46 protein-coding genes, 1 tRNA gene and 1 pseudogene (2 of these 48 running past the window's edge) are annotated in these 57,671 nt (G+C 60.1%); 23 read left to right on the forward strand and 25 right to left on the reverse strand.

Translation table 11 applies throughout. The features are described 5' to 3' along the window. The 9 genes and pseudogenes from AAE029_RS13370 to fdnG form a co-directional block, all read right to left on the reverse strand. A protein-coding gene (locus AAE029_RS13370; RefSeq protein ID WP_371073340.1) for an ArsR/SmtB family transcription factor crosses the window boundary here: on the reverse strand, positions 1 to 880 show its 5' portion. Its footprint begins 50 nt before the window's first position; the window shows 880 of its 930 coding nt (coding positions 1-880); it begins with the start codon at positions 878 to 880; the stop codon falls past the left edge of the window. Positions 881 to 1,126: 246 nt separating this feature from the next. Next, positions 1,127 to 1,222 (reverse strand) — tRNA-Sec (locus AAE029_RS13375). Positions 1,223 to 1,351: 129 nt separating this feature from the next. After that, positions 1,352 to 3,181, reverse strand: a pseudogene (selB, locus tag AAE029_RS13380) (selenocysteine-specific translation elongation factor); the annotation flags it as partial. After that, positions 3,178 to 3,942, reverse strand: coding sequence for a tetratricopeptide repeat protein (locus AAE029_RS13385; RefSeq protein ID WP_371073516.1), 765 nt, complete (start codon positions 3,940 to 3,942; stop codon positions 3,178 to 3,180). The pseudogene selB and the gene AAE029_RS13385, both read right to left, overlap by 4 nt. Before the next feature lie 49 nt (positions 3,943 to 3,991). Then, entirely contained in the window at positions 3,992 to 5,413 is a 1,422-nt protein-coding gene (gene selA / locus AAE029_RS13390; protein ID WP_371073341.1) for an L-seryl-tRNA(Sec) selenium transferase, read from the reverse strand. Between the two features lie 12 nt (positions 5,414 to 5,425). Next, positions 5,426 to 6,343 (reverse strand): formate dehydrogenase accessory protein FdhE, encoded by a 918-nt coding sequence (gene fdhE, locus AAE029_RS13395; RefSeq protein WP_371073342.1) that lies wholly within the window; start codon positions 6,341 to 6,343, stop codon positions 5,426 to 5,428. Positions 6,344 to 6,392: 49 nt separating this feature from the next. Then, on the reverse strand, positions 6,393 to 7,100 hold the full coding sequence (locus tag AAE029_RS13400; RefSeq protein ID WP_371073343.1) for a formate dehydrogenase subunit gamma: 708 nt from the start codon (positions 7,098 to 7,100) through the stop codon (positions 6,393 to 6,395). Continuing rightward, on the reverse strand, positions 7,097 to 8,038 hold the full coding sequence (gene fdxH / locus AAE029_RS13405; RefSeq protein WP_371073344.1) for a formate dehydrogenase subunit beta: 942 nt from the start codon (positions 8,036 to 8,038) through the stop codon (positions 7,097 to 7,099). The genes AAE029_RS13400 and fdxH overlap by 4 nt, the downstream gene beginning before the upstream one ends. A gap of 12 nt (positions 8,039 to 8,050) precedes the next feature. Further along, complete coding sequence (gene fdnG / locus AAE029_RS13410; protein ID WP_371073345.1) at positions 8,051 to 11,137, reverse strand: formate dehydrogenase-N subunit alpha; 3,087 nt, start codon at positions 11,135 to 11,137, stop codon at positions 8,051 to 8,053. A gap of 524 nt (positions 11,138 to 11,661) precedes the next feature. Here fdnG and AAE029_RS13415 point away from each other — a divergent pair. Both AAE029_RS13415 and selD read left to right on the forward strand, forming a co-directional pair. Next, positions 11,662 to 12,762, forward strand: a complete 1,101-nt coding sequence (locus tag AAE029_RS13415; RefSeq protein ID WP_371073346.1) for a transglutaminase-like domain-containing protein — start codon at positions 11,662 to 11,664, stop codon at positions 12,760 to 12,762. 49 nt (positions 12,763 to 12,811) lie between these two features. After that, positions 12,812 to 13,873, forward strand: a complete 1,062-nt coding sequence (selD, locus tag AAE029_RS13420) for a selenide, water dikinase SelD (protein WP_371073347.1) — start codon at positions 12,812 to 12,814, stop codon at positions 13,871 to 13,873. A gap of 76 nt (positions 13,874 to 13,949) precedes the next feature. Here selD and acnA read toward each other — a convergent pair whose 3' ends face one another. Further along, positions 13,950 to 16,559 carry an aconitate hydratase AcnA gene (acnA, locus tag AAE029_RS13425; protein ID WP_371073348.1) on the reverse strand — a complete coding sequence of 870 codons (2,610 nt, stop codon included), beginning with the start codon at positions 16,557 to 16,559 and terminating at the stop codon, positions 13,950 to 13,952. Positions 16,560 to 16,757: 198 nt separating this feature from the next. On the opposite strand from acnA, the gene AAE029_RS13430 reads away from it, so the two are divergent. The 10 genes from AAE029_RS13430 to AAE029_RS13475 all read left to right on the forward strand — a co-directional run bounded on the left by AAE029_RS13430 (position 16,758) and on the right by AAE029_RS13475 (position 27,517). Beyond that, on the forward strand, positions 16,758 to 17,678 hold the full coding sequence (locus tag AAE029_RS13430) for a GntR family transcriptional regulator (RefSeq protein ID WP_371073349.1): 921 nt from the start codon (positions 16,758 to 16,760) through the stop codon (positions 17,676 to 17,678). Positions 17,679 to 17,770: 92 nt separating this feature from the next. Beyond that, a complete protein-coding gene (locus tag AAE029_RS13435; RefSeq protein WP_371073350.1) occupies positions 17,771 to 18,865 on the forward strand; it encodes an isocitrate/isopropylmalate dehydrogenase family protein in 1,095 nt (364 codons plus the stop codon). Between the two features lie 120 nt (positions 18,866 to 18,985). Then, positions 18,986 to 20,092, forward strand: a complete 1,107-nt coding sequence (locus AAE029_RS13440; RefSeq protein WP_371073351.1) for an ABC transporter substrate-binding protein — start codon at positions 18,986 to 18,988, stop codon at positions 20,090 to 20,092. A 62-nt stretch (positions 20,093 to 20,154) separates the two neighbouring features. After that, a complete protein-coding gene (locus tag AAE029_RS13445; RefSeq protein WP_371073352.1) occupies positions 20,155 to 21,915 on the forward strand; it encodes an ABC transporter permease in 1,761 nt (586 codons plus the stop codon). Next, positions 21,908 to 22,984: an ABC transporter ATP-binding protein gene (locus AAE029_RS13450; RefSeq protein ID WP_371073353.1), complete on the forward strand. Its 1,077-nt coding sequence runs from the start codon at positions 21,908 to 21,910 to the stop codon at positions 22,982 to 22,984. Before AAE029_RS13445 ends, AAE029_RS13450 begins: the two co-directional genes overlap by 8 nt. Before the next feature lie 50 nt (positions 22,985 to 23,034). Then, positions 23,035 to 23,727, forward strand: coding sequence for an aspartate/glutamate racemase family protein (locus AAE029_RS13455; protein ID WP_371073354.1), 693 nt, complete (start codon positions 23,035 to 23,037; stop codon positions 23,725 to 23,727). 1 nt (position 23,728) lies between these two features. Beyond that, positions 23,729 to 25,000 (forward strand): 3-oxo-tetronate kinase, encoded by a 1,272-nt coding sequence (gene otnK, locus AAE029_RS13460; RefSeq protein WP_371073355.1) that lies wholly within the window; start codon positions 23,729 to 23,731, stop codon positions 24,998 to 25,000. Then, positions 24,997 to 25,635 (forward strand): 3-oxo-tetronate 4-phosphate decarboxylase, encoded by a 639-nt coding sequence (gene otnC / locus AAE029_RS13465; protein WP_371073356.1) that lies wholly within the window; start codon positions 24,997 to 24,999, stop codon positions 25,633 to 25,635. The genes otnK and otnC overlap by 4 nt, the downstream gene beginning before the upstream one ends. Positions 25,636 to 25,700: 65 nt before the next feature. Then, positions 25,701 to 27,080 (forward strand): NAD-dependent succinate-semialdehyde dehydrogenase, encoded by a 1,380-nt coding sequence (locus AAE029_RS13470; protein WP_371073357.1) that lies wholly within the window; start codon positions 25,701 to 25,703, stop codon positions 27,078 to 27,080. Between the two features lie 11 nt (positions 27,081 to 27,091). Further along, a complete protein-coding gene (locus AAE029_RS13475) occupies positions 27,092 to 27,517 on the forward strand; it encodes a cupin domain-containing protein (protein ID WP_371073358.1) in 426 nt (141 codons plus the stop codon). 223 nt (positions 27,518 to 27,740) lie between these two features. Here the strand turns inward: AAE029_RS13475 and AAE029_RS13480 are convergent, their stop codons facing one another. The 3 genes from AAE029_RS13480 to AAE029_RS13490 are packed head-to-tail and all read right to left on the reverse strand — an operon-like array spanning position 27,741 to position 30,177. Further along, complete coding sequence (locus AAE029_RS13480) at positions 27,741 to 28,664, reverse strand: DMT family transporter (RefSeq protein ID WP_371073359.1); 924 nt, start codon at positions 28,662 to 28,664, stop codon at positions 27,741 to 27,743. Next, positions 28,661 to 29,563, reverse strand: coding sequence for a DMT family transporter (locus AAE029_RS13485; RefSeq protein WP_371073360.1), 903 nt, complete (start codon positions 29,561 to 29,563; stop codon positions 28,661 to 28,663). The genes AAE029_RS13480 and AAE029_RS13485 overlap by 4 nt, the downstream gene beginning before the upstream one ends. Positions 29,564 to 29,601: 38 nt before the next feature. Next, the gene (locus AAE029_RS13490; RefSeq protein ID WP_371073361.1) at positions 29,602 to 30,177 is read right to left on the reverse strand and encodes a TetR/AcrR family transcriptional regulator; all 576 of its coding nucleotides are present in this window, start codon (positions 30,175 to 30,177) and stop codon (positions 29,602 to 29,604) included. Positions 30,178 to 30,320: 143 nt separating this feature from the next. Here AAE029_RS13490 and AAE029_RS13495 point away from each other — a divergent pair, with 143 nt between their 5' ends. Further along, positions 30,321 to 31,346: a hydroxyacid dehydrogenase gene (locus AAE029_RS13495; protein ID WP_371073362.1), complete on the forward strand. Its 1,026-nt coding sequence runs from the start codon at positions 30,321 to 30,323 to the stop codon at positions 31,344 to 31,346. 274 nt (positions 31,347 to 31,620) lie between these two features. On the opposite strand, the gene AAE029_RS13500 is transcribed toward AAE029_RS13495, so the two are convergent. The 7 genes from AAE029_RS13500 to AAE029_RS13530 all read right to left on the reverse strand — a co-directional run bounded on the left by AAE029_RS13500 (position 31,621) and on the right by AAE029_RS13530 (position 39,941). Next, positions 31,621 to 32,667 (reverse strand): glutamine synthetase beta-grasp domain-containing protein, encoded by a 1,047-nt coding sequence (locus tag AAE029_RS13500; protein ID WP_371073363.1) that lies wholly within the window; start codon positions 32,665 to 32,667, stop codon positions 31,621 to 31,623. A 540-nt stretch (positions 32,668 to 33,207) separates the two neighbouring features. Next, on the reverse strand, positions 33,208 to 34,104 hold the full coding sequence (locus AAE029_RS13505; RefSeq protein WP_371073364.1) for a sugar phosphate isomerase/epimerase family protein: 897 nt from the start codon (positions 34,102 to 34,104) through the stop codon (positions 33,208 to 33,210). A 72-nt stretch (positions 34,105 to 34,176) separates the two neighbouring features. Further along, positions 34,177 to 35,115: an ABC transporter substrate-binding protein gene (locus AAE029_RS13510; protein WP_371073365.1), complete on the reverse strand. Its 939-nt coding sequence runs from the start codon at positions 35,113 to 35,115 to the stop codon at positions 34,177 to 34,179. A gap of 69 nt (positions 35,116 to 35,184) precedes the next feature. Further along, positions 35,185 to 36,168: a ribose ABC transporter permease gene (locus AAE029_RS13515; RefSeq protein ID WP_371073366.1), complete on the reverse strand. Its 984-nt coding sequence runs from the start codon at positions 36,166 to 36,168 to the stop codon at positions 35,185 to 35,187. 28 nt (positions 36,169 to 36,196) lie between these two features. Further along, entirely contained in the window at positions 36,197 to 37,747 is a 1,551-nt protein-coding gene (locus tag AAE029_RS13520; RefSeq protein WP_371073367.1) for a sugar ABC transporter ATP-binding protein, read from the reverse strand. Continuing rightward, the gene (locus tag AAE029_RS13525) at positions 37,744 to 39,165 is read right to left on the reverse strand and encodes an FGGY-family carbohydrate kinase (RefSeq protein WP_371073368.1); all 1,422 of its coding nucleotides are present in this window, start codon (positions 39,163 to 39,165) and stop codon (positions 37,744 to 37,746) included. The genes AAE029_RS13520 and AAE029_RS13525 overlap by 4 nt, the downstream gene beginning before the upstream one ends. Then, positions 39,162 to 39,941 carry a DeoR/GlpR family DNA-binding transcription regulator gene (locus AAE029_RS13530; RefSeq protein ID WP_371073369.1) on the reverse strand — a complete coding sequence of 260 codons (780 nt, stop codon included), beginning with the start codon at positions 39,939 to 39,941 and terminating at the stop codon, positions 39,162 to 39,164. Before AAE029_RS13530 ends, AAE029_RS13525 begins: the two co-directional genes overlap by 4 nt. Before the next feature lie 200 nt (positions 39,942 to 40,141). Here AAE029_RS13530 and AAE029_RS13535 point away from each other — a divergent pair, with 200 nt between their 5' ends. Genes AAE029_RS13535 through AAE029_RS13545 form a run of 3 tightly spaced genes read left to right on the forward strand, consistent with a single transcriptional unit; the run spans position 40,142 to position 43,334 of the window. After that, positions 40,142 to 41,224 (forward strand): class II aldolase/adducin family protein, encoded by a 1,083-nt coding sequence (locus AAE029_RS13535; RefSeq protein ID WP_371073370.1) that lies wholly within the window; start codon positions 40,142 to 40,144, stop codon positions 41,222 to 41,224. After that, a complete protein-coding gene (locus tag AAE029_RS13540; protein WP_371073371.1) occupies positions 41,224 to 42,498 on the forward strand; it encodes an FGGY-family carbohydrate kinase in 1,275 nt (424 codons plus the stop codon). The genes AAE029_RS13535 and AAE029_RS13540 overlap by 1 nt, the downstream gene beginning before the upstream one ends. Continuing rightward, the gene (locus tag AAE029_RS13545; protein WP_371073372.1) at positions 42,495 to 43,334 is read left to right on the forward strand and encodes a TIGR01459 family HAD-type hydrolase; all 840 of its coding nucleotides are present in this window, start codon (positions 42,495 to 42,497) and stop codon (positions 43,332 to 43,334) included. The genes AAE029_RS13540 and AAE029_RS13545 overlap by 4 nt, the downstream gene beginning before the upstream one ends. Positions 43,335 to 43,502: 168 nt before the next feature. Here AAE029_RS13545 and AAE029_RS13550 read toward each other — a convergent pair whose 3' ends face one another. Further along, positions 43,503 to 44,414, reverse strand: coding sequence for an agmatinase (locus AAE029_RS13550; RefSeq protein WP_371073373.1), 912 nt, complete (start codon positions 44,412 to 44,414; stop codon positions 43,503 to 43,505). A gap of 423 nt (positions 44,415 to 44,837) precedes the next feature. On the opposite strand from AAE029_RS13550, the gene AAE029_RS13555 reads away from it, so the two are divergent. The 6 genes from AAE029_RS13555 (at position 44,838) to AAE029_RS13580 (ending at position 51,266) form a co-directional block, all read left to right on the forward strand. Further along, entirely contained in the window at positions 44,838 to 45,845 is a 1,008-nt protein-coding gene (locus AAE029_RS13555; RefSeq protein WP_371073374.1) for a substrate-binding domain-containing protein, read from the forward strand. Between the two features lie 28 nt (positions 45,846 to 45,873). Then, positions 45,874 to 47,145: an ABC transporter substrate-binding protein gene (locus AAE029_RS13560; RefSeq protein ID WP_371073375.1), complete on the forward strand. Its 1,272-nt coding sequence runs from the start codon at positions 45,874 to 45,876 to the stop codon at positions 47,143 to 47,145. Positions 47,146 to 47,212: 67 nt separating this feature from the next. Next, on the forward strand, positions 47,213 to 48,064 hold the full coding sequence (locus AAE029_RS13565) for a carbohydrate ABC transporter permease (protein ID WP_371073376.1): 852 nt from the start codon (positions 47,213 to 47,215) through the stop codon (positions 48,062 to 48,064). Beyond that, entirely contained in the window at positions 48,061 to 48,891 is an 831-nt protein-coding gene (locus tag AAE029_RS13570; protein ID WP_371073377.1) for a carbohydrate ABC transporter permease, read from the forward strand. The genes AAE029_RS13565 and AAE029_RS13570 overlap by 4 nt, the downstream gene beginning before the upstream one ends. 13 nt (positions 48,892 to 48,904) lie before the next feature. Further along, on the forward strand, positions 48,905 to 49,963 hold the full coding sequence (locus tag AAE029_RS13575; protein WP_371073378.1) for an ABC transporter ATP-binding protein: 1,059 nt from the start codon (positions 48,905 to 48,907) through the stop codon (positions 49,961 to 49,963). Positions 49,964 to 49,982: 19 nt separating this feature from the next. After that, positions 49,983 to 51,266, forward strand: a complete 1,284-nt coding sequence (locus AAE029_RS13580) for a neutral trehalase (RefSeq protein WP_371073379.1) — start codon at positions 49,983 to 49,985, stop codon at positions 51,264 to 51,266. A gap of 11 nt (positions 51,267 to 51,277) precedes the next feature. Here the strand turns inward: AAE029_RS13580 and AAE029_RS13585 are convergent, their stop codons facing one another. Next, positions 51,278 to 52,183 (reverse strand): DMT family transporter, encoded by a 906-nt coding sequence (locus tag AAE029_RS13585; RefSeq protein WP_371073380.1) that lies wholly within the window; start codon positions 52,181 to 52,183, stop codon positions 51,278 to 51,280. Between the two features lie 86 nt (positions 52,184 to 52,269). On the opposite strand from AAE029_RS13585, the gene AAE029_RS13590 reads away from it, so the two are divergent. Further along, positions 52,270 to 53,199 (forward strand): LysR family transcriptional regulator, encoded by a 930-nt coding sequence (locus AAE029_RS13590; protein ID WP_371073517.1) that lies wholly within the window; start codon positions 52,270 to 52,272, stop codon positions 53,197 to 53,199. A 506-nt stretch (positions 53,200 to 53,705) separates the two neighbouring features. Here the strand turns inward: AAE029_RS13590 and AAE029_RS13595 are convergent. The 3 genes in view from AAE029_RS13595 to AAE029_RS13605 are tightly spaced (at most 22 nt apart) and all read right to left on the reverse strand, a layout consistent with a single transcriptional unit that may run on beyond the window. Beyond that, positions 53,706 to 55,055 (reverse strand): alpha-glucosidase/alpha-galactosidase, encoded by a 1,350-nt coding sequence (locus AAE029_RS13595; protein ID WP_371073381.1) that lies wholly within the window; start codon positions 55,053 to 55,055, stop codon positions 53,706 to 53,708. A gap of 22 nt (positions 55,056 to 55,077) precedes the next feature. After that, entirely contained in the window at positions 55,078 to 56,745 is a 1,668-nt protein-coding gene (locus tag AAE029_RS13600; protein ID WP_371073382.1) for an ABC transporter ATP-binding protein, read from the reverse strand. 10 nt (positions 56,746 to 56,755) lie between these two features. Beyond that, a protein-coding gene (locus tag AAE029_RS13605) for an ABC transporter permease (RefSeq protein ID WP_371073383.1) crosses the window boundary here: on the reverse strand, positions 56,756 to 57,671 show its 3' portion. 218 nt of this gene lie beyond the right edge of the window; only the last 916 of its 1,134 coding nucleotides appear in the window; its start codon lies off the right edge, out of view; it ends in the stop codon at positions 56,756 to 56,758.

A 57,671-nucleotide genomic window follows, 5' to 3' on the forward strand; every position in this document is an offset into this window, starting at 1 on the left:
AACCGCGGCCAAAAATGTTGACTCCGCCCGGATGGCGTGCGTGCGGCTCGATGCCGATCTTCATGCGGATCGAGTGATGTTCGGACAAGCCTATATCGCTGACCGTCACGTCCGAAATATGGACTCCATCGATGTAGGATCCGGTCTTAGTGACGCGCCATGTCTTGAGTTTGCCGTATTGCGACCCTTCGAGCTTCCACCAGGCGGGGGTGAAAACGCCCCGCTTGTCGCCGTAGTCGCCCGGTGACGTCCAGGTGCCGATACGATGGTCGTTGAGCCAGAGGGTAATATCCGAGGGCCAGTTGAGATTCGTACCGGGAACTTCGGACGATAACTCCATCGAAAATTCCACCATTTCGACGCGGGAATTCAGGAGCTTTGCGTTGTTGGGAAACTTGTATTCGACGTGACCTCGGCCAAACCATAGAAGGCCGGCCTGCACCCTGCCCGGGTCCAGGAAGAAGTCAGGGACATCCAGCAATCCTATCACGCCTTCGGTCGAGCAAAGCCCGCAGGGTGCATTCACCTCGCAGCCCGTGAAAAGACCGAGCGGCATGGCGACTTCGACCTCGTTTTTTTTGCGCTTCTGCGACTCTGCCTGGAACCGGAAAATGATCTCCTCGTATTTCGCAGTGCAGATCTTCTGATGACCTTTCCGCCCTTTGATGGACTGGGTTTCTATCAGACCGGCCTGTTCCATGATCTGGATATTCGTTGCAATCGTCGACTGCGGCAAAGACAAAGCAAGACTGATTTCATTGACATTCAGCTTCCCTCTGTCATGCAGCAGTTGCAGGATGTCCAGGCGGACGGGTGAAGCCAGTCCCCTGATAACCTCAGGACCGGTCTCTGAAGTAACTGTGAGAAAATTAGGCTTCATTTCGTCGATTCGTATTGCCCCGAAAGCTCTTTGTATCAGGAAATCTGATATAATGAAGAGGTAAAGACGCTGGACATAATTGGCGACGCAGCCGCTTTTCCCGATCGCCGGCATTTCTCACTACGCGAGTTGATGATCGAGCGGCTCAAAGCAATCTGTCAACGCGATGAATGTCGCCTACGGGCAATGACTATCCCAGCAGGTGACCGTACAGCGTTAGCTTTTGAAATCGGTCGAAACGGGCGATGGCGGAAGAGAGTGGGGGTCGAACCCACCAAAGGCCGTCTCTCGGCCCCTCCCGGATTTGAAGTCCGGACGCCCCACCGGGGACGCATCTCCTCCAGAAACAACATCTTCACCGGAAATACTATTCGTTATATTGCCAAAGAGGTCCAGACGGCTGCGATCGACGCGGCGCAAATCGCCGCGACGCGACGTGACGCGATGGCGATCGAAAAAATCGAGGATCTGGATCGCCACCTTGCGGCCGTTTTCGACGCGATCGCGAAACTGCATGGCCGTGAACCACCCTTTATCGTCCGCTGCGCTGATCTCGGCGATAATTGCGACCATCTCCCCGACTGTCTCGCGCAAAAAGAAATGATCGTGCGCAACCTCGTGCACTTTCCCCATGCGGCTGCCGAGCTTCAGCAGCCGGCGCACCTGCTGCTCCGGAACTGCCAGCAATGTGGCAATATCGCGGACGCGCGGCGGGCGAAACCGCTCGCCGCCGCCGAGCAGCCGCGCAATGTCGTTCCAGAGCCGCTCGTCGGCCACGGTCATCGTCACCTGATGACCGGCGAGCCTGACCCAGGCTCCGTCCAGAACAACGCCTCCTTCGCGCGCAAGATCCTTCAGAGCTGCGAGAAACGCCGGTACCGGCAGACGCAGATCGAGCTGCGTCCGGAGCAATTCGATGCCCATCCCCGGCAGATCCGGGTTGTCCGCATGGAAGCTCTGGAGGCGCTTCAGAAGGCTGCCGCAGAATGTCTTCCATCGTTCCGACAACATCGCCAGCACGGTGCCATCCACAGACAATTGCTTCACATCGAGCGTTTCAACCAAGGCGCTGGCGTACGCTATCGAGAGTGCCCGGTCGCGGGCGAAGGCGGCAATGTCGATATAGAACGGGTGCACCGCAAGGAGCGCCTCGAATACGCGGTCCGGATCAACCAAAGAATATGCATCGAGCTGCGCCATCCGCTCCGGCGTGCGCCGCTTGCGGGCCGGAGCACGCAAATCCAGAAACCGGCCGCCGCCGATCGTACGCCGAGCCGAGGTATCGCGAACAACGTAACGATCGCCGACAGCCGCTGCGATCGGCCGGTCGAGGACAAGCTGCACCAGGCCGCCTGCGCCAGGGGCTAAGGGCTGCTCGGCCAACAGGACGATACGGGCACCGACCTCCGCCGATGCGTGGTGAAGCCGCACGGGGAACCAATGGCCGATCGGCTTCGGCTCGGAACCGAGTACACGCAACGTCGCGTCTATCCGGCCTGTCGGAGCATGCAGGCTCTGGTCGCACACGACATCGCCGCGATTGAGCACCGCTTTCGTTATGCCCTGGCCGACGAGGTTGAGAGCGCAGCGATCGCCCGCGCGCCCGTTTTCGCTCGGCCTGTTCTGCGCATGGATCGAGCGAATGCGCGCGGTAAGGCCAGAAGGACTGACGATCACATGATCCTCGACCGATACCGCGCCCGAAAGGACAGTTCCGGTGACGATCGTGCCCGCCCCTTGAATCGTGAAGGAACGATCAACAGTCAGACGAAAACGCCCTGTCGTCTGCCGCCGCGTAAATCGGCGGGCCGCTTCGACGATCTCGTTTCGCAACGCCGCGATACCCCGGCCTGAAACCGTCGAAACCGCTATCATGGGAGCAGTGCCAAGTGCGGAGCCGGCGACTTCCTTCCGGACTATGGCTTCAATCTCGGCAAAGCGATCTTTCTGCACGAGATCGGCTTTGGTCAGAGCGACAATGCCATGCTCGACACCGAGAAGATCCACGATGGCGAGATGTTCGCGTGTCTGCGGCATGACCCCGTCATCGGCCGCCACCACCAGCAGGACGAAATCGACGCCGCTGGCACCGGCAAGCATTGTATGGATGAATTTCTCGTGCCCGGGTACATCGACAAAGCCAACCGTCTCCGCCCCATCTACCGGCATATAGGCAAAGCCCAGATCGATCGAAATGCCGCGATCCTTTTCCTCCTTCAGCCGGTCCGTATCGACACCAGTCAGCGCCTGAACAAGGGAGGTCTTGCCATGATCGATATGGCCCGCGGTGCCGATGATCATGAGCTGGCCCCTTTACCGGCGTCATGGGCAGGAACCGCCATTTCCGACAACGGCATTTTCGCGCGGCGTTCGGCCAGCGCCAGTTCATCCGCATCGAGCGCCGCACGTACAGCGTCGAAGAAGGGTGCCGCAAGCGCACTGCCACCTTCACGCGCCCGGAGCAGCCAGGCGAAGGCCTCGACGGAGTCGCGAGCGATACCGCTTCCCAAATGACAGGCCGCTCCGAACATCGCCTGTCCGTCGGCATCGCCGGCCATTGCACCGCGCTGCCACCAGCAAACCGCCTCGACGGGATCGCGCGGCACGCCGATGGCATTGTGATAAAGCATCCCCAACCGCGTCATTGCGGCGGCAAAGCCATTTTTTGCAGCAGCAAGCGCCCATCGGTGAGCCTCTGCAAAATCGGGCTCGATGACGTCGCCCTCAAGCAGCATCCAGCTCAGCATATCCTGAGCTTCGCCATCGCCCTGTTCGGCCGCTGCCCGGTAGAGCGCTGCTGCCCGTTCGTAGTCCGGCTCCATACCCTCCCCCTTGAACAGGAGGGAGGCAAGGTTGCGTTGCCCGACCCGGTCGCCGGCCTCGGCTGACAATGTCAGCCAGCGACAGGCAAGCCTCGCATTCCGGGCAACACCCAGTCCGCCGGCAAAGCATGCGCCGATATTGTTTTGAGCCCGCGCATTCCCTGCCCGTGCGAGAGGCTCCCAGATGGCAAGCGCCGTCGCGTAGTCGCCCCGCTCCGCTGCGGCAAGCGCGGTCGTCATCCGCGCTTCGGAGCGAGAGAGATTGTCGGCTGGTTTTGGCAGGAAACGGCTAAGAAGATTCATCAGGACCTCCTGCCATCGCCATATCAAGGCTCATGAAGTTGACCACGAACCCTTCCTCATCTTCGAGACAGCGCAAATCCAGCACCAGAGAGCCGCGTTCGACACGACCAATAACTGGCATCGGGAGCCGCCTGAACGCCGCTGCCAGATCGCCAAGCAGTCGCCCGCCACCGTCAATTGGCGCCAGTGCGAGCCCGATGCTCGAAATCGTGGAGAGCGGCAGCGCGCCGGAGCCGATCTGGCTTTCGCATCCGATGACAGAAACATGGAAGACACCGTTCAATGCGCGCTCCACGACCGGTAACAACCGTCTCGCCTGCGCATCGACGTCAATCTGAGAACGGGTAAGCAGCCGCAGCGTCGGAAGGCGTTCGATCAGACGGTCCGGATCACGGTAAAGCTTCAGCGTCGCTTCAAGAGCAGCAAGCCTCATCTTATCGACTCTGAGGGCACGCTTCATTGGGTTCTTGTTGATCGTTTCGATGAAGGTACGGCGCCCGACGATGAAGCCTGCCTGTGGTCCGCCAAGCAGCTTGTCGCCGGAAAAGGTGACGATGTCGGCACCCTCATCAATCGCTTCGCGGACGGTCGGTTCGTGCGCGAGCCCGAAGCGGACAAGGTCGATCAGGGTCCCGGAACCGAGATCGTTCACGAGCGGCACACCCTTGTCGTGGGCGATCGCCGACAATTCGCGTGCCCCCACTTCCTTCGTAAAGCCCTCGATCCGGTAGTTGGATGTATGGACCTTCAGTATCACGCCCGTGTCTGGGCCAATGGCATCCCTGTAGTCCCTGGCGTGGGTTCGGTTCGTGGTGCCGACTTCGACGAGACGGACGCCGGAGCGTTGCATGATATCAGGCATGCGGAACGCACCGCCGATCTCGATCAGTTCGCCCCGCGAGACGATCGCCTCCCGGCCAGCCGCAAGGCTGTTCAACACCAGCAGGACGGACGCGGCATTATTATTGACGACGGTCGCATCCTCTGCCCCTGTCAATTCGCAAATAAGAGCGCGCAGATGATCGTCCCGTTCGCCACGTTTGCCGTTCTCGAGGTCGAACTCAAGCGCAACGGCCTCGCGCATCGCCGTTGTCGCGGCATCGATCGCCGCTTCCGCAAGCATGGCCCTGCCAAGGTTGGTGTGAAGCACCGTCCCGGTCAGGTTGAACACCGGGCGCAGCGTCGAGCGGTCGGCGGCATCCAGCCTCGAAAGCGCTGCCGTCGCGACCTCGTCGCGGGAGGGTATGTCTTGGCCTTGCCGCACTTTGTCCCGGGCTTCGGAAAGGATGGCGCGGATCGCGTTCGTGACCGCCGACCGGCCGAAACATTCGATCGCCCCAGCGGCGGCTGCGGTCTTCAGGACCTGGTCAACCGATGGGATATCCCGCAATCTGGCGCTGGCGTCCAACTTTTCTCCTCCTCAAAAGCCGGCCATGAGCGGAGCGAACCCGCCCCGGTGATACGGGCCTTCGCGCATCAGCAGATCGAGGCCCAGGCTTGCCACATCGTCGGCGACAGGATCGGTCTCCGGCGCCTTGTTCTGATAGAAGATCTTCGACCAGCCACCGCATTCGTCGCAGGTTTCGGCTTTGACGGTCCCACCCTGCCCTTCTATCTCCTGATAGGCTATCCCCTTGGTGGAGCCGCAAAGCACGCATTTGACCCGGACATAGTGCCAGAGCGTGCTGCAAAGCGAGCACGCGCAAAATCTTGCACCATGCGAGCCAGGCCATCCGACCACCATGGACGATACCGGTCTCGCGCCGCAGGCGGGACAGAGGCCGTCCGCCACCGGTGCCAGCATCTTCGGGTCGAGAACCGACGCGAGCCGGGCAAAATGCACCTGGAGCGCCGCCCACACAAACACATGTTCGGCGATCGCATCTGCCGGCAGGGCACTGGTGAAGATGGTTCCTCCCATGGCGATGCGTTTTGCGAAATCGGATTGCGCCACACGCGCGAGCGCCGCCGTTGCCGCGTCCGGCATTTCTATCGCGCCTGCGGCGGCAAAGAACCGATCGAATATGCCGGCGATCGTTTCATCCTGACCTAACCCATCTCGATCCAGGGGCGGCATTTCGAACTCTCGCGCACGCTTCATTGCGGCAGAATCGAAGGCTTTCGGATCCGGCAGATCCGCTTGGACGTCGTGCTGCACTTGAGAAAGCCCCGCGAGGAAATTCAGATAAGGCGCGAGATCGCTGACCCCGGCCAATTGGCGAAAACGGACCGATCTTGCGGAAAAAAGCGAAACCGGATCAGGAACACGCGCAAAGGGTGGCGAAGAAACATCTCCGATGGCGGTTGGATCCGGCGCGACCTCGCTCTTGCGTCCCATAACACTCCCTCACGAACCCGACGGGCCACGTGATGCAGATCCGAGCCCGTCACTCCGCGGGCGTCTCCTTAGACTTCTTCACCGACGATCTCGTGACCAGTTCGCGCAGCCATTTGCGATGATGCCGCCACGCCCAACCGCCCGTCACCGAGCCGCGTATCATAGCCCGTATCGTACCCCGTACCCAGATGGCTGAATAGACGTGAATGATCCAGACATTGATGATCACGACAGCCGCGATCGAATGCGTCAACACGGCCCACCGCTTCTGCTCGATCGTGGTATAGGCGAAGAAATACTGGTCCCAGATCACCAGCCCGCTCGCGATCAGCACGATGATGAGGATCGACATCGACCAGAATACGCATTTCTGTCCGGCATTGTATTTGCCGACCTCAGGCACCCGCTCCTCGTGACCGGCCAGGACATCGCGGCCGTGTGCGAGCCAGGAACTATCCTCCCTTTTCCAGAGATTGAGCTTCCAGAAGCGCAGGAACAGACCAAAGAAGCTGAAGAAGAGAACGACACCGATCCATGGATGAATGATGCGCGTCAAAGGGCCACCGCCAAAGAGGCCGCTCAGGAAGAAGAGGCGCGGATGGAACAGGGCCAAGCCGGAGAGCGCCAGAAGCACGAGGCTTATCGCCGTGATCCAGTGGTTGATCCTTGCTCCTCCGCTATAGCGATCGACGGTGACAGGCTTGCCTGGGTGGACATCATCACCCCTTGCTACATCATAATTTTCGTCCGAGCTCATGGGGAACGATCTCCCGTCAGTTTCTCCGCCGCCTCTTCGTCCTCCGCAGAAACCCGGTTGGGTCCGTTGACGAGATAGTGCAGGAGACCGGTTGCGGCCGCCACGCCCATGACGGCGAGGCCGGCATATTTCGTGACGCCCTTCCAGGCCTCGACAATCGGGCTGATCCTCGGATTATTGGGCAGGCCGGCATAGATCTCCGGCTTGTCGGCATGGTGCAGCACATACATCACATGCGTGCCGCCGACGCCCGGCGGATCATAAAGCCCCGCATTCTGAAAGCCCCGGGATTTCAGATCGGTGACCCTGCCTTCCGCATGCTGCTTCATCTCCTCCTTGGTGCCGAAGACGATTGCCTGCGTCGGACAGGCCTTGGCACAGGCGGGCCCCTGGCCGACAGCAATGCGGTCGGAACAGAGCGTGCATTTATAAGCCGTATGATCGACCTGGGAGATCCGCGGAATATTGAACGGGCATCCCTTGATGCAATAACCGCAGCCGATGCAGTTCTCGTGGACGAAATCCACGATACCGTTCGAATATTGCACAATCGCGCCGGGTGCCGGACAGGCTTTGAGACAGCCGGGATCCGCGCAATGCATGCAGCCGTCTTTGCGGATGAGCCACTCGAGATTGTTCGTCTCCGGGTTCTCCCATTCGGTAAAGCGCATCAGCGTGAACATGTCCGGTGTCAGGTCGTGTGGGTTATCGAGCACGCCCCTGTTGATTTCCATCTCCGGATGCGTGTCATTCCACTCGATGCAAGCGGACTGACAGGCTTTGCAGCCGATGCATTTGGAAACGTCGATCAGCTTCGCCACCTCAGTCTGCCGCTCAGCGGGAGGCGTCACGTTCGATGCCGATCGCCTTATCAGATCATGCTCACCGAACTTCGGACTTGCAGGAGCGGTCACTGGATTTGGAACAGGAGGAAACATGTCTGCCGTCTCCTATGCCACCGGCCCGGCGATGGGCTCTATGTTGACCAGAAACGCCTTGTATTCGGGCGTCTCTATGTTGGCGTCACCGACGAAGGGCGTGAGCGAATTCGGGCCGAAGCCCTTTCTGGCCGCTCCGGTAAAGCCCCAGTGCAGCGGTATGCCCACGACGTGAACGGGCTTGCCGTCGCACATCAGAGGTTTGATCCGCTTGGTGACAACCGCCTTTGCCTTGATCGACCCGCGCTTCGACCAGACGCGCACCCAGCCGCCTTTGGTGATCCCTTTCTCCGCCGCCAGCTCTTCGGAAATTTCCACGAAGAATTCCGGCTGCAGCACGGCATTCACCCAGACATGCTTCGTCCAGTAATGGAAATGCTCTGTGAGGCGATAGGATGTCGCCGCATAGGGGAATTCCGCCGAGGCAGGCTCGGCGAACTGCGCGAAGTCGTCCTTGAAGACGCGCGCCGCCGGATTGCCGCGCACCGCCGGGGCTATGAGATTGGCAAGCGGCGATTCGAACGGCTCGTAGTGGGCCGGGAACGGTCCATCACGCATCATTGCCCGGGTGAAAAGACGCGAGACGCCTTCGGCATTCATGATGAACGGCCCGACTTCACCGGGTTTGGCTGTCGGCGCGATATCAGGAACGTCGTAGCCGGACCACTTCGCACCGTCCCATTCGATCACCTTGCGACTCGGATCCCAGGGCTTGCCGTTCAGATCCGCCGAAGCCCTGTTATAGAGGATGCGGCGGTTGAGAGGCCAGGAGAACGTCCATTTGGGATAGACGCCGGTCTCGTCCGGATCCGACGTGTCGCGCCGGGCCATGTTGTTGCCGTCTTCGTTGAAGCAGCCGGAATAGATCCAGCACGCCGAAGAGGTCGAACCGTCGTCGCGCAGCGCTGAGAAATTCGGCACCAGCTTGCCGGCTTCGGTTACCACCTTCGTCGGATCTGCGGGATCATAGACCGTGGTGAGCGCCCGTCCGTTGATCTCCTTGGCAAGCTCTTCCGCCGTCGGTTCGCCGGGATCGGCATAGTTCCAATCCAGATTGACGATCGGATCCGGGAAGGCCCCGCCTTCCTTGCGATAGAGATCCCTCAAGCGAGTGAAGATCTGCGCCATGATCCAGTTGTCAGTCTTTGCCTCGCCCGGGGGTGTGCCGCCCGGCCAATGCCACTGCAGCCAGCGGCCGGAGTTCGTCAACGAGCCCTCGTCTTCAGCAAAGCATGTTGAGGGAAGTTGGATGACCTCCGTCTGGATCTGCGACGGATCGACATCGTTGAATTCGCCGTGGTTCTCCCAGAAGCGCGAGGTTTCCGTGTCCAGCGGATCCATCGTGACGAGGAATTTGAGCTTCGACAGCGAGGCTGTCAGCTTCTGCCGGTTGGGAACCGCGAGCAGAGGGTTGAAGCCCTGGCAGATGTAGCCCGTCATCTTGCCCTGGTTCATGAGGTCGAAGGCGCGCAGGACATCGTAGCCAGGAACGTCCAGCTTGGGCAGCCAGTCATAGGCGAAATGGTTTTCCGGCGTCGCCGCCGAGCCCCACATCGCTTTCTGGAAGCTGACGAAGAACTTCCTGTAGTTCTGCCAATAGCTCGTCTGGTTGGGCCGAAGCGGCTTGTATCCGCGCGTCGACATGTAGGTGTCTAGATCGATCTCCTTATCGGTCGGCAGCGTCAGGTAACCGGGCAGCAGGTTCGACATCAGTCCGACATCGGTAAGCCCCTGGATATTGGAATGGCCGCGAAGCGCGTTCATGCCGCCGCCACGCATGCCGATATTGCCGAGGATCAACTGCAGCATCGCCATGGCGCGGATGTTCTGCGAACCCTTCGAATGCTGCGTCCAGCCAAGCGCATACATCGACGTCATCACCTTGGTCGGGGACGAGCATTCCGAGATCATCTCGGCCACCTTCAGGAACTTGTCCTTTGGCGTGCCGCAGATGCGCTCGACCATCTCCGGCGTGAAGACGGCGACATGCGTCTTCAACAGGTTCCATACGCAACGCGGATTGGCCAGCGTATCGTCCACGACGGCATAACCGTCGGCGCCGACGACATAATCCCAGGTCGACTTGTCATAGTCGCGCTTTGCCTCGTCATAGCCGGTAAAGAGCCCGTCCTTGTATTCGAAACCGTCCTTGACGATGAAGCTGGCATTGGTGAACGACTTGACGTAGTCCCACTGCACCTTGTTGTTCTGGATGCAGTAATTGATCGCGCCGAGGAGGAAGGCGATATCTGTGCCCTGACGGATCGGCGCATAAAGGTCTGCAACCGACGCCGAGCGCGTGAAACGCGGATCGACGACAATCAGCCGTGCACCGCGATTGGCCTTTGCTTCGGTGACCCACTTGAAGCCGCAAGGATGCGCTTCAGCGGCGTTGCCGCCCATAATGATAACTAGATCGGTATTCCTGATATCCGTCCAGGAATTGGTCATTGCGCCGCGGCCGAAAGTTGGAGCCAAACTGGCCACCGTGGGGCCGTGTCAGACACGCGCCTGGTTGTCGAACACCAGCATGCCGGTGCTGCGTACGACCTTGTAGGTCTCCCATGCCGTTTCGTTGGTCGTTGCGGAAGCCGCGAGAACGCCGGTCGTGATCCAGCGATTTACGGTTACGCCGTCCTTGTTCTTTTGAACGAAATTGGCGTCGCGATCGTCCTTCATCAGGCGGGCGACGCGGTCGAGTGCGTCTTGCCAGGAAATGCGCTCGAACTTGTCCGATCCCGGTTTGCGGAGCATCGGATATTTCAGCCGGGTCTCGGACTTTACGAAGTTCAAGAGCGCCGCGCCCTTCGGACAGAGCGTGCCGCGGTTTGTCGGATGGTCGGTATCACCTTCGATATGGATGATCTCGGCCTTTTCGCCCTTCTTCAGATCACCCTTCGAATACATGATGATGCCACAGGCGACGGAACAGTACGGACAGGTATTCCGCGTCTCGGTTGTATTTACAAGCTTGAAGGGCCGGATCGCTGCGGCATGTGCCGCTTCGATTTCACCAAAGCCGAAAGCTCCAAGCGCGGTTCCCGCTATACCGGCACCGGCAACCCCTAGGAATTGGCGCCGCGAGAGTTCCATGTTCATAGCATGACACCTCCCTCAAACCCGGCTTTGGCGACAGGGAGTGCCGGGACCCCCAACCTCTGGACGACGAAAAGTCGTCAATTGACGTACGGTATCGCAGTGTGAACCCACTGCATTTCATTGTCAAATCAATCGGAAGCGCAAAGTTATGAATGTAACGATAAACTTCAGTAGATGAACTCGAACTTCGCACGGCAGTATCGGCCTCGCTATTCGTCGCCATTGGAAGTTTGACGTTCGGCCCTGAACCGATGATAATGAAAGCATGGGTTTGCTCGCCGCTCCCGAGTTTCGGGGCATTGCACACAGGGCTGCCGCATCAAGACCGCGCCGGAACGGCCGGGCCTTGCAGATCGTGCGCGTCCGGTTTTCCGTAACTTTCAAAAATCTCTCGCTCAGGACAAAACGCCCAACCGCCGCTCGTGCGGAAGTGGAATATCGGCCCACGCCCTTCGGAGAGCTCCGACGGAAAATGAGTTGTCTGCCTACGCCGCCAGTATCATCGATCAAATCGGGAGGAATTCATGCTAAATCGCCGTGAACTTCTGAAGATGGGCGCCGCGCTATCCGCAGCGGCTGCAATGCCAAGACTGACCTTCGCGGACACCGAGTTTGCGCCGAAACCCGCCGCATGGCGAACCTTCGAGGTCATAACTCGTATCGAGCTTTCGCGCACGGATGGTGGCGCGCGCGCATGGATTCCGCTGCCCGCTTTTCACGCCGCCGATTGGAACCGACCGGGAAAAAGCACGTGGACGACCAACGCATCGAGCGCCAGGATCATCCGAGATCAAGGGTATGATGGCGACATGCTGTTTGCCGAATGGGAGGAAGGCAAAGCGGCACCTGTGATCGAGATCATCAGCCATGTCGCTACGCGCGACCGCGCCGTCGATCCGTCGCAGCCTGCCAATGCCGAGCCGCTTACCCCTGTCGAACGCGCCCGCTATCTGGCCGGAACGAAACGCGTGCCCGTCGACGGCATAGTAAAGGAAACCGCAGACATGATCGTCGGCTCTGCGACCGACGAGATCGAGAAAGCGAGGCTGATTTACGATTGGGTGGTTGCGAACACCTACCGCAGGGCCGCAACCCGCGGCTGCGGTTCCGGCGACGTCGTGGCCATGCTGAAGAGCGGGGATCTTGGCGGCAAATGCGCCGACATCAATCCACTTTATGTGGGACTTGCCCGCGCCGCAGGACTGCCTGCGCGCGATCTTTACGGCTTGCGGGTCACTCCATCAAAATTTGGCTACAAGAGCCTGGGAGCAAAGAACGAAATCGTCACCACGGCACAGCACTGCCGAGCCGAGATTTATCTTTCCAGCTTAGGCTGGATACCGATCGATCCCGCCGACGTCCGGAAGGTCATGCTCGAAGAGGCGGAAGGCGGGTTCCCCTCCGACAACCCGAAGGTGGTTGCGGCCCGCAATACCCTGTTCGGTGCCTGGGAAGGCAATTGGATCGCCTATAACGATCTCCGCGACGTGGTATTGCCCGCCTCCGACGGAAGCGAGATTGGTTTCCTGATGTATCCGCAAGCGGAAGTCGCTTCGGCAAGGCTCGATTGCCTCGATCCAGATGCATTCAGATATACGATCCGATCCCGTGAAATTGCGGCCTGACCGATAGCGTTTCGAGCGGCCGATCTGCGACCTTGTGAGGTGCCCCGCCATGGATAATCCGACTGTAACATCACCCGTCCGTCTGACGACGCTTGCCCATGGCGGCGGCTGCGGCTGCAAGCTGGCGCCATCAGTCCTGCAGCAGTTGCTCGCCGATCAACACGTACCCGGCCCCTTCGCCCGGCTGCTCGTTGGGACGGAAACAGGCGACGATGCCGCCGTCTGGCAGCTCGATGGCGAAACCTGCGTGATCGCCACCACCGATTTCTTCATGCCGATGGTCGATGATCCGTTCGATTTCGGTCGGATCGCCGCGACCAACGCCATATCCGATGTTTATGCGATGGGTGGCAAACCGATCATGGCACTCGCTGTTCTCGGCATGCCGATCGACAAGATGCCGATCGAAATGGTGCGGGAGATATTGAAGGGCGGCAGCTCCATCTGCGCAGAAGCGTGTATCCCTGTCGCAGGCGGACACTCGATCGACTCGCCCGAGCCGATCTATGGTCTGGCAGTCATCGGCACCTGTCCGGTCTCGAACGTGAGACGCAACAGTGGCGCAAGAGCCGGCGATGCGCTGATCCTGACGAAGGCACTGGGCGTGGGGATCTATTCTTCCGCCATCAAAAAAGATGCCCTGCCTTCGGCGGCCTATGCAGAACTAATCGCCTCGACCACCCTTCTCAACCGTATCGGAACCGAACTCGCAAAGGATGCGGACGTGCATGCCATGACAGATGTCACAGGATTTGGAATTCTCGGTCACGCCTTGGAAATGGCTCAAGGATCAGGCATGCGGATATCTCTCAGAAGCGGCGGTCCTGCGCTTCTTGCGCAATGCGCCGAACTCGCGCAACAGGGTTTCGTGACCGGCGCATCCCATCGAAACTGGGCAAGTTACGGTATGAACGTTACCCTGCCCGACGACCTCCCGATATGGTGGCGTCACATCCTCACCGATCCGCAAACCTCCGGGGGCCTTCTCGTCTCATGCGATCCCGCTCGGGCAACGAACGTGCTCGAACGAATTGTCGCGGCAGGCTATCCGTCAGCGCGGATTATCGGTGAGGTTGAGGACGGCAGTCCCGGATTGCGGGTGGCTGCCTGATCCAAAAGCTGAGATCGGTTTGCGCGGGAGACGCTTAGATTGTGCGTTTTTCGCCCATAGATTGTCAAAGGAAGACCTATTCCGTACGGGAGGCTGTTGGCTGCGAAAGGATCGATCTGGAGATGATAAGCGGAATCATTCCTCCGGCCTTGAGCACCTGGACTTCCAGTTCCGTTTCGATGGCCGCCTTGCAAACGAGGCTGCGCTGCCGTGATGAACTTTCGATGGTAACATGCAAAGCGCATCGCGGCGCCAAATTGGAAGCGTCAATCTGGAATCTGTCGTCTGCCGTTATTCCCAACGATTGTGGATGGGCCTCGTCCGGGAGCAGAATGGGCAACACGCCCATGCCTATCAGATTGGATCTGTGGATCCTTTCAAAGCTCCGGGCAAGGAGCGCCCGCACACCGAGGAGAGCCACTCCTTTCGCGGCCCAGTCTCTGGAAGAGCCTGCGCCATATCGTTCCCCCGCGATGATGACGACGGATCTGCCTTCATTCTGATATCTTTGAGCGACTTCCCACAGCGGCCCGGTTTCCCCGCTTGGTCCGTGGATTGTGATCGAAGCGGGTGTTTGCTTCAGGAGCAGGTTTGCAGCGGCGCGGTTGTCGAACAGCCCCCGCACCATTGCCTGCCAGTTTCCCCGCCGCGCCGCATAGACGTTGAGATCGTCCGGCGAGTCACCCTGCTCGACCAAGTGCCGTCCGGCATAGCTGGAAGGATCAATTTGACCGGCGGGCGAAATGTGATCCGTGGTCATGTCGTCACCGAGCACAATCAACGGATAGGCACTGTATTCGTCCAGGCGGCTTCCCATGTCCGGCGAGGCAAAAGGGGGAAGTCTAATGTATGTCGACTTTTCCTCCCACGGAAACAGGACCGATTGCGGAGCGGTCAGGGTAGCCCACGCCTCACTCAGCTCGGCATCGGCAAAGGCCTCCGCGAAATCGGTAGGATTTGCGCTCGCCCGAAGTGTCGAAGTGATCTCGTCTTCGGAGGGCCAGAGATCGTTCAGGAAGATCGGAGTTCCATCGGATGCTGTACCAAGTTGCCGGGTGGCAACGTCCTGCACCACACGGCCGCAGAGGGCAAATGCGATGACGAGGGGTGGAGAAGCAAGGAAGCCGTTTTGAAGTCGGGGATGGACACGGCCGGGAAAGTTGCGGTTGCCGGACAGGACCGCCGCGGCAATCGTACCCTGGAGCAGGGCCTGTTCGATGTCGGGATGCAATGGGCCGGAATTGCCAATGCAGGTCGTGCATCCGAAGCCAACAATGCCAAATCCGACAGCTTCAAGATCATCAAGCAGGTCGGCGCGGCGCAAGAGGCGCTCGGCCGCAGGAGAGCCTGGCGCCAGCGATGTCTTGACCCAAGGAGGCGGTCTAAGACCAAATTGCCGGGCCTTGCGTGCAACCAGTCCGGCGGCAACCAGCAGCTTGGGATCCGAGGTGTTGGTGCAGCTTGTGATCGCCGCAATGGCGATGGCTCCGTCCGGTATCTTGTCCGATGTCTCCCGGAGGGGCCGACCGCTTGCATCTTCCAGGGCGTGTCTCGCCTTGTGAAGTGGAAGACGATCTTGGGGACGTCGCGGACCCGCCACGATGGGCGCAAGCTCGGAAAGATCGAGTTCCAGGACACGCGTGTAGCGGGGATGCTCTTCAGGATCGAACCAGAGACCCTGGGCCTTTGCGACAGCCTCAACGATTTCGCATTGCGCCTCTGAACGTCCGGTTTCGCGCAGATAGCGGATTGTTTGGTGATCGATGGGGAAATAGCCGCTGGAGGCACCGTATTCCGGTGCCATGTTGGCTATCACGGCGCGGTCGCCACATGACAGCCCGGTGACCCCATCTCCGAAAAACTCGACGAACTCCCCCGAAGCATGGTGTTTTCGCAAAAGATGGGTGATCTCCAGTGCCAGATCAGTAGACAAGACGCCTGGCTTAAGAGTGCCGCGCAGTCGCACTCCAATGACATCGGGCAGCCGCAGCATGACCGGCATGCCGAAGAATACGCTCTCTGCTTCCAATCCGCCCACACCCCAGGCCAGCACGCCGATGCCATTGATCATGGGTGTGTGACTGTCGGTTCCAATCAAGGTGTCCGGCAGAGCCCAACGTTCCCCGTTGAGTTCTTGAACCGTGATCACAGTTGCGAGCTGTTCAAGGTTCATGGTGTGCATGATGCCCGTGCCTGGGGGGTGCACCCGGACTCCAGCCAGGGCACTCGTTGCCCATTTCATCAGGCGATAACGCTCTTCGTTTCGCTCGAGTTCTCGGCGCATATTGAATTCGCGGGCACCGGGGCGGGCGTACCAGTCGACAGCGACGCTATGATCAATCGAAACGTCAACCGGAAGAACAGGATTGAGAGCGGACGGGTCACCACCGGCGTCGGCAACGGCATCTCGCATGGCGGCAATATCGACCAGTGCTGGTACGCAGGTCGTGTCATGCATGAGAACGCGCGTGGGATGGTAGGATAGCTCCTCCTCGCTCCGCCCATCGTGCAGCCAGAGGGCAAACATCTTTCTAAAGGCGTCGCTCCCCTTCGGATTGTTGCGGATGGCATTTTCCAGAAAGATCCTCATCAGCCACGGCAGTCGTGCAAGATCCGGACCGAATGTCCGATGCAGGTCTATCGCTTTCAAGTAACCTGCGCTGGTCTGGACAATCAGTTCCGCCATGAAAGGAAGCTCCATTTTTGCATTTAAGTTCTTAAAAAGCCAAAAATAGCGAGATGTCAATCAAAGCTGCGCCGATAATTGGATTTTTGGCGGGAAATAATGCAAAAATGAGAGCTTCCAGTGTTCCAATTGGCCCGCAGGTCGCCTAAGTTTGCTGCAAGCAACGACGTGTTTTGCGTCGAAACAAGGCGGACAACCATGCGCTCGAGCCAACTCGCACAGAACATTGCAAACGAGATCACCTTGTTGGTGACATCCGGTGAACTCGCGATCGGGGACCATCTCAGAACACAGCACCTGGCTGATCGCTTCGGTGTGTCCCGTTCCCCTGTTCGCGAGGCGATGCAGCTGCTCGCCGACCAGGGAGTTCTGGAGCAGAAAGAAAACAGGGGTTACTTTGTCAGAGACACTGCTGGCTCGATAGCCGAGCCGATCAGCGACGAGGCGCAGCCGTTTGAAGTGGCAAATGACTACCAGCGGCTCGCTGAAGACTGGCTGACCGACCGGATTTCCGCCGAGGTCACGGAGCAGATGCTGCGTGAACGCTATGATCTTACCAAGGCGCAGCTGAGCGACATTCTTATGCGGGCGGCACGAGAAGGCTGGGCGGAGCGCAAGCAAGGATACGGATGGCGTTTCCTGCCCGTGGCCAAGACTCCCGAGGCTTTCGAGCAGATCTATCGCTTTCGCATGCTCATCGAGCCGGCGGCAATGCTCGAACCTGAGTTTCGGCTTGACCGTAAAATCATCGATGAGCAGCGGCGAATTCAACGTCGAATGTTGGAAACGGATATCGAACGGCTGCCCGCAGAACGCTTGCTGCATAACGGAGCCCTCTTCCACGAGGAGCTCATCAAGATGTCAAACAATCCATTTTTCCATCTTTCGCTCGTCCGTGTGAACCGAATGCGTCGCCTGCTTGAATATCGTTCGCGCGTCGATCGCAGCCGAACCGTCAGGCAGTGCCAGGAACATCTCGAAATCCTTGATCTGCTTGAAAGGGGAGAGATCGTGGAGGCGTCATATGCCATGCGGCGGCACCTGGGCGGCGCTCTGTCGAAGAAGTCGCCGATTGCATGGTCTTGGTCGAACCAGGCGCAGGAAAAAATCGAAGCCTGATTTTTTCGATTGCATTTTATGATTAAAAAAGCCAATAGTCACCCGTGACATTGCGCGGCGAACTTGCTCGTCGCCTCATGGGAGATTGTCTGATGAAAATTTTTGTTACGCCCTGTGACGGGATCGGCCCGGAGATCACTGCGGCGACGATGGAGGTCCTGAAGGCTGCGGACGCAGCGTTCTCTCTTGGACTGGAGCATCACTTCGAGGAGACGGGGTTTGCCAGCCTTGAAAAGTACGGCACCACCCTGCGGGATGAGACACTCGAGCGGGCCCGCACCTACGATGGGATCATTCTCGGACCCCAGTCGCACATGGACTACCCGGCTCGCGATAAGGGTGGGGTGAACGTTTCAGCAGGTTTCAGGGTCAAGCTTGACCTCTATGCAAACGTTCGGCCGGCGCGCTCGCGCAGCTTCCTGAACGACGCAAAGAAGATGGACCTCGTCATCATGCGCGAGGCGACCGAGGGCTTCTACCCCGACCGCAATATGTTTGCCGGAACGGGTGAATTCATGCCGACGCCCGATGTCGCACTGTCGGTCCGCAAGATCACCGCCTTCGCTTGCGAGCGTATTGCGCGCCAGGCATTCCTGTTGGCCATGAAGCGCGACAAGCGCGTGACTGCGGTTCACAAAGCCAACAACTTTATTCTCACTGACGGTCTCTTCCTGCAGCAGGTTCGAAAGGTTGCCGCCGAATTCCCGGAGGTGACGCTGAACGATTTCATCATCGATGCGATGGCGGCACATCTCGTTCGCAATCCTTCACGCTTTGATGTGATCGTCACCACCAATTTCTACGCTGACATCCTTTCCGACCTCGCCAGCGAACTCTCGGGAAGCCTTGGCCTGGCGGGCTCCATCAATGCCAACGCCGAGCTTGGTCTGGTCTGCGCTCAGGCGCAGCATGGCTCGGCACCCGACATTCAGAACCAGAACATCGCGAACCCGACCTCGCTCATCCTGTCGGCTGCCATGATGCTGAGCTGGCTCGGAGAGCAACGGGGTCTGCCGCAATTCGAAGCTGCCGGTGCAGAGATTGAGCGGGCCGTCGATAAGGTTCTCGCCAATCCTGCGTCTCGCACACGTGATCTGGGCGGCAACGTCAATACGGACGCCTTCGGATCGCTGGTCGCTCAGGCTGTGCGCAATGACGGCAGCTCCAAAAAAGCCGCAAACGCATAACATTTGCATTTTTATATTGCAAAAACCAGTTTGCGATGCAATGAAATACGAGGGCGCTTTAGCCCTCGCATCACCGCCCGGAGGAGCTTGGAGCGCGGGCACTTTTTTGGGAGAAGAAAAATGAACAAGAGAGTATCGGGCCTTTCCGCACGCTTGGTTGCCGTGACCGCATTGATGATCACTTTCGGTACGACGGCATTTGCTCAGGAATTCCCCGCTGGTTACCCCGCGGACTACGCAGCGATCGTCGAGGCCGCCAAAAAAGAAGGTACCGTATCGGTCTATACGTCGACCGACGCTGCCCAGTCGCAGAAGCTTCAGGATGCGTTCACGAAAAAATACGGCATCAAGATCGCTTACAACGACCTCGGCACGAACGGCGCTTACAATCAGGTAATCTCAGAGGCTGCGGCAGGACAGACGACGGCTGATGTTGTCTGGAGCTCCGCCATGGACCTGCAAATGACCTTGGTCCAGGACGGCTACGCGGTGGAATATGCCTCGCCGGAAGCAGCTAACCTGCCGAGTTGGGCGAACTACAAGAACATGCTCTTCGGTTCGACCATCGAGCCCGTCGGCGTCATCTACAACACCAAGGCGCTTTCGGAAGACCGGCTGCCGAAGACCTATGCCGCAATGATCACGTTCCTGAAGGACAACAAGACTGAACTCCAGGGCAAGGTCGCCACCTTCGATTCGGAAAAGAGCGGTTCGGGCTTTCTCCATCACTCGAACGACGCCCGCAACCGATCCGACTTCTGGGATCTCGCCAAGGCGATGGGAGAAGATGGAGCCAAGATCTACTCAAGCTCTGGCGGGATGAAGGAGACGATCGTTTCTGGCGAGAACGTCATTGCCATCAATATCATCGGCTCCTACGCCCTCGACTGGGTAAAGGAGAGCCCGAACCTCGGCGTTCATTTCGCAAGCGACTACACGCCTGCTTTCTCCCGTCTGATCCTGATGACGAAGGACGCCCCCCATCCGAACGCCGCCAAATTGTTCATCGACTTCATGCTTTCCCAGGAAGGCCAGTCGCTGCTCGCGGAAGGCGGCCTTCCCTCGGTGCGTGAAGACGTCACCGCTGGCCTGAACGTAAAAACGCTCAACGAGCGTGTCGGTGGCGGCCTCAAGCCGATCGCCGTGGACGAAGGCGTGCTTGAATATATGGACCAGATGAAGCGGGTTCAGTTCCTGAACGACTGGAAGGCCGCCCTCGGTCGCTAACGCCGCTCCGGCTGCGGCGTCCTGATGCGCCGCAGCTTCAATTTCCTTTGTGAGAGGCAGATATGTCTACCCATGCACCAGCGCCGGCTGCGCTCGCGATGACCAAATCGGCAGCCGAGAAGAAGTATCCCGCGAAAATGCCGCGAAACGGCAATGCAAATGCCTATCGTCGTATTGTTATCGGCCTGCTTGCAATCGCGGTTCTGGCTCCCGTCGGATTGATCATCTACCAGAGCTTTCTGACGGCTGCATTCTTCAGCCCGCGCGCCAAATTCGGCCTTGATGCCTATCGCTACGTCTTCACCGACAGGAACTTCTATCGGGCGCTTGGAACAACGGCCGTATTCTCTTTCGGAATGGTGGCCATCGCGGTCCCGTTGGGTGGCCTTCTGGCATTCCTCATCACGCGTACGGACATCAAGGCAAAGCGGCTTCTCGAGATCCTTGTACTGGTGCCGATGTTCATTTCATCAATCGTCCTGGCATTCGGCTATACGGTTTCTGTAGGACCGACCGGTTTCGTGTCGCTGTTTGTGCGTGACCTGGTCGGAGTGGTGCCCTGGAACATCTATAGCCTTCCGGGCATGATCCTCATCGCCGGTCTGAGCCATGTGCCGCATGTCTATCTCTACGTGTCGTCCGCAATGCGCAACCTGCCGTCGGATCTCGAGGAGGCTGCGCGGACCACGGGAGCATCGATCTGGCAGGTGTCTCGTGATGTCACTTTGCCCATGGTGTTTCCCGCCCTGATTTTTGCCGCGGCTCTGAATATCCTGCTTGGATTCGAAACCTTTGGCATTCCCCTGGTGCTTGGCGACCCGAACGGCATCATGGTGCTGACGACCTACATCTACAAGCTCACCACCCTCTTTGGGACGCCGACCTACCAGCTTATGGCTGTCGTGGCAGTCGTCCTCATCCTGATTACCTTGCCGCTCGTCTGGATGCAGCGGAAGCTCCTTCGAAATGCGCGCAAATATGCAGCGATGGGCGGCAAGGGTGCGCGAGTTTCCACGCTCAAGCTTGGCAAGAGCGGTCAGCTTATCGCCCTTTCGATCATCGGCTTCTGGCTCTTTGTCTCGGTCGCCCTGCCGATCGGCGGAATCGCGGTTCGCGCCTTCGTCGATGCCTGGGGTGAGGGAGTCAATCTCTGGGACCAGCTTACATTCGCGAACTTTGATCGAATGCTCGAAGTGCCGAGCCTGGTGCGCGGCCTCATCAACACGGTCGTGCTCTCGGTCTTCGGCGGCGCGCTTGCGGTCGGTATCTATCTGCTCGTCGGGCTCGCAGGCCACCGCAACTGGGGCCTTTCCAACACGGTGCTGGACTATATCGTCCTGCTGCCGCGGGCTCTTCCCGGTCTGGTCATCGGTCTGGCCTTCTTCTGGGTATTCCTGTTCGTGCCGTTCCTGACGCCGCTGCGGCCGACACTGGCCAGCCTGTTCGTCGCATACGTCGTCGTCGGCCTCTCCTATGGTCTGCGCCTTCTTCAGGGCACGCTCATCCAGGTCGCGCCGGAGTTGGAGGAATCCGCCCGCACGACAGGTGCCACGATCGGGCGGACCTGGAGGGATGTCGTCATCCCGATCGTCCGACCGGGTTTGGCGGGCGCGTGGGCCCTGATCATGATCATCTTCCTTCGCGAATACGCGACGGGCGTCTACCTGATGGGCGCAGGCACTGAAGTCATCGGTTCACTCATGGTCTCGCTTCTTCAGACGGGTGCCATGAACACGATCGCCGCCCTTTCCCTCATCAGCATCGTATTGACTGGCGCGGGCCTCGCACTCGCCCTTCGTTTGGGAGCAAAAATCCATGACTGAACTCGTTGTTAGCAATGTCCAGAAGTGGCTTGGCGGACTGCAGATCCTGAAAGGTGCTTCGTTCACGGCCGAGCGCGGTTCGATTGTCGCTCTGCTCGGAGCGTCCGGTAGCGGGAAGACGACCTTGCTTCGCTGTGTCGCGGGACTGGAGCAGCCGGAGGTCGGACAGATCGTCATCGGCGGGAAGACGGTGCTGGATGGCGAGAGGAAGCTTGCGCTTCCTCCAGAACAGAGGAACATCGGACTGGTGTTCCAATCCTATGCTCTTTGGCCCCACCGCACCGTCAAGGAAAACGTCGGCTACGGGCTCAAGCTGCGCAACGTCGCGCAGCCAGACATCGAGAAGCGCGTGCAGGCTATCCTGGATCGAATGGGTCTTGGGCATCTGGCAGATCGGTTTCCTTCGCAACTCTCCGGTGGACAGCAACAGCGCGTCGCTATCTGCCGGGCTCTGGTCTACGAGCCTCGTGTCCTTCTCCTCGACGAGCCGCTGTCGAACCTCGACGCAAAGCTCCGGGAAGAGGCTCGCTACTGGATCCGCAAGCTGATCCTGGATCTGGAGATCTGTGCCATCCTGGTGACACACGACCAGAGCGAAGCACTGGCGGCTGCGGACAATATTCTCCTGCTGCAAGACGGACGCATCGTCCAGCAAGGCGGGCCGCAGGAGATTTACTCGAACCCCAACAGCTTCTATTCGGCTGACTTCCTGGGTGCCAACAATATCGTGAAGGCAAAGGTGAAGACCGTTGATGGAAAGGTTGCAGTCATCGGTGGCGACAACTGGAGCCTCAACGGAACCGTTCGCGAAACAACCGGGCTGCATGCAGCCCAGGATGCGCGCGCCGTCATCCGCGTCGAACAAATCAGTGTATCCGACAGCCCGGCCCCGGATGGCCTTGAGATGAACCTCGATGACAGCATCTACCTTGGTGACCGTTGGGAATATCGCTTGAGACGGGGAGATTTCGTGGCAAAAGCGCATGGCACAAAGCAGCTTGCTTCCGGCAAGGTATGGGCACGCATACCAGCCGAAAGCGTCTGGGTGTTTTCCGCGGGTCCGCAATAGTAAGTGCGCCGTCAGCGGCGGCTGATCCTCCTTTTTAGGGATGAACTCGAATGACGACGCAACCCAGAATTGCGCTTATCCATGCAACGACCATCGCCATGGACCCGATCGCGCATGCCTTTGCAGGAACTTGGCCCGAAGCCGATACGGTCAATATTCTTGAGGACAGTCTCTCGCCGGACCGGGCAAAGCAGGTCGAGATCACGGACGGCCTGACGAGCAGGATTGTCGCATTGACCAAGTATGCGCGGATGATCGGCAGCGACGCAGTGCTCTTTACGTGCTCCGCGTTCGGACGGGCCATCGAGTATGCCGCGACAACAGTTGATGTTCCTGTCTTGAAGCCGAATGAGGCGATGTTCGAGGCGGCCATCCAAAAAGGGGGGCGCATTGCCATGCTGTATACCTTCCCACCCGCTCGGGAAGGGATGGAAGTCGAGTTTCGCGAGGAAGCCCAACATTTGAATCCATCAGCCGAAATTACGAGTATTCTGGTCGAGGGGGCGATTGAAGCTGTTCACGCAGGCGACGCTGAAACACACAACCGGCTCGTTGCCGATGCGGCCGCCAGGCTTGATGGCTTCAATGCCATCACATTGGCACATTTTTCAACTGCCCGGGCTCTGACGGCGGTCCAGGCGGTTACGGACATCCTTGTTCTCACGAGCCCCGATGCAGCCATTGCGAAACTGCGTCGACTGCTCGCTATCGATGACCAAGCAATTCGTCGAGGTGTCTTGTGAAATGCTGATCGGTGTCATTGCGGATGATTTCACGGGTGCCAGCGATATAGCCAATACGCTCGCCAAGGGCATGCCGGAACAAGGTGGCCTTCGCACGGTTCAATATCTGGGCATACCAGCCGAAGATGCGGGGCAAGACGTGGAAGCCGGCGTCATCGCTTTGAAGAGCCGTTCAATTCCGGCGGCAGACGCGGTCGAACAATCCCTCCTCGCTCTTGACTGGCTGATGAGACAGGGATGCCAGCAGATCGTCTTCAAATATTGCTCGACCTTTGATTCCACTCCGGAAGGCAATATTGGGCAGGTCGGCGAGGCGCTCGCCAATGCCCTGGGGGTCAAAGGAGTTGTTGCGTGCCCCGCATTTCCCGGTGCAGGCAGAACGGTCTATCAGGGCCACCTCTTCGTGAAGGACAAGCTTCTCAACGAATCCGGGCTTCAGAACCATCCTCTCAATCCGATGACAGATGCCGATATCCGCCGGTGGCTCAGACGTCAGACTCGATCGGAAGTGGGGCACGTCGGCATTGACGTCGTGCGCGACGGGGCGGAAGCGATAGCAACTGCGCTGGAGACCGCAGCCAGCGCAGAGCAAACTCTTGTCATTGTCGACGCCATCAACGACGGCGACCTCGTGTCAGTCGGGCGCGCACTTGCCGACAGCCGGTTGATAACCGGGGGGTCCGGGATCGCGATCGGCTTGCCCTCAAACTTCATTGATCGGGGTCTCGCAAAAGGAAACAGCGCTGCGGGCAAAGGTGTCCGGGGGCCAGGTGCCGTCCTCGCCGGAAGCTGCTCGGGAGCCACGAGAGAACAGGTCGAGTTGCATAAAACCGATCATCCAACGATGGCTATCGATGTCGATGCCGTAATGGAAGGCGGAACGACGGCTGGCGATGTTGCCGCTTTCCTCCTCAGGCATGACGGACAGGCGCCGCTCGCCTATTCGTCAGGAACACCTGAAGCGGTGCGCGCACTGCAGGACAAGTATGGTCGCGAGAGAGTCGCACATGCTCTGGACCAGCTCTTTGCCGAAACGGCAAAGGAACTGGTCAGGTCGGGCATCCGCCGTCTCGTGGTCGCCGGAGGCGAAACGTCCGGCGCTGTCGTTTCCGCGCTCGATCTGGGTGCGCTGTCCATTGGTCCCGAAATCGATCCCGGGGTGCCCGTGCTGGTTTCGAATGGTGTGGAACCCGTGGCGCTGGCGCTTAAATCAGGAAACTTTGGGGCGCCCGATTTCTTCAAGAAGGCGTTGGAAGGGCTTGCTGGCGGATGAGCAGAGAATCGATGCTGAGAGAGGACATTACTCGTTTTTCGAAATCACTCTTCGATCGCGGCTTCTCGGTGGGATCGGCGGGGAACATCAGCGCCGCCGTCGAGGACGGCATGCTGATCACACCTACCAATTCATGCCTGGGCTTTCTCGACCCGGCACGAATAAGCAAACTCGATCGCAACGGAAACCTTGTCTCGGGTGACAAGCCATCCAAGGAGATTTTTCTCCACCGCGCTTTCTATGAGACACGACCTCAAGCGGGTGCTGTGGTTCACCTCCATTCCACCTTCGCGACAGCATTGTCATGCGTCACGGATACTGACGAGGACGACTGCATTCCGCCACTCACTCCCTATGTGGTCATGAGGGTCGGGCAGGTGAAACTCGTCCCTTACGTGCGACCCGGCGACGAAAGGGCGGGAGACCTGATCCGAAGTCTCAAGGGTCGCTATGCCGCGGTGCTGCTTGCAAACCACGGACCGGTTGTGACCGGGAGCGACCTCGCATCAGCCGTCTACGCGGCCGAGGAACTCGAGGAAACCGCCAAGCTGCTGCACCTCCTGCGCGATGCTCCGAAGCGGATGCTCTCGGCTGAAAGCGTGGAAGAACTCAGGGCCGTTTTCGGAGCCCAGTAAAGGGAAGTGATGAAAACTGCTCATGGCGGCAAAGCCCAAGCAAACATGGCAGACAGGAGCCTTGCATGATTACAGCAATCAATCCGGCGAACGGACGCGAACTGGCGCGCTACGAGGCTCACGACGATGCCTTCGTCAATGCTGCTCTCTCGGCCGCTGCGGAAGCTCAGAAGGCATGGCGAAAGGTCCCCGCCGAAGGACGTGTTCGCCTTTTGCATGGAATGGCGAAGGTCCTTCGTGAGAATAAGGCGCGATATGCCGAGATGATCACCCTTGAAATGGGCAAGCCGATCGTCGAGGCGGAAGCGGAAATTGAGAAGTGCGCCTATAACTGCGACTTCTATGCGGAGCACGCTCCGCAGTATCTTGCCGATGAACCTGTCCGATCCAATGCGTTCGAAAGCGTTGTCGCCTTCGATCCGCTCGGCGTCGTTCTTGCCATCATGCCGTGGAACTATCCGTTCTGGCAGTTTTTCCGGTTTGCTGCTCCCGCTTTCGCAGCCGGCAATGGGGCAATTCTGAAACACGCAAACAACGTACCGCAGTGCGCGCTTGCCATCGAGGAGGTGATGAAGGAAGCGGGCTGTCCCGAAGGCTTGTTTCGCACCCTGCTCATCGAACCGCAGAAGGTGGCTGGCCTGATCGAAGATGATCGCATTGCCGCCGTTACCCTGACGGGGTCAACCGAAGTGGGAGCCATGGTAGCCGCACAGGCGGGAAAGGCCCTGAAGAAGCAGGTGCTCGAGCTCGGGGGATCCGATCCGTTCATCGTTCTTGCGGATGCCGATCTTGAAGAAGCGGCAGCGATAGCGGTCAAGGCACGCTATATCAACGTCGGCCAGTCATGCGTCAACGCAAAGCGCTTCCTCGTCGAAGAGAGCATCGCAGACCGCTTCGTTGAACTCTTCTGTGCAGGCGTCGCAAAGCTGAAGATCGGCGATCCGCGCGAGCGTGACACCAACATCGGTCCGATGGCCCGCGCCAACCTCATGAACGGTCTTCAGGCTCAGGTGGAAAAGAGCATTGCGGCTGGAGCGACGCTGAAGATGGGGGGAAAGCCGCTTGTCGGCGATGGCTTCTACTATCCGCCAACCGTCCTCGATCACGTTACACCTGAGATGACAGTGTTCCAGGAAGAGACTTTCGGACCGGTTGCCGCTATCATCCGCGTGAAGGATGCGGAAGAGGCTATTCGTCTTGCCAACCAGACTGAATTCGGCCTCGGATCGGCGATCTGGAGCAAGGACGTCAGGCGAGCCCGCAAGCTTGCCCGCGAGCTCGATGCGGGCGCAGTTTTCATAAACGGCATGGTGGCTTCCGATCCACGCTATCCCTTTGGCGGCATCAAGCGTTCCGGATACGGCCGCGAGCTCGGCGTGTATGGCATCCGCGAATTCGTGAACATCAAGACCATCTGGATCGGTCCGGCCAGCGCTGCAATCTAAGGAATGAGAGCATGACCTCGCATGCCCAGCCAGCAATACTCCGCCCCTGCGAACTGAAAACAAACGATCGCGGCGGTGGTGCACGCACAACCCCGCTCGTCACCCGCAAATGCGGCTCGACGAGCATGATCAACGGCATCACGGCTTTTGATCCAGGGGCTGCGATCGGCTTGCACAAGCACAATTGCGAAGAAAGCGTAATGGTGCTTGACGGCAACGCGATCGCCGAAATCGACGGCATCCGGCACGAATTGGGACCCAATGATACCACCTGGATCCCCGCCAACGTTCCGCACCGCTTCATCAATGCCTCTTCCACGGAGCCCATGCGCATCTTCTGGATCTACGCGTCGATCGATGCGACGCGCACCATGATTGCTTCGGGTGAGGAGCGGCCAATCGATGCTGAGCACGGTCTTCAGGGAGAGAGCAAATGATCCTGGAGGTCGCCGAAATTGCCGTGAAGCCCGGGCAGCGAGCGGGCGTTTGAAGAAGGCGTCAGCAAGGCCGCCCACTGGGCTAGACGACAATCAGAGGAAACCGAACTAACCCAAATGCTTAGGCGGTATCGTGGCGGCTCGGCTCCGAGCTGGCCCAGCAGGGCTTCGTGCCGGAGCATTGCCTAAGCGGACTGGTCCTGCACGCTACCAACGCCGATTTTTATGTACAAGCACGCGGCTGCGACCGCGCCACGATGACGATACCCATCAGCGAGACGAGCAGCCCGACGGCCATGGCCCAGGACATCGGCTCGCCGAACACCGCCCATGCCCAGATCATGGTCACTGGCGGACTGAGGTAGAGTACGGCGGTGACCCGCGCAGGCGACGATTTCCTGAGGGCGACGTAGTACAGGCTCCACGCGCCGAAGGTGGCGACGAAGACGAGCCACAGAATGCCTCCGATGAAGCCGGGTTCGAGAACCGGAAGCACGCCGCCTTCGTGCCACGCAAAGAGCGCGAATATCCCGGATGCCGAAAGGCATTGAATACAAAGGCTCTGATGCACGGGCATCAAGGCAGCCGGGTTGCGCTTCTGAAGAAGCGTCGCCAAGGCGAGCGACAGCGTGCCGAGGATGGGCAGGCCATATGCCCAAAGCGGGACGTCGCCCATGTGAAGCGAATAGCCCGACGCTATCAGGACGCCAGCGAGACCTAGAAACGACCCCAGCCATTGCTTGGCGTTCAAGCCCTGCCCGAGGATCGGCCACGACAGGACGGCAACCGCCAGCGGCAGCATGTCCGTGATGAGGGCGACGAGCCCCGTGGGCACGCCACGTTCGATAGCCAAGGCGAATCCGGCAAGATATCCGGCCATCGCCAGAGAGCCGAACAGCATCTGGGACAGGGCATCCTTCCGCCTGATTTTCGGTCCGATGGTCAGCGCGAACGGGAGCAGGACGAGCCCTGAGACAAGGCTTCGCCAGAAAAGGATCAGGAAGATGGGAGCATGGTCGATGGCGAACCGGATGCCAACAAAGCCGGCACTCCAGGAAACAACAAGCGCCGTCTCGAGAAGAATGAGGGCGCCGATTACCAGAACTCGGTTCCGTTGTTGGATCGAAGACGCGGCGATTTCGCTCATCGGATCGCTTCCGGCTCAGGAGCGAGGTCTTGCTTGGCTGACGATGGTGCCGTCAGGATGAAGAGGCAGCCGACGATCAGGATAATCCCCGCCCAGCCGGCCGCGGGAAGCCTTTCCCCGACGATCACGACGGCCAGGACGGCGGCGATGACAGGTTCCAGAAGCGAGAGCGTGGTGGCGGTCGTCGCCGACACGCGAGCAAGCCCGAAGGCGAACAGCACATACGCGACGAGGACCGGAACGAAGGCCATGTACCCTGCCACAGCGAGGTTCGTCCATGACGTCAGGAAAGGCGCTCCCGTGATCACCAGGACCGGGAGCAGGAAAAGTCCGCCGATCCCGAATACCGAACCCATGGCCGCACGGGGAGGAATGCCGGCCTGCATCAGGCGACGGGCCGCCCAGGAGTACAGAGCGTAGGTCAACCCGGCGATGAGACCGAGGAGGATGCCATAAACGACGTTCCAGCTGCCCGCAGGGTTCACTTGGCCATGAGGACCTGATTTGGCAAAACAAAGCAGGACGGCCCCCGCAAGGCCCGTCACCGCTCCCATGCACCATCTCGTCGTTAGCTTCCAGCCGTCGAATACACGTTCGATCACCGATGCGGCCAACGGTGCGGAGCCAATGGAAACGACCGTTCCGATCGCCACACCCGCCAGATGCATCGAGGTATAGAATGCCAGGGGATAAACGCCGACGGACACTGCGCCGGACGCCAGCATCGGCCAGTGCTTCAGAATCCTGCTGCCGCTTTCGAGAATAGAGCGCATCGCCGTAAGCGCTAGAAGCAGGCCGCCGAGGCCCATGGTGACGGCGCCGATGCCGAGGGGACTCACGCCAGCCGCGAAAGTGGCCGTCGTGCCTGTGGTTCCCCAGAGGGCCGACGCGAGCAGCACGCACGCGGCTCCCACCTGGGAGGACGAAAATCTGGATGTCATAATTGGTCCATGATGGAGATTGCGATCTTGCGAGCCGTCTTTAATCGAGCGTCGTGCCCCTCGAGTCCCGCGCGCGACATGGCTCCCTCCAGGAGGAAGGAGAGATGCTCGGCGGTCTCGTCGATGATCGCGCCTCCGGATGGGCGCATTTCGAGCAGGTGCTGTTTGAACAGGCGCTCCACTTCCTCTTTTTGCGAGGCAACGGTGACACGACCAGGATCGTCGACCGGAAGTTCCGCCGCGGCATTGAGCAGCCCGCATCCTCGGAAACCCCACGTGTAGGCAAGCTCCGCGTGGTCGACATAGGAATCGAACACAGCGAGCACCCGATCGCGCGGAGTTGTCGCCTGTTTGAGGCGTTCCCGGTAAAGGTCCTGCCATTCGACAAGGCGGGCCTCGAGATAGGCGTTCACCAAATCCGTCTTGGAGGAAAAGTTGTTGTAGAGGCTCATCTTCGCGACGCCGGCATGGGCGGTGATGGCGTCGATGCCCGTCGCGCCGACACCATCGCGATAGAATAGTTCGGCCGCCGCTTTCAATAGACGGTCCTTCGCCGGCGCTCTGTCAGGCATTGTGGTTCTCCATCAAATATGTAGACCGATCTACCTATTTTGCCTGCATGTCAAGAGCCGCCGCGTCGATCTCGATTGACGAGGCCAGGTAACGCCTGCAGAAAGAGGTTTTGTACGGTTCTTGCCTGGAGGGAAAACAGCCTATGAGCCGCAATATCGTGCTTGTCGATCCACTGCCGCGAACGCTGGACCTGATCATGACCCCGGAAGTCAGGGCACGCCTCGAAAAACTCGGCGAGGTGGTGCTGTCGGAAGATCGTCCGATGCCGGACGAGCAGGTGGAGGAATTGCTGGCGGATACGGTATTGATCTTCGGGCAGACGGCGATGCCGAAGGAGCGGCTGGACCGGGCGCCAAAACTGAAGGCGATCATCAACGTCGAATCCAACTTCCTGCCCAATATCGACTATCAGGCCTGTGCGGAGCGCGGCATCTGGGTCATCACGCCGGCGTCCGCCTTCGCCTCGCCTGTTGCGGAGGCCGCCCTTGCCATGGCGATCGACCTTGCCCGCGGAATAACTGTCGCAGATCGCGACTTTCGTCAGGGCAAGGAGGAATACGGGCTTGCCGGAAACGAGAAGACATTTCGTTTTGCCGGCGCCCCTGTTGGCATCATCGGCTTCGGCGATCTCGGCAAGCAGTTGCGCGAATTGATCCGGCCGTTCAAGAACACTGTGCGCGTCTTCGATCCCTGGCTTCCGAAAGAGATTATCGAGCGGCAGGATTGCGCCCCGGCATCGCTTGACGACGTGCTAAAGGAGAGCCGGGTCGTATTCGTCTTTGCGAGCGTCACCAGCGAAAACGAAGGTTTCATCGGCGCGCGCGAATTTGCCCTGATGCAGCCGGGGTCCGCCTTCCTGCTGATGAGCCGCGCGGCGGTGGTCGATTTTCCGGCCATGCTCGAAGCCGTCCGCTCCGGTCATATCCGGGCTGCGACTGATGTTTTCCCGGAAGAGCCGGTTCCCGCCGACGACCCGGTCAGGACCATTCCGGCCCTCCTGCTTTCGGCGCATCGCACCGGGGGCACCCGCGATGCCTTCTACGAACTCGGCGCCATGTCAGTGGCGGATGCGGAGTTGATCATGAAGGGTCTCCCTCCCCAGCTTTGCCGCAGAGCCGATCCTGCGACCGCCAGCCGTCTACGCTCAAAGCCCGTATCGATTTCGTAGGCTGAAAACGGCTCCAAATTCACCGGTCCGCGTGGAGCGGAGGCAGCAATCTTTTCCCGCATAGCAGAATGGGATCGGCGGCAGCCGATCCCATTTCGATTTGCATCGAAAACGCCCTACAGCGCCGTGCGTCTTATCAGACGCACAAAGGTCGCTATAGCACTTTGAATTGCTGCATGTTTTTATCCTTAAATCGGTTCCGATTTAAGGAAACATGCAGTAAGCGTCATGAACAGCCAATGGCGAAGGCCTTACGCCTTCGCCATGAGAGAGCTCAAGCAGCGGCCGAAACGCTATCGAAGGCGTCCGTCGGAACCGATGAGATCGTCTTCAGGATCTGCGAAGCGATCTGGTAGGGGTCGCCCTGGGAGTTCGGACGACGATCTTCGAGATAGCCCCTGTAACCGTTGTTGACGAAGCTGTGCGGAACGCGGATCGAAGCGCCGCGATCGGCAATGCCGTAGGAGAACTTGTTCCAAGGTGCCGTCTCGTGCTTGCCGGTCAGGCGCATGTGGTTGTCCGGGCCATAGACATTGATGTGGTCGTGTAGATTCTTTTCGAATTCGGCCATGAGGGCTTCGAAATATTCCTTGCCGCCCTTCTCGCGCATGTAGGCGGTCGAGAAGTTTGCGTGCATGCCCGAACCGTTCCAGTCGGTGTCGCCGAGCGGCTTGCAGTGCCATTCGATGTCGATGCCGTACTTTTCCGTCAGGCGCTGCAGCAGGTAGCGAGCCATCCAGACTTCATCGGCAGCCCTCTTGGAGCCCTTGCCGAAAATCTGGAATTCCCACTGACCCTTTGCCACTTCGGCATTGATGCCTTCATGGTTGATGCCGGCAGCGAGGCAGATGTCGAGGTGCTCTTCGACGATCTTGCGGGCGATGTCGCCGACATTGCTGTAGCCGACGCCGGTATAATACGGGCCCTGCGGTGCCGGGAAGCCGCTTTCCGGGAAGCCGAGCGGCCGGCCGTTCTTGTAAAAGAAGTATTCCTGTTCGAAACCGAACCATGCGCCTTCGTCGTCCAGGATCGTTGCGCGGGTGTTGGACGGATGCGGCGTCTTGCCGTCGGGCATCATGACTTCGCACATCACGAGAACGCCGTTCGTGCGGACCGGATCCGGATAGACGGCGACCGGCTTCAAGACGCAGTCGGAGCTACGTCCTTCTGCCTGCATCGTGGAGCTGCCGTCGAAGCCCCAGAGCGGAAGCTGCTCCAGCGTCGGAAACGCGTCGAATTCCTTGATCTGCGTTTTTCCGCGAAGATTTGGTACCGGTGTGTACCCATCGAGCCAGATGTACTCGAGCTTATATTTTGTCATTTCAAAACCTTTCATCGGCGATCATGCCAAGCAATGGGGAACTCCTATAACTTCCCCGCCGCCAAAACGCGTTCGGCTGAAACGTGAGATGCACGTGGCATGCCAAATCGGGCTGTCGAAGATTTTTGTCTGCGAATGGCGCGGCCAGTGTGATCTGTTTGCCGCTACGATCGCCTGGAATTCATCAGATCATCGCAGGAACGGTGCTGTCCGGTGGGCGCGGTTCAAAAGTGCAATTGTTTCGACGTCTAGCCGATCCTCAAATAACTGCTCAAGCGTTCACCATTTGGCGTGTTTTTAGGCATATTGAACCGAAATGCGCAGCGTCTTCGAACGTTTTTTAGGCTCGACGCCTTGCAAAGGGCAGAACTTGGGCTTGACCACGCCATGATGAATGATCGGTGCCGAGATGGCGCATCTAATCGCCTCTTTTATCAGCCTTGATGCGGGAGCGCCGCGCATCAGCCAGGACGCGCGGCGCTCTATTCACTTGAAACCTGGCTGGGGCCCAAAATCGATGCTGATCTTCAGGGCTATAAGTCAGCCCGGCAGATGTGCCTCGCCGACAAGCTCGGCCTTGCGGCGTGCGGTCTCGAGACCCAGATCAATGAACTGTCGGGCATGCGTGGCGAGCGCGACATTATCGGTCCAGAGATTGCGCCAGATGGCGGTCTTGAGCGACAGATCCTTGTCTACGATCGTCGATGAGAAGGATTCGAAGGTCACGTAGTCGTCCCAGCCGATCGCGACCAAGGCGTCGAAGATGCCGGCGAAGTCGACGCTGCCGGTGCCGAGATAGCCGCGGTGACTTTCACCAATATGGACATAGCCGATCTTGTCTGCGGCATGACGGATCGCAAGACCCGCATCCGCTTCCTCTATGTTCATATGGAACGTGTCGAGATGGAGAAACACGTTCGAGGCGCCGGTGTCCCTGATATAGGACAATCCTTGAGCGGCAGTATTGAGCATGTTGCTCTCGAAGCGGTTGACGATCTCGAGATTCAGCGTCACGCCCGCCGCCTTCGCGCGATCGGCAACCTTCGCAAGTGTCGAGACGCTGGTGTCCCAGGCCGTCTTCGTCAGAGCCTGCTCCTGCTTGCCGTGAGCGGAGCTCAGGATACCGGCGAGCTTGGTGCCGCCGAGATCGCGGGTCAGTGCGACCGCCTTGTCGAGGATCTCCTCGCCGCGCGCGACCACGGATGCATCGCTGCTGGAGATATCGCCTTCGGGCGGAAGCCCCATGCTGATGGCCACGTCGAGGCCAAGCTCGCGAATACGGCCAGCCAGCCATCTGACGTCAACCTGCTTCGGGTCGAGATAAGAAAATTCGATCAGGTTGAAGCCAAGCTGATGCGTGTTGTTCAGAGCCTTTTCCAGCTCGTCCCTGGACGAGCCGGCGCTCCAGACGAAGGAGTGAACACCGATTTTGGACATGATCCGGACCGTTCCTGCTGTACTCATTGAAAAGGCCGGGCCCGAATACGAACGGGCCCGGCTTCGGGAAGGTTAGCGGGCTGCCGTCCAGCCCTTGTAGTCCTTCACATTGTCGGCCGTGATCAGCTTGGGATCGAGAAGAACGGTCGTCTCGGCAGGCTTCTTGCCGTTCAGAACATCGACGCCCATCTGCAGCGCCTGGCCGGCCATGACGTAAGGATCCTGCGAAGCGGAGGCCTTGATCATCGAATTGCCGCTGGCGAGCGCCTTTTCGATGTCGGGAGCGCCGTCGACGGCCGTGATGAAGAACTCGTTGCGGTTCAACTGCTTGGCGGCGAGTTCAGCGCCGATTCCCGTCGGATCGTTGATCGCGAAGACGGCATCGATCTTGTCGAAGCGGGTCAGCAGTCCCTGCATCACTGCAAGGCCGCCTTCACGCGAGCCCTGGCCGTTCTGGTCGTCGGAGAGGATCTTGATATCGGGGCTCTTGGAGAAGACCTCTTTGCAGCCCTGGACGCGGTCGAGGATAGACGAAGATGCCGGGCCGTTGATGATGACGACGTTGCCCTTGCCGTTCAGCTTGTCGACGATGTACTGGCAGGCTTCTGCGCCGGCCTTGATGTTGTTGGTCATGACAGTGACGTCGGCGCCTGGTGCGGAAACGTCGAAGGCAGCCACGACGACACCGGCAGCCTCAGCCTTCTTGACGGCCGGTGCGATCGCCTTCGCGTCGACGGCGTTCAGCATGATGATGTCGACGCCGGCGGCGATGAAGCTGTCGATCTGCGAGACCTGCTTGTTGAGATCATAGTCGGCGGAAACCGAGGTCACCTGAACGTTTGGATTGATTTCCTTCGCACGGTCCTCGATGCCCTTGATGGTCGCGACGAAGAACGGGTTGCCGAGCAGGCCGACGGAGATGCCGATCTTCTGGAGATCCTTTGCCGAAGCCGGCATAGCAATGGCTGCCGCGAGAGCGGTGCCAATCAGAAATTTCGAAATAATGCGCATGATTTCCTCCTTTGTGATGACGCTCCCGGCGCCCCTGTTTCCGGTTGTTCCGGTTCCATTAGCCGGACGTTACGTCCGGCTAAGCCCTTTGAGCCTGTAGCGGTCGAGCGCCACGGCGATGATGATGACAAGCCCCTTGATGATGTACTGCCAGATGTCGGAGACACCGACGAGGATGAGGCCGTTCGAGAGGACGGCGATGATCAGGGCACCGATGAGCGTGCCCCAGATCGAGCCGACGCCGCCGACAAAACTGGTGCCGCCGAGGATGACCGCGGCGATGGCGTCGAGTTCATAGGCCTGGCCGAGCTGAAGGCCATTGGCGGCATAGAGACGCGCAGCCGACATCACGCCGCCAAGGCCGGAAAGCAGGCCGGACATGCTGTAGACGAAGAGCAGCACCAAAGGCACCTTGATGCCGGTCAGGCGCGCCGCCTCGATGTTTCCACCGACCGCGTAGATCCAGGTTCCGAGCACTGTCCGCTTGAGGATGAACCAGGACACCAGGATCGTTGCAAGCGCGATGATGGCGAGCCAGGGAACCCCGAAAAAGGTACCGTTGCCGATGAAATCGAATGGCAGATCCGGGTTGAAAACCGTTGTGTCATTGCCGAGAAGCCGGGCGATGCCACGCATCGCCGTCAGCGATCCGAGCGTGACGATAAAGGGTGGCAGCTTCAGGAATGCGATGATACCGCCATTGACGAGGCCGCATGCAAGACCCACGGCAATAGCGGCTGGGATGCCGAGCATGCCCTGGTCCGGGATGAGCGAGACGATGACGCCGATCATCGCCGAGGCCGCCAGGATCGAACCGACGGAAAGGTCGATACCGCCGGTCAGGATGACGAATGTCATGCCCGCTGCAAGCACCGTATTGATCGAGGCCTGCTGCGTAACGATCGACAGGTTGTTGACCGTCAGGAAGCGCCCGCTCAGCAAGTGAAAACCGATCGCCAGAAGCACGAGCACCGGCAGCATGCCGAGCGCCGTCAGCGTCGAGCGCAGCTTGATCTTGTCCATCGTTGACTGTTCGGTCGATGTTGCGGTCATGGTTCCGTCTTTCTGCTGTTCGTTCTCGTCACGCGTGCTCTGCGGTGGAGCCGGTCGAAAGCGCCATGATGGCCTCCTGGCCGATCGGCTTCTCCGCAGATCCAGTCACTTCACCGGCGATGTGCCCTTCCCGCATGACGAGCACGCGATCGGCGATACCGATGATCTCCGGGAGATCGCTGGAGATGACGACGATGGCGATGCCGCTCTGGGCAAGGCCGTCGATGATGCGATAGATTTCCGACTTGGCGCCGACGTCGACGCCCCGGGTCGGCTCATCGAAGATGATGACGCGCGGCTTGGTCTCCAGCAGGCGAGCGATCAACGCCTTCTGCTGATTTCCTCCCGACAGCGCGCCGACATTGATGCTGGTGCTGCGCGTGCGGATGGAGAGCGAGGAGACAGCCTTGTCCGCACGTTTCTTTGCCTCGGCGAAGTTCAGAATGCCCGCCGAATAGGAATCCTCGCCGATCACACCGACATTGATGTTGTCGCTGATCGACATGTCGAGGAACAGGCCCAGGCTCTTGCGGTCTTCCGTCAGATAGGCGATGCCGGCGTCCAGCGCGTCGCGGGGGCCGGAGATCGAGAGCTCCCGCCCATCGAGTATCACGCTGCCCGTCGTTTTCGCATCGGCGCCGAAGATCAGACGGGCAAGTTCCGTGCGGCCCGAGCCGACCAGACCCGCAATCCCCAAAACCTCCCCGGCATGGGCCTCGAAGGAGCACCCGTGAACACGGCGGCCATCGCCGATGTCGTTCACTGAAAGCACGACCTTCATATCACCGTTCGAGGCGCGATGCTCTTTCTTGTAGAAGGAGGAGAGATCGCGGCCGACCATCATGGAAACCAGCTTTGCGGCGGAAAGCTCCTTGCGCTCCAACGTTCCGACATAGGCACTGTCGCGCAGCACGCTGACGCGGTCGGCGAGCTGATAGATCTCCTCCATGCGATGGCTGATATAGATGACGGCGATGCCCTGCGCCTTCAGGTTTGCGATGATCTCGAACAGGCGATCGGTCTCGCGGGTGGTCAGCGACGTCGTCGGCTCATCCATCACGATGATGCGGGCATTGGTCGTCAGCGCCCGGGCGATTTCCACCATCTGGCGCTCGCCGAGCGAAAGGGTCGAGACCTGTTGGCCGGGACCGAAGCTGGTGCCGAACTGCTGCAGGATTGGCGCCGCCCGCTTGCGCATTTCCGCCTTGTCCACGACCCCGAAGCGCGAAGGCTCGGCCCCCAGGAACATGTTCTGCGCCACACTCAGGTTGGGTGCCAGCGAGAGTTCCTGATAGATGACGGCGATGCCGCTTGCCTTCGCCTTGATGGGATCGCCGGTGACGAGATGATGCCCGTCGATCAGGATATCGCCGCCCGGATCGGCCTTGTATGCACCCGACAGCACTTTCATCAACGTCGATTTGCCGGCGCCGTTCTCACCCATCAGCGCATGCACTTCACCTGCATGGACGATAAGGGAGACGTCCGACAACGCCTTGGTGTTGCCGAACGTCTTGCTGATATGGCGCATTTCAAGCACTGGGACGCGGTCCGTGGCAATGGTTGCGGTTGCCGTCATGTTCGAACCTTCCTCGCTGCCTCGTCGGACGAGGCGTCCGTTGGGTGGCGACCGGCTTCCGCCATTTCCCGCCACACCGCGCGATAGTCCTGCAGGTCTGCGATCTCCAGGGGAGCGGCGGTCTCGCAATCATTCGAGAAGGGCTTCAAGCCAAGCCGCTCGAAGGCAAGTGCCGCCGCGCCGAATGCGCTTCCCTCGGCATTGGCGCTCGCCAGCACTTTCTGCCCCGGCCGAAGTGCCGCCAGCAGTCCTGCGAAGATGCCTGTCTTCACCAGGCCGCCATCGATGACGATCGAATTGGCCGACTGGATAAGATCCAGCGAAAGATCGGTCATCAGAGCGACATAAAGAAGAGCAGCCGCAGCGCGCTCTTCACCTTCCACATCCGGCCCGGCGAACCGGCCGCGCGAATTCGGAAACGGGCCACCCGCCGCAAAGGACGGCAAGGCGAATGTCCGTTTGCGGATGACCGATGCAACGGCTTCCGGTGAAATCGGCCTGTTCCAGCCGCCGCTCGCCACGTCATATTCGCGCCCGCCCATAAAGCGGATTGTCGCCGTCGGCTGGTGAGCGACCGAGACGTTGGCAAGCATGTCGCGCTCACGGTCGAGCGCCTGCAGCGGGCAGGCCGAATTGAAGATGATCACCCACGTGCCGGTCGACACTAGCGTGAAATCATCGAAACCCAGCGATCGGTAGTAGTAAAGCGATGCATTGCTGTCGTGGACGCCGTTATGGACGGTCACCATGACCGGCGCGCCATCGGGGCTTGTGGCTTCGTATGCGCCCAGTTCATCCCCGGCACGCGCAAAGTCGGGCATCTTGCCGCGCCAGCCCTGGCGCGTGACGAGGCTGCTGAAATCATCCGCGAGCGGCGCCCATAGATGGGAATGGCACCCGAGATAGGAAACTTCCGACACCTTCTTGCCCGAAAACTTCCAGGACCAGAATTGCGGATAGGCAAGGATGCTGTCGGCCCTGTCTAGAAGCGAGGGATCGCGGTCGTTCAGCCAGAGGATATGGCGCCCATAATTGAAGCCGAGAGGCAAATGCGGACAGAAGGTCTCCGCGAAGTCCGGGATCAGTACATCGATACGGCGAGCGACGTCGACCGGCGGTTCCTGTTCGTAATCAAGGATCGGATGGACAAGTCGATCGCCGTCAGTCAGGGCAAAAGTGCAGCCGTGGCCGGAGAAGATCACGCGATCGACGCGGTGGGTAGCGACTGCCTCACTGAGGCTGTGGCGCATCCATTGGAAGAGATGATCATCGTCGAGAACCCTGAGATCGCCCGACTGGCGCCAGACGGGTTTGGTACGGCTTTCACCAACGATTTCGCCATTTGCGGAGAAGACGAATAGCTTGGAATTCGTCTTGCCGAGGTCGAAGACGGCGATCGCGGGGGAAAGAGCTGTCATTTCGGACCTCCGACGGTGGCGATCATGATGGTGACCCCTGCGTCCTCAAGCATCCTCGCCCCTGCATCCGAGAGCCCGTCATCAATGACAATCGTGCCGATACGCGAAAGCGGCAGAACGACGTTGCGCGGCTGTATCGAGAGTTTGCGACTGTCAGCCAGGAGCACGATCTCGTCTGCGCAGGCGCTGAGTTCGCCGATCGCCTTCGTCAGCAGCGGGTGCGATTCAAGCAGGCCCTCGCTGCTGATGCCTTGCGTACCCAGGAAGAAGCGCGACGCGAAAAAGTTGGGCGGCCCCGCGGACGCATCGTGAATGATCTTTGGCTCTCGATAGAGCTCTCCGCCGGCGAGTGTGAGGTGGCAGGTGCCGTGCTCGCCGAGATAGGCCGCCAGCGGCATCGAATTGGTGTAGATCCGCACATTCCGGCGGGCGAGCTGAATGCCGAGCTGATAGCAGGTCGAACCCGCGTGAACGATGATGGAATCGCCATCGCGAACAAGACCGGCGGCCGTTTCGGCGATCGCGCGTTTTGCTTCGACGGCGATGTCGCGATTCTCGTCATAGGGACGCGCGGAAAGGCGGTTTGCGGCAGCACCGTCCGCTGCGGAAATGCCGCCGTAGACCTTACGGGCTTTGCCAATCTCGTGAAGCTTGTCGATATCGCGACGGATCGTGGCTGCCGAAACGCCCAGGCGCTCCTGCAGATCGCGCACGGAGGCGAATGGCCTCTCGCGCAACAGATCGGTGATGATCCTGTGACGATCCGAGTCGCTCACCAAATACCTCCTCCTCAACGCTCCTCATGCATTGGTGAGCAACTATAATCACAACGATCAAACATCCGCAAGCAGTAAGCATATCAGACTTCATTATTGACGATAGATGATCAAATTCCTACCATTGTCGGGAAAGTTCACTCACGGATGTGTGATCAAGGCATCGCGCAATGGTTGAACTGAAGTTTGGAGGAGAGCACATGTCTTCAGCAGGCAGCTTGCGACGCCCGGAGGGTTTCGGCGATTTCATCGATCTGTCGAAGAGGATCGGAAGCGATATCCTGAAGACTCAGGGCGCGGGAGGAAACACGTCGATCAAACACGCCGACACCATGTGGGTGAAGGCCTCCGGAACCTGGCTCGCCCATGCCGGAGAAAGCGACATCATGGTACCGGTCGCAGTATCGCCGCTGGTGCAGGCACTTCGCCAGGCAGACCCTCGCGCGGAGAAAGCGACGGATTTCGTCATCACGGATCTCAATGAGAGCGGACTGCGCCCATCGATCGAAACCAGCTTTCACGCCGCCCTGCTCAACCCTGTGGTCGCGCATTATCACTGCGTCAACACCATCGCCCTAGCCGTGCTCGAACGGCGACAAGAGCTCCTCGGAGAACGCCTGGCGAAGCTCACCGATCTTCGCTGGGTAACGATCCCGTATCGACGCCCCGGAACGCCGCTTGCCCGCGAAATCGATCTGGTCGCGAGCGAACGACCGGACGTTCTCGTCCTTTTCAACCACGGCATCATCGTCTGCGGCGAAACCACCGGAGAAGTCAGCAAAAGGATCGAGCGGGTGACGGCTGCGCTTACAGTGGCTGCACGCGAAATTCCCGATCCGGACATGGAGGCGCTAACTATGCTGGCGAGCGGCTCCGGCTATCGTCCGGCGACCGATCCTGCCAGCCACAAGACAGCGCTCTGCCCGATCGCCATGGAGATCGCGCTCGGCGGTTCGCTCTATCCTGACCATGTTATTTTCCTGGGCAGGAAATTGGGGCTGTTGGGCGAAGGACAAACCGTTCAAGAGTTGATCGCCGAATACCAGCAGCGCGGCGAAGAGCCGCCTAAAATGGTGATCGTTCCCGGTAAGGGTGTGCTTGTCTCTCAGACGCTGACGCCCGGCGGTGAAGCCATGGTGCGCTGCCTTGCCGAGGTGGTGACACGGATACCTGCAGGCGAGAAGATCGTCTATCTGAACGAAGCCCAGGAACTGGAACTCACCAACTGGGAGGCTGAGCAATATCGTCAGGCGCTCGATCGCAAAGTCGCGGGGCAAGCGTGATGAGTTCGAAGCAACCGGCCATAGCCATCGGAATCGACGTCGGCACATCGGGTGTACGGGCGGCCGCCCTCTCGGCAAGCGGAGACATGATCGCCTTTGCCGCCGCGCCATTCGCCAATTCTTTGGAAACGCGACAGCCCTCCGCATGGTGGCATGGCGTCTGCGAATGCCTGGCGCAATTGGCCGGGCAGACATCGCTTGCCTCGGTCGAGGGCATCGCCGTTGACGGCACGTCGGGTACGGTTCTTTCAGTCGACGCGGACGGCAAGGCTCTGGGCGGGGTCCTCATGTACAACGACCCCTGCCCTGATGAGGATATCGTCCAGAAAATCGCTGCCGTCGCTCCGGCCGACAGCCCGGCGCGCGGCGCCAATTCCGGCCTCGCCCGGGCCATCCACCTCGGACGCGATGCGAAGGCGGTGCATGTGGTCCACCAGGCCGACTGGATCCTCATGCAGCTCGGCCTCGAGACCCCGATCTCGGATGAGAACAATGCCTTGAAGTCCGGCTACGATCTCGAGCACGAAACATGGCCGGAATGGATCGCCAGCGCAGGAATGGATATCGAAAGGCTTCCGGTCGTGACGCGCGCGGGGGCGCGTCTTGCTCCAATGGGTGCAGCCGCCAGTCAATTCGGCCTCCCCTCCACCTGCCGATTCCATGCCGGCACGACGGATGGCTGCGCCTCGTTCCTTGCGACCGGCGCCTCTGACATCGGCGACGGTGTGACCGCACTCGGTTCGACCATCGTGCTGAAACTTGCCTCGGATCAGCCGATCAGCGCTCCGGAATATGGCATTTACGCCCATCGCGTTCTGGGTTTCTGGCTGGTCGGAGGTGCATCCAACAGCGGCGGCGCCGTCATCAAGGCGCTGATCGGCGACGAACGACTAGAGGAATTAACCGGGCGGCTCTACCTCGGCAAGCCGACCCGCCTCGATTACTATCCGCTGCTGAAGCCGGGCGAGCGCTTTCCGATCAACGATCCGGCCTATGCCCCGCGTCTCGAACCACGACCGGCGGATGACGCGATTTTCTTTCAGGCGATCCTCGAAGGCATGACCAACATTGAGCGGCTCGGTTACGAGCGCCTCGAGGCCCTGGGGGCGCCGAAACTGCGCAGCGTGAGGACCGTCGGCGGCGGGGCGCGCAACCCCGTCTGGTCCACGATGCGGCAGAAGGCGCTTGGCGTCGCTATGCCGGCGCCGCGCTCTGCCGAAGCCGCCGTCGGCGCCGCCTCGCTCGTGCTTTCCGCGGGGAGCCTGACGTCATGAGGATCATTCCGACAACGTCCCTCACCGATCTCATCGGTCGATACCAGGTCTTCTTCATCGACCAGTTCGGCGTGCTTCGCGACGACGCCGGCGCTTACGATGGCGCGGCCGCGGCCCTGCGGGCAATGAAAGCCGCAGGCAAAACCGTCGTCATCCTGTCCAACTCCGGCCGCAGCGGCGAATACAACGCCGAACGCTTGGGGCGTCTCGGTTTTGACCGCACGACTTTCGATCATTTCGTCACATCAGGCGATGTGGCCCTTGCTATTCTTTCCGGACCGGATTCTCCAATCCTGCGTGGCGCCCGCTGTTTCACGATCTCGAGCGAGGGCGACACCAATCTGGTGAATCGCCTCGGCCTCGTCGCAGTCGACAAGGCCGCGGACGCCGATGTGGTGATCATAGCGGGCAGCGAAGCCGAGACGGTATCGATGGACGATTATCGCGAAAGCCTGCGACCCGCAGCAGAGCTGGGACGACCCTGCTTCTGCATCAATCCGGACATTCATAAGCTTGCCAACGGTAGGACCGCGCCGGGTGCCGGAAGCATTGCGAAGCTCTATGAGGAACTTGGCGGCAAGGTGACATGGCTCGGCAAGCCCTTTGCGGACATCTATGAACACGCCTTGGCGGTTTCAGGACATCCTGACCGCCGCAATGTCGTCTGTATCGGAGACAGCATCGACCACGATATCCTCGGCGCCAAAAACGCCCGCCTGAACTCGGTTCTGGTCGGCACCGGTATTCTCGCTAAAAAGACGATGGCCGAACGCATGTCGCTGATGGCGGAGGCGACCGCCTGGCCGACCTTCTTCATGCCCCGATTCCGGTCATAAAAGAAAGCATCCCGGGGTCGTTTGCGCTAGGGGCAAAATCCTAGGCAAAGCGGGACGCCGATGGCGAGCCGGAGGCAGAACGAGGCGGGCTAGTCGCATAGCGGAGTATCCTCTCGGCAGCGGAGGGAACCTTGTCGGGCTATCATGCTATGAGAGGAAGCCGGGGTTTCAAACCTGCCGGACGATGCTGCCGATCATATTGACGAGAAGGCGCGCGGCGGTCAGGGACGACAGGCCGTCAATGTCGGCGGGAGGATAGAACTCGACCAGATCGAGTCCTGCGATCCTGGCCCGCCTGCCGAGGTCTGCAATCAGATCGATCACTTGCGTGTAGGTGAGGCCGCCGGGGGTACGCGCCGCCACGCCCGGCATGATACTGGGATCGATGCTGTCGCAGTCGAGGGTGACGACGACCCGCGCTCCTTCCGGAATATGCTGGAGAGCGGCTTCGACGCCATGGGCGTGAATCTCACGAGCGGTGACAAAGCGACTGCCATAGCGTCGCGCCGCTTCGATGTCGGCGATGCGCGCACTGCCGACGCTACGCAGACCGACTTGCACGATCCCGGCGACATGCGGCATCTCGCTCGCCCGGCGCATCGGGCTCGAATAGCCGTAGCGCTCGCCATGCACCTCGTCGCGCCAGTCGATATGGGCATCGATCTGCAGGATCCACACCGGCCCGTGATCGGCAAAGCCGGCGAGAAATGGAATGGTCACGGAACAATCGCCGCCGAGCAGGATCGGTACAGCCGGCAATGCCAGAACCTCGCGCGTCTTCGTCTCGATCCGGGCCCGGTTGCCGGCATTGTCATGCATGGTGGTCGGGAGGTCGCCGGCGTCGACGCAACAGACTGGCTTACCGTCGAACAGCGGGCCGCCGAGATCGAAATCCCAGTGCTCGACGAGTGCGGCATCGTCCTGGCTCGCAGTGCGGATGGCGTCGGCGGCCAAGACATAGCCGCCGCTGTCCTTGCCGGGATAGGTGCTGCCGTGACCGGCTCCGAAGATCACCGCACGGGGCATGCGGCCATCGGCGAGGCGATCGGGAAAGCCGAGAAAGAGAGGCGAGGCGGTCATTTCTTGATGGTCCTGATGATGGTTTAGCTGAAATTACGGTGTCGAGAGTGCAGGGCTCGCAAAAACAGCAAGAGTTGGCGGATCTTGCGTTGGTTTTAGGCCATCTGCCGCTCGCGTGTCAGCAGTGTTTCGGCATATTTGAGGGCACAGCGCTGATTTCCCGCTGAACAACGTTAAGCGAGATCAAAAGTGAGCACAAAAACGGATGATGTGTTGATTTTTAGTGGGTTGCGGATGCCAGTACCGCTATGCCCTACGCGCCAGTCACACTCATGAGCGAAGCTGACGGCACCACATCCATCGGTAGCGCAACGACGTCTGCACCTTCGGCCGCAATACCAATCAGCCGAAGCATCCAAAACGTTTTGGACTTGACTCCCAAAACGTTTTGGAGAATCCTTCTTTCGTCTTCGGGAGGAGGATATGTCCAATCTCAAGCAGCTGGCACAGTCGCTCGGCCTGTCGATAACCACGGTTTCCCGTGCGCTTGACGGTTATTCGGATGTTTCGCCCGCGACCCGCGAACGGGTCCGCGTGGCAGCCGAGGCGACCGGTTACAGACCCAATGCGTCAGCACGCAGGCTTCGAAAGCAGCGCGCCGAGCTTGTCGCCGTGACGTTGCCGAGCGCTCCCGGCCATATCGGTCCGCCCCATTTCCTCGACATGCTGTCCGGCTGCGCCGAACATCTGGCCAGCGCCGGCTTGAACCTCGTCATTGCACCCGTACCGAGAGGCGAAAGCGAACTTGAAATGTGCCGGCGTTTCGTCGACGGTAGGCGTGTCGACGCCATGCTCCTGGTCCGCACCAAACGTCACGACGAGCGTGTCGAGTTTCTACAGGCGCGCGGCGTTCCCTTCGTCACCAACGGCCGTACGGAATCGCCTGTGCCGCACGCCTATCTCGATGGCGACGGCTTCTCCGGCTTCCATGCGGCGACCATGCGGTTCGTCGCCGACGGACATCGCCTGATCGGCCACATAGCGGGTCCGCAGGATTATTATTTTGCCCATGTCCGCCGCAGAGGCTGGCAGAGTGCGCTGGAAGAAAGCGGACTTACCACTGAACTCTGCGTGGAAGGCGCCCCGACTGAACAGGGCGGCTATCTCGCCGCGCTCGAGCTTCTGCGCTGTCCGGTTCGCCCGACGGCACTCGTCTGTGCGACGGATGAAATGGCGATCGGCGCAATGCGCGCTCTACGCGAGATCGATGGCGGGCAGGCGATCAGCATCGTCGGCCACGACGATCTGCCGATCGGCGCCTTCACCAACCCGCCGCTCTCCACGATGCGGATGACTGGCGACAATCTGGGCAGGAGCTTCGCCTCGTTGCTGCTGCGTGCCATTGGCGGTGAAGCGCCGGAACAGCTTCAGGAATTGCATCCCATCGAATTCGTCGACCGCGAGAGCCACCGGCGCGCGGCCGATGCCTGAAATCCAGACAATCAAAAAGGAGGAGAACATGAAACATTTGCTGCCGCTCGGAATATTGGCCTCAACCTTCATCGCCGCCGCCACGCCCACGCTCGCGGACACAGTCTTCGTCTCCACACAGCTGCGCCCCATCGAAGAGGCGACGGTCGTGCGCGAAGAGCTGCTGAAAGACATGCCCGTCGAATATGTCGTCGAGGAGCCGCCTCAGTTTGCCGTCCGCATGGAAGCGGAGCGTCAGGCCGGCAAGCACACCGTCAGCCTGGTCGGTGCATTGCACGGCGAATTGTCGCCGCTTGCCGACAAGGGTTCGCTCGAGCCGCTGGACGATGTCGCAAAGACGCTGGCTTCGAAGGGCATGCCACAATCGCTGCTCGACCTCGGCAAGCTCGGCAAGACGAACCAGCAATATATTCCCTGGATGCAGGCGACCTACGTCATGGCAGCCAAGAAGGATGCGCTCCAATATCTGCCAGAGGGTGCGGATGTGAACAAGCTCACCTATGATCAGCTGATCGAATGGGGCAAGAAAATGCAGGAAGCGACCGGGCAGCCGCAGATCGGCTTTCCGGCGGGACCGAAAGGCCTGATGGCACGCTTCTTCCAGGGCTACTTCTATCCCTCCTTCACCGGCGGTGTTGTCCGTCCCTTCCAGAGCGCCGACGCGGCTGCCGGTTGGGAAAAGCTGAAGGAGCTCTGGGCCGTCGTCAATCCGAACTCGACGAATTATGACTTCATGCAGGAGCCTCTGCTTGCCGGCGAAGTCATGGTCGCCTGGGATCATGTGGCCCGCCTCAAGGAAGCAGTTTCGTCGGCTCCCGACGAATACGTGGTCTTCCCTGCACCCGCGGGCCCGAAGGGCCGCGGCTATATGCCTGTTGTCGCCGGTCTTGCGGTCCCCAAGGGAGCTCCTGACAAGGCAGGCGCGATTGCCGTCATCGAGCATCTGACCACGCCCGATACACAGTTGCTGACAGCTCAGAAGGTCGGCTTCTTTCCGACGCTCGACGCCAAGCTGCCGTCCGACATCGATCCCGGAGTCGGCCTGCTGGCGGCAGCCGTCAACGCGACGCAGACCGCGCCGGATGCACTCATCTCGCTGCTCCCCGTCGGCCTCGGCGACAAAGGTGGCGAGTTCAACAAGGTCTATATGGACAGCTTCCAGCGGATCGTCCTGCAGAACGAGCCGGTTGGCGATGTGCTGAAGGCGCAGGCGGCAACGCTCTCCAAGTTGATGAGCGATACGAAAGCCCCCTGCTGGGCTCCGGACGCAAAGAGCGACGGCGCCTGCCCAGTCGAATAAAGCGCTTCGGACCCGGGCGATCTGCGCCCGGGTCCGCTCCCGCAAAGCAATCGCGAAAGCGAAGCCGATGTCGAACAATCGCCCCTGGATCCCCTATCTGCTGATCTTGCCTTCGGTCGTCTTCCTGGCGCTGCTGTTCATCGTGCCGCTCCTGCAGACGATCTGGCTCTCGGTTTCCGACAATGGCGCCCCCTCGCTTGCCAACGTTCAACGCATGGCGAGCGACCTCAACTTCACACGTTCCGTGCGGAACACCTTTCTGCTGACGATTGCCGTCGTGCCGGTCCAGCTTGCAATCGCGCTGGCCATGGGAAGCATGGTCGCGAAGGTCGCGGCGGGGCGCGAAACTATTCTTTGGATCTGGACCATACCGCTTGGCATTTCGGATCTCGCAGCCGGTCTCGTCTGGCTGTCGATCCTGCAGAACAGCGGCTATCTCAACTCCTTGCTCTACGGCCTCGGCATCATCGAGAGGCAAGCGAGCTGGCTTTCCTACCAGACCCCATTCGCACTCTTCCTCGGCATTGCCGCCGCGGAAATCTGGCGCGGAACGGCGATCGTGATGGTCGTCATCGTCGCCGGCCTCAACCGGGTTCCCAAGGAATATGGCGAGGCGGCCGAGATTTTCGGCGCCGGGCCATGGACGCGCTTCTTCCGCATCACACTTCCGCTCATCCGTCCGGCGCTGCAATCGGCACTCATCCTGCGCACCGTGCTCGCTTTCGAGGTCTTCGCCGTCGTCTACGCGCTGGGCGGGCGCAATTTCCCGGTGCTCGTCGGCGAGGCCTATAGCTGGCAGAACCAGAACCAGAATTATGGTGTCGCCGCCGCCTACGCGGTTCTGATCATGCTGATCTCGCTTGCGGCAACTCTCTTTTATCTCAAGGCCATCAGGGTCGATCCGGAGCGACTGCCATGAAGAAGACTCCGACCGCAAGCTTCGTTTCCTCGCGTCGGATCCTACTGTGGAGCGGAATTGCCGTTCTTTGTGCGTGGGTTCTGGTTCCGATCTATCTGATAGCACTTGGCGCCTTCGGCGGAAGGACCGGCGTCTACCTTTGGCCGAAGACCGGCCTGCCGACCGGTCTCTCTTTCGAAGCCTTCATACTTTTCCTGAGGACTGAGGGCGTCCTTCGTTCCTTCCTGAACTCGCTCGGGGCGGCGGCGATCACCGTCGTCCTTTCCCTCCTGCTGGGAGCGCCAGCGGGCTACGCGCTCGCGCGCTACAATTTCCCCGGCAAGGACTCGTTCCGGCTACTGGTCCTGCTGACGCGTGCCTTTCCGCTGGCGATCCTCGCCTTGCCGTTGACGGTATCCTTCATCCGGCTCGGGCTCTACGACACGGTTACCGGGGTCGGCCTCGTGCACACCGTCCTTGCACTGCCGTTTGCGGCATTGGTGACCCAGGGCATTTTCCTGGGCGTTCCGAGGGAACTCGAGGAAGCCGCCTGGGTCTTCGGCTGCTCGCGCGTCCAGGCCTTCTTCCGTATCGTCGCGCCGCTCGCTCTGCCCGGCATTGCGGCCACCGCCGTCTTCGCCTTCGTCATATCCTGGAATGAGGTCTTTGCCGCATCGGTGCTGACCGTCAGGAACCGGACGCTTACCGCCTATCTGCTGACGGTTCTCGCCGAAAGTCCGATGCATTACCGCTTCGCAGGCGGCCTGCTCCTCATCCTTCCATCCGTGGTCTTCATCTTCGCGGTCAGGCGCTACCTCTTCGCGATCTGGGGCATTTCATCCAAGTAACGGGAACAGTTTCATGGCCAACATCGTCATCGACCGAATCCGAAAGAACTTCGGCGCTTTCCAGGCACTGAAGGAGGTCTCGCTGACTGTCGAGGACGGCGAGTTCGTTTCCCTGCTCGGACCGTCCGGCTGCGGGAAAACGACCCTGTTGCGCATCATCGCGGGCCTCGAAACAGCAAGCGGCGGCGATGTGCGGATCGGCGACCGCTCGGTGGTCGGACTTGCACCGAAGGACCGCGGCCTGGCAATGGTGTTTCAGAACTATGCCGTCTTCCCCCATATGACCGTTTTCGAAAACGTCGCCTTCGGCCTCAGGATGCAGAAGGCGGACGAGACGCGCATCAGGCAGCAGGTCGAAAAGGCATCCGCCCTGCTCCATATCGAGCCCTATCTCGACCGGTATCCGAACAAGCTCTCCGGAGGACAGCGCCAACGCGTCGCCGTCGCCCGGGCGCTCGCCGTCGAGCCGAAGGTGCTGCTGATGGACGAGCCTCTCTCTAATCTCGATGCGCTGCTCCGTCTTGAGATGCGCACGGAATTGAAGACTGTCCTGCAATCCGCCGGCACGACGACCATCTATGTGACGCATGACCAGACCGAGGCGATGGGACTTTCGGACCGGATCGCCGTCATGCATGACGGTCATGTCGAGCAGATCGGACGTCCGGTCGACATCTACAACCATCCCGCGACCCGCTTCGTCGGCGGCTTCATCGGCAATCCGCCGATGAACTTCATCCGCATGCCTGTCCGTGACGGCAAAGTGAACGCAGGCGCCGCACGGTTTACCGTGCCCAACGGAACCGGGCCTGAAATCATCCTCGGGCTGCGCGGTGAGGCCGTCGCGCTTGCGCCGCTGCCGGAAGGCCTTGAGATGCGCGTGCGTGTCGCAGAACCGATGGGCTCGCATCTTCTACTAACGGGAACGATCGAAAACCAGCCGGTCCGCGTCATCCTGCCGGCCGCCGAAAAAGTGGCGAGCGGTGATGTCATCGGCCTGAAACTCGATCCAACCCGCTTGAGCTGGCTCTCCCCCGATAGCGGCAAGGCATACCTTGCCGATGCTGCGTGACGAACACCGGAGTAATGACATGACGAAATATCTTGACGAGGCCAGGGCGATCCTGGCGGCGAACGACCGCGGCGGCTATACGGTACCAACAGACCGTCTTTATCCCTTCCAGTGGAACTGGGACTCCGCTTTTGTCGCCATGGGCTTTGCCGTCTATGATCTGGATCGCGCTTTTCGCGAACTGGAACGCCTGGCGGAGGGCCAATGGGCTGACGGCATGATTCCGCATATCGTCTTCCACCAGCCGAGCGACACCTATTTCCCCGGTCCGGCGGTCTGGCGCACGCGCAACGCCGTCCCGACATCCGGCATAACGCAACCGCCCGTCTTCGCGATGGCTCTTCGCAATGTCTACGATGCGGCGAAAGCTTCCGGATCTCCTGCCTCCGACAGTCGCACGCTCGCACTCTATGAAGCCGCGCTGAAATGGCACCGCTGGTGGTATCGGGCCCGCGATCCCGAGGGCACCGGTCTCGTTGCGCTGCTTCATCCATGGGAAAGCGGCAGTGACAATTCGCCCGCCTGGGACATCGCGCTCGCCCGCGTTCCGACCACCACTGACACACAAGTCGTCCGCAAGGACACGGGTCACGTCAACGCCGACATGCGACCGCGCGACGAAGACTACAGCCGCTTCATTCATCTCGTGGACAGCTATGCGGCCTGCAGCTGGGATCCCGTAAAACAATGGGAGAAAGCCGAGTTCAAGATCGCCGACGTGCAGACGACCGCAATCCTGCTCAAGGCCGGCGAGGATCTGCACTATCTGGCAGGCGTGCTCGGTCGGGCGGATGACGCGGACGAACTTGCAGGACTCAATGCGCGCACGCGCATTGCCCTTCTTGCACAGTGGCGCCCGCAATTCTCGCGCTTCGTATCGCGCGATCTGATTTCCGGCCTCGACGTGGAAGCTGCGACTCAGGCGGGTTTCGTGCCACTGCTGGCGCTCGACCTGGAGAGCTCGCTTGCTGCAGCAGCCGTTGCGGAAATGCGCGCATGGTCGAAGGATCTGAAGGTCGCCTTCCCGACAACGAAGCCGGGCGTGCCCGGTTTCGAGGCAAAGCGCTATTGGCGGGGGCCGGCCTGGGCCATCATCAACTGGCTGCTGATCGACGGACTTCAGCGCAACGGTCAGAAAGCCTTCGCCGAGGAATTGCGCCGCTCAACAATCAACGCGATCGAGGCGGACGGTTTCGCCGAATATTATGACCCCCAGACGGGTGAAGGCTGCGGCGGGCTTGGTTTTTCGTGGACGGCAGCTGCCTACATCGTCTTGAGTGGGAGAACAGCCAAGGGTTCGTGAACCGGGCGATCCTACTTCTTGCGCATCAGATTGACGATGAGCACACCAAGGATAGCCATGCCGCCACCGATGACGCCAATTGCCGTTGGCGTCTCGCCCAACCAGACAAAGCCGATCAGGGTCGCCGTCGGCGGTACGCCATAAAGAAAATTCGCGGCGCGACCGGCGGCCATGCGCTTGAGCGCAACCGCCCAGGTGAGATAGGCGATCACCGTCGAAAATATCACCAGATAGGCAACGCTCCACTTCACCTCGGCCGGCGAGACCACCAGGGCCTGGACCGTTGCAGGCACGGCCGGAAACAGCGGTATCGATCCGATAAGAAGGATCCAAGCAGTTACGGCCAGAGCCGGAAGGCGGCCAAGCAGAGGTTTCTGCAAGACGCTAGCGACCGCCGAGCACAAGGCTGCGCCGAGGATGAAGATGGCATTAGGATCCAGCTGAAAGCCACCATCGGCCGCAGCGGCAATCAGCGCGACGCCGCCGAAGGAGACGGCAGTGCCGATCCAGCCCCATATTCCGAAGCGCTCACCCAGGACGAAAGTCGCAATCAATGCGGTGAAGACCGGCATGGTGTTTATGATGAAGCTCGCCGGTCCGGCCGGCACGGTTTGTTCTCCGGTGTTCAGGAGAACGGCATAGGCCGCGATGAAGAGGACCGCGGCAATGGAGAGGCGGATGAAATCGCGCCTCGCGGGTATCGGCCGCATTGCGAGGAGATAGACGAGCGCAACGAGTCCCGCTGCCACATAGCGTGCGGTTGCCAGTTCGACCGGCGTCAATGACCGAAGGCAAACGCGGATCACCACGAAGGAAGACGCCCAGAAGATGATGGTGATCAGGATCGATGCGAAGGCCACCGGATCGAATACGCGCTTCTGTCTCGCAGTCGTCGTTGCCTCAGCCACCACACTCATCCTTGCCTCCCGGAAACCTCTCTGGCAGGTGAATAGGGTGTCGAAGCGTGCTTGAAAAGCACCGCAATCGATGATCATATGTGCCTATGGTTCACAGCTCGACAACGCTTCCGCCTCTCGACACGCTCGAGACATTTGCACGCGCAGCCCGGCTCGGGTCCTTTTCCGCCGCGGCGGAGGAAAGCGGGCTCACGCACGGCGCCGTATCGCGGCAGGTGTCACGGCTTGAACGCTGGATGGGTGTCCGCCTGTTCGAACGCGAGGCGCGCGGCGTCAGCTTGACGCCTGAAGGAATGCGCTTTTTTGCCCGCGCTGAGGAGGCGCTCGCCCTCCTCGGCGATTCAGGCGAGCGCTGGGCGCCTCGCCGCGGCAAAGCCGTCGTGCGGCTCTCGCTCATACCATCGGTTGCCTCTCTCTGGCTATTTTCGCGCCTGCCGCAGCTCGAAGGAACCGACATCCAGCTTGAACTTATCCTCGAGCATCGGCTGGCGGATTTGGGCGAAGGGACGGATCTCGCCATTCGTTGTGGCAAGGGCCCTTGGGCGGGCGTCCGTGGTATCCAGCTCTGGCAGGAAAAGGCGTTTCCGATTGCAGCACCTGCACTGGCAAAGCGGCTTCAGCAACGCTCGGACGCCCGTTCGCTGCTCGAACTGCCGATCCTGCATGATTCCAATATCGAAGGCTGGCGGCGCTGGCTCGCTCCGGAAGGGGTCGAGTATGTGCCACGAAGCCAGGATCGCCGCTTCGAGGACTACAACGTCGTCATCGACGCTTGCACTCAAGGGCTCGGGATTGCGCTCGCGCGACCGCCGTTGTCGTCGGCCGCGCTCGAAGCAGGCCGCCTTGTGCCCGTTTCAGAACGGACGATCGACTATCATGTGGCCTTTCACCTGATCCGACCTGATGGCGCGCTGCGTGGCCCCGCCGCCGAATTCGCAAAGCGCTTCCTGCGCGAGGCCGGCCACGACGACGCCGCTATCACGACCTTTGTGGCGCCGGGCCGGACGAAGGGATGAGCCTCCGGAAAAAATAACAGAATTCTTACTCTGCGATCCGACCTGATGCTGTCTTGGGATTCAGCGGGGGGACGTAGGCAATCAGCGGCGCGACGATCGAAGCGCAGCCGGAACGACGCTACAGCTTTGCTCGAACTCGTCGCGTGGAATGCCGTTACCTACGTCACCACGACCGAAGCCGTTATCCCCGCTGCCGGCAGCATCGACATATCAGCCCTAGCCCTTGCCGCCGGAACTCAAGGCAATCCTGAGATCGGAGCCCAGCTTAGGACCATCGAGCCACTTCCCGCATTAAACTAAATTATAACCTCCTAAGTTTTTGCCGGTGGCAATGACGAGGAAACGCCAGCGGATTGTCGGCTGCGACCATCGGCGATGACAACGATGATCAGCACGCCTCCGGACTTCGATGGTTCAGCTTTTCATGGAGACACTGAACCGCTCTATCTTTTTGTTTTTATGTAATTCCGGACGGAAAACCGCTTCACACTTTTCCTGGAATTGCTTTAGACGCGCACCCAGGGCGGGAGCCAGTCGCCGTGAGTGGCGCGCAAATCGTCCACCAGCGACCAGATCTGATCGAGGTCGAGCTCCGCTGCCGTATGCGGGTCCATCATCGCCGCATGGTAGATGTGCTCGGGATTTTCCGTCATCAGCGCCTGAACGGTCAGTTCCTGGACGTTCACGTTGGTACGGATCAGGGCCGTCAGCTGCGGCGGCAGGTCGCCGATGAAAGTCGGCTGAATACCCGAAGCATCAACCAGGCAGGGGACTTCCGCCGCGCAATTCGAGGGTAGCGACGTGATGCAGCCATTGTTGCGCACATTGCCGTAGATCACCGAAGGCTCACCTGTCCAGACCGAATTGATAATCGAAGAAGCGTATTCCTTCGATTGCGTGACTTCGATCCTGTCGGCTGAGCGGTAGGTTTCCGCCTGCCCTTTCCAGCGCTCGATCTGCTCGATGCAGCGCTTCGGATATTCGTCGAGGGGAATGCCGAACTTTTCGATCAGATCCTCGCGGCCGTCCTTTATGAAATAAGGCGTATATTCGGCGAAATGCTCGGAACTCTCGGTCACGAAATAGCCGAGCCGCGTCAGCATTTCGTAGCGCACCTTGTTCGGGCAGCGCGGATTCCAGCCGGGCTTCGGCGCCCGCCCCTCGCGATAGGCCCGGACGAGGTCCGGATAGAGATCGCGATAGGAGCCGTCCGGCTGACGATGCTCGAATTTCAGGTAGAAGGCCATGTGGTTGATACCGGCGGAGCGGTAGCGGATTTCCTCATAGGGGATGTCGAGATCGCGCGCCAACTCCATCGCCGTGCCCTGGACCGAATGGCAGAGGCCTACCTGCCTGATGGCAGGATATTTCTCGGCGATTGCCCAGGTATTGATCGCCATCGGGTTTACATATTGCAGCATGATCGCTTCCGGGCAGACGGCGAGCATGTCTTCGCAAATCTTCCACAGATGCGGCACAGTGCGCAGCCCGCGCATGATGCCTCCGACACCGAGCGTGTCGGCAATCGTCTGGCGCAGGCCGTATTTCTTTGGCACTTCGAAATCGGTCACCGTGCAGGGCTCGTAGCCGCCGATCTGGAAGGCGACCACGACGAAATCAGCGCCTGCCAGCGCAGCACGCTGGTTCGAATAGGTCTCGGCCTTCGCTGTCACCCCAAGCGTCGATATGAGCTTGTTGACGACAATGGCGCTTTCCTCGAGCCGCTGCGGATTGATGTCCATCAGTGCGATCGTCGCGCCTGATAGCGCCGGGCGCTGCAGCACGTCGCCGACGATGTTCTTCATGAAGACGGTGGAGCCAGCTCCGATAAAAGCTATTTTTGGATTTCTTGCCATTAAAACCTCCGGCATACGGCAATCATGCGACCTCGAAAGCGGCCCTGACGAGCCGCTCCGTGTACGCGGTCTTGGGATGGGATAGAACTTCGTCGACAGGCCCCTGCTCCATGATCTTGCCGTGCTGCATGACGATGACGCGATGGCACAGGGCACGCACGACCTTGAGGTCGTGCGAGATGAACAGGTAACTGAGGCCGCGCTCGTTCTGCAGCTTGCGCAGCAGTTCGATGATCTGCGCCTGAACGGACAGATCGAGGGCCGAGGTCGGCTCGTCGAGAAGGATGAATTCCGGCTCGAGCGCTATGGCACGCGCGATCGCGATGCGCTGGCGCTGGCCGCCCGAAAATTCGTGCGGAAACCGTGAAAGGATATTGCCGGGCATGCCGGCTGCGACCAGGGCCTCCCTGACCCTGTCGATGCGCTCCGCCCTGGTGGCGCCGAGTTTGTTGACGATCAGTCCTTCCTCGATGATCTGGCCGATCGTCATGCGCGGGTTGAGCGAGGAGAAGGGATCCTGGAAGACGACCTGCATGCGCGAACGCAGAGGCCGCATTTCTGCGCGCGAACTCTCGTGGATCGGCTGTCGGTCGAAGTGGATTTCGCCGCCGTCGATCGCGTTCAACCGAAGCAGGGCCTGGCCGAAGGTCGTCTTGCCCGAACCGGACTCGCCGACGAGACCGAGGGTCTCGTGACGTCGAAGCGTCAGGTCGAGCCCATCGACGGCGACGAGCTCCTTGAGCTCAGGCTTCAGGAAGGTGCCGTGGCGGAGCATGAAGGAAACGCGCACGCCCTTCGCATCCAGGATGATGTCGGAACCTTCCGGCGGGGGGTTGGCCTGTCCTCGCGGCTCGGAGGCAAGCAGATGCTTCGTATAGGGATGCTGCGGGTTGGCGAAGAGCCTTTCCGTGATGTTGTGCTCCCTCATCTCGCCATGTTGCATGACGTAGACGTAATCGGAAAATTGCCGCACCACCGTCAGATCATGGGTGATGAGAATCACCGCCATGCGCAACTGCTTCTGAAGATTGCGGATAAGGTTCAGGATCTGTGCCTGCACCGTGACATCGAGCGCGGTCGTCGGTTCGTCGGCGATCAGCACATCCGGATCGTTGGCCAGCGCCATGGCGATCATGACGCGCTGGCGCTGGCCGCCCGAAAGTTGATGCGGATATTGCCTGAGCCGCGCCGCCGGATCGGGGATCTGGACCTGTTCCAGCAGCTCGCGGGCCCGCCTCTCCGCGTCCCGCCTGCTCACTCTCCGATGGACACGGATCGCTTCGACGATCTGGCTGCCGATCGTGTAGATCGGGTTCAGCGAGCTCATCGGCTCCTGGAAGATCATGGATATGCGGTCGCCGCGCAGCCTGCGGCGGGCACGCTCGGAGAATTTGAGAATATTCGTCCCGTCATAGGCCACGCTGGATCTCGGCGAGACGACGGCACGCTTGGACAATAGACCCATAACCGTGCGGGCCGTCACCGATTTGCCAGAACCGGACTCGCCGACAATCGCAATCGTCTCGCCGCGATAGAGTTGAAAGGAGACGTCCCTGACTGCCTCTACCATGCCGTCCTCGACCTTGAAATTCACGGCGATATTGCGAGCGTCGATGATCGGGCTTTCCGAGCGGCCGTCGTGGTCATGGCGGACAGGCGGTGCGAAAGAACTGACAAGAGCAAGAGCCATCTTCGTCACCTCAATAGGGATCAACTGCGTCGCGCAGGCCGTCGCCAAGCGCATTGAAGGCGAAGACGGTCACAAGCACGAAGCCGACGGGAGCAAGAATCCAGGGATAGGTGCCGATAACAGAGTAATTCGCCGTATCCTGCAGCATCAGCCCCCACGAAATCAGCGGCGGCTTCACGGCAAAACCCAGAAAGCCGAGAAAGGATTCGAGCAGCACGACGCTTGGAATATGCAGGGTCACGGACACGATGACGTGGCTCATCACATTCGGGAAAATGTGCTGGAAGATGATACGCCGGTCGGTCGCACCAACGGCCATCGCCGCGCGCACATAATCTATGCGGGCGAGCGCCAATGTCTTGCCGCGAACCTCCCGCGACATCTGCGCCCAGCCAAGCGCCGACATGACGATGATGACAAAGGCGAGGAAGACGTTCGTGGGAGCCGTGACCGGAATGAGCGATGTCAGCGCCAGGTAAAGCGGCAACTGCGGAAAGGCGAGCACGAGCTCGACGAAGCGTTGAACCCAGACATCGAAGGTTCCACCGAAATAGCCCGAGACCATGCCGACTGTCGTGCCGACGAGCGTGACAATGAAGACGACGGTGAGCGCGATCATCAACGAAATCCGGGAGCCGATGATAGCGCGCGAGAGGACGTCGCGGCCGAATTTGTCCGTGCCCAGCAAATGCACCGGCGCGCCGTCCGTCGAACCGAAGAAATGCCGGTTGGCGGGAATAAAGCCGAGAAGCTTGTATTCTGCCCCTTTCACGAAGAACCCGAGATAGCGCGGATTGTCGTAATCCGGGCCAACAACCGGTTGGAAGGTGACGGGATCCAGCTCCTCAGAATCGGCGAGCGCATAGACGCGCGGCCGGAAGACGAAATTGCCGTCCTTGTCGCGGAAGCTTATGACCTGCGGTGGC

Source organism: Sinorhizobium sp. CB7, assembly GCF_041357635.1.
GTDB lineage: Bacteria > Pseudomonadota > Alphaproteobacteria > Rhizobiales > Rhizobiaceae > Rhizobium.

What these genes read in the sequence shown, in the direction of transcription:
- AAE029_RS13385 (WP_371073516.1), bottom strand. Translation starts at nt 3,942, where the DNA reads ATGACGACCGCGCTTGCCGCAGCGGAGCGGGGCGACTACGCGACGGCG.
- fdhE (WP_371073342.1), bottom strand. Translation starts at nt 6,343, where the DNA reads ATGGGACGCAAGAGCGAGGTCGCGCCGGATCCAACCGCCATCGGAGAT.
- AAE029_RS13400 (WP_371073343.1), bottom strand. Translation starts at nt 7,100, where the DNA reads ATGAGCTCGGACGAAAATTATGATGTAGCAAGGGGTGATGATGTCCAC.
- fdxH (WP_371073344.1), bottom strand. Translation starts at nt 8,038, where the DNA reads ATGTTTCCTCCTGTTCCAAATCCAGTGACCGCTCCTGCAAGTCCGAAG.
- AAE029_RS13415 (WP_371073346.1), top strand. Translation starts at nt 11,662, where the DNA reads ATGCTAAATCGCCGTGAACTTCTGAAGATGGGCGCCGCGCTATCCGCA.
- selD (WP_371073347.1), top strand. Translation starts at nt 12,812, where the DNA reads ATGGATAATCCGACTGTAACATCACCCGTCCGTCTGACGACGCTTGCC.
- acnA (WP_371073348.1), bottom strand. Translation starts at nt 16,559, where the DNA reads ATGGCGGAACTGATTGTCCAGACCAGCGCAGGTTACTTGAAAGCGATA.
- AAE029_RS13430 (WP_371073349.1), top strand. Translation starts at nt 16,758, where the DNA reads ATGCGCTCGAGCCAACTCGCACAGAACATTGCAAACGAGATCACCTTG.
- AAE029_RS13435 (WP_371073350.1), top strand. Translation starts at nt 17,771, where the DNA reads ATGAAAATTTTTGTTACGCCCTGTGACGGGATCGGCCCGGAGATCACT.
- AAE029_RS13440 (WP_371073351.1), top strand. Translation starts at nt 18,986, where the DNA reads ATGAACAAGAGAGTATCGGGCCTTTCCGCACGCTTGGTTGCCGTGACC.
- AAE029_RS13445 (WP_371073352.1), top strand. Translation starts at nt 20,155, where the DNA reads ATGTCTACCCATGCACCAGCGCCGGCTGCGCTCGCGATGACCAAATCG.
- AAE029_RS13450 (WP_371073353.1), top strand. Translation starts at nt 21,908, where the DNA reads ATGACTGAACTCGTTGTTAGCAATGTCCAGAAGTGGCTTGGCGGACTG.
- AAE029_RS13455 (WP_371073354.1), top strand. Translation starts at nt 23,035, where the DNA reads ATGACGACGCAACCCAGAATTGCGCTTATCCATGCAACGACCATCGCC.
- otnK (WP_371073355.1), top strand. Translation starts at nt 23,729, where the DNA reads ATGCTGATCGGTGTCATTGCGGATGATTTCACGGGTGCCAGCGATATA.
- otnC (WP_371073356.1), top strand. Translation starts at nt 24,997, where the DNA reads ATGAGCAGAGAATCGATGCTGAGAGAGGACATTACTCGTTTTTCGAAA.
- AAE029_RS13470 (WP_371073357.1), top strand. Translation starts at nt 25,701, where the DNA reads ATGATTACAGCAATCAATCCGGCGAACGGACGCGAACTGGCGCGCTAC.
- AAE029_RS13475 (WP_371073358.1), top strand. Translation starts at nt 27,092, where the DNA reads ATGACCTCGCATGCCCAGCCAGCAATACTCCGCCCCTGCGAACTGAAA.
- AAE029_RS13480 (WP_371073359.1), bottom strand. Translation starts at nt 28,664, where the DNA reads ATGAGCGAAATCGCCGCGTCTTCGATCCAACAACGGAACCGAGTTCTG.
- AAE029_RS13490 (WP_371073361.1), bottom strand. Translation starts at nt 30,177, where the DNA reads ATGCCTGACAGAGCGCCGGCGAAGGACCGTCTATTGAAAGCGGCGGCC.
- AAE029_RS13495 (WP_371073362.1), top strand. Translation starts at nt 30,321, where the DNA reads ATGAGCCGCAATATCGTGCTTGTCGATCCACTGCCGCGAACGCTGGAC.
- AAE029_RS13500 (WP_371073363.1), bottom strand. Translation starts at nt 32,667, where the DNA reads ATGACAAAATATAAGCTCGAGTACATCTGGCTCGATGGGTACACACCG.
- AAE029_RS13505 (WP_371073364.1), bottom strand. Translation starts at nt 34,104, where the DNA reads ATGTCCAAAATCGGTGTTCACTCCTTCGTCTGGAGCGCCGGCTCGTCC.
- AAE029_RS13510 (WP_371073365.1), bottom strand. Translation starts at nt 35,115, where the DNA reads ATGCGCATTATTTCGAAATTTCTGATTGGCACCGCTCTCGCGGCAGCC.
- AAE029_RS13515 (WP_371073366.1), bottom strand. Translation starts at nt 36,168, where the DNA reads ATGACCGCAACATCGACCGAACAGTCAACGATGGACAAGATCAAGCTG.
- AAE029_RS13520 (WP_371073367.1), bottom strand. Translation starts at nt 37,747, where the DNA reads ATGACGGCAACCGCAACCATTGCCACGGACCGCGTCCCAGTGCTTGAA.
- AAE029_RS13525 (WP_371073368.1), bottom strand. Translation starts at nt 39,165, where the DNA reads ATGACAGCTCTTTCCCCCGCGATCGCCGTCTTCGACCTCGGCAAGACG.
- AAE029_RS13535 (WP_371073370.1), top strand. Translation starts at nt 40,142, where the DNA reads ATGTCTTCAGCAGGCAGCTTGCGACGCCCGGAGGGTTTCGGCGATTTC.
- AAE029_RS13540 (WP_371073371.1), top strand. Translation starts at nt 41,224, where the DNA reads ATGAGTTCGAAGCAACCGGCCATAGCCATCGGAATCGACGTCGGCACA.
- AAE029_RS13545 (WP_371073372.1), top strand. Translation starts at nt 42,495, where the DNA reads ATGAGGATCATTCCGACAACGTCCCTCACCGATCTCATCGGTCGATAC.
- AAE029_RS13550 (WP_371073373.1), bottom strand. Translation starts at nt 44,414, where the DNA reads ATGACCGCCTCGCCTCTCTTTCTCGGCTTTCCCGATCGCCTCGCCGAT.
- AAE029_RS13555 (WP_371073374.1), top strand. Translation starts at nt 44,838, where the DNA reads ATGTCCAATCTCAAGCAGCTGGCACAGTCGCTCGGCCTGTCGATAACC.
- AAE029_RS13560 (WP_371073375.1), top strand. Translation starts at nt 45,874, where the DNA reads ATGAAACATTTGCTGCCGCTCGGAATATTGGCCTCAACCTTCATCGCC.
- AAE029_RS13565 (WP_371073376.1), top strand. Translation starts at nt 47,213, where the DNA reads ATGTCGAACAATCGCCCCTGGATCCCCTATCTGCTGATCTTGCCTTCG.
- AAE029_RS13570 (WP_371073377.1), top strand. Translation starts at nt 48,061, where the DNA reads ATGAAGAAGACTCCGACCGCAAGCTTCGTTTCCTCGCGTCGGATCCTA.
- AAE029_RS13575 (WP_371073378.1), top strand. Translation starts at nt 48,905, where the DNA reads ATGGCCAACATCGTCATCGACCGAATCCGAAAGAACTTCGGCGCTTTC.
- AAE029_RS13580 (WP_371073379.1), top strand. Translation starts at nt 49,983, where the DNA reads ATGACGAAATATCTTGACGAGGCCAGGGCGATCCTGGCGGCGAACGAC.
- AAE029_RS13585 (WP_371073380.1), bottom strand. Translation starts at nt 52,183, where the DNA reads ATGAGTGTGGTGGCTGAGGCAACGACGACTGCGAGACAGAAGCGCGTA.
- AAE029_RS13590 (WP_371073517.1), top strand. Translation starts at nt 52,270, where the DNA reads ATGGTTCACAGCTCGACAACGCTTCCGCCTCTCGACACGCTCGAGACA.
- AAE029_RS13595 (WP_371073381.1), bottom strand. Translation starts at nt 55,055, where the DNA reads ATGGCAAGAAATCCAAAAATAGCTTTTATCGGAGCTGGCTCCACCGTC.
- AAE029_RS13600 (WP_371073382.1), bottom strand. Translation starts at nt 56,745, where the DNA reads ATGGCTCTTGCTCTTGTCAGTTCTTTCGCACCGCCTGTCCGCCATGAC.